Source organism: Rhodococcus sp. DMU1 (assembly GCF_012272955.1).
Lineage (GTDB): Bacteria > Actinomycetota > Actinomycetes > Mycobacteriales > Mycobacteriaceae > Rhodococcus > Rhodococcus aetherivorans.
Window position 1 is genome coordinate 518,669 of the sequence record NZ_CP050953.1, and the last position, 57,671, is coordinate 576,339.

Below are 57,671 nucleotides of genomic sequence, written 5' to 3' on the forward strand. Positions count from 1 at the left end.
CGTGGGAGGGGGACCGGCGGGCATGGAAGCCGCCCGGACGGCGGCGATGATGGGCCACTCGGTCGAGCTTCACGAGCTCACGGACCGCCTGGGAGGTCAGATCAAGATCGCCGGGAGCGCGCCCCATCGAAGCGACATGACAGTCATCACCCAATGGCTGGCCGACGAGCTCGTACGTCTCGGGGTAAAGGTGCGACTCAGGTCGCCGGTCGATCCGGATCTCGTCGTCGCTGCCGAACCTGACTGCGTGATCGTGGCGACAGGGTCGACACCCCGAACGGACGGTTTCCAAGCGAATTTCCCTCGTCGTCGTATTCCGGGGAGCAACTCGAAGCACGTGTACAGCAGCTGGGATGTCTTCGGGTTCGGGGGACGTGCCGACGTCGGAAGTCACGCCGTCGTCTATGACGACGGGGGACGCTACGAGGCATTGTCCGTCGCCGAAGCACTGCTGGAGCAAGGGGCCGCGGTCACCTTCCTGTCTGCCCATGGCTCCCTAGGTGCGCGTGAGGAGATGCCGGCTGCGACGGTCGCGCCGATCCGGGAGAGGCTGATGGCGGCGAACTTCACCTTCGTGCCTCATATGGGAATTGACGAGATCACCCCGGTCGAGGTGCGAGCGACGCCGCTCGGGACCTCGAGGACGATGACTTTCGCGGCCGATACCGTAGTGCTGACGGGTTATCGGACACCCGAGCGCGAGCTCGCAGACTACCTGACCGATGAGTGCAACCTGAATGTTCATGTAGTCGGTGACGCCAACGGTGGCCAGACCCTTCAAGAGGCCATCCATCAGGCCGCCACGCTGGTCCGGACCTTGTAGGCAGTCCGGTGCACGTCGCGCTCGCCGAACCGCGAAGCGCGACGGATCCTCCGGCTGCATCGACGACGAGTCGGCGGGACTACCGAGGTTCGCCATGGGGAGGGCAGGCCTGTCATCGACACGGCCGACAGAACCATGGTCTACTAAATTAATTTGTACTCAACTATTGACATATCGATTAGTCACGATCAGTATCGAGCTAATTGGCCGTACATTTAGGAGTTCAGGTGCAGCGTTCTCTTGTGACCTCTGACCACGAGATATTTCGTGCCTCGTTCGACCGTTTTCTCGACGCGTGCGTCGTCCCCCGGTGGGATGAGTTCGAGCGGGACGGGGTGGTGGATCGTTCGGTGTGGAAGGAGGCCGGCGCTGCGGGATTCCTCGCGTTGGAGGTCCCGGTCGAGTTCGGCGGCGGTGGGTCCGATGATTTCCGTTTCAACGCGGTGATTGGCGAGCAGACGAATGCGCGGGTTCTGCGTGGGTTCGGGATCACGCTGCACAACGACATTGTGGTGCCGTACCTGCTGCGCTTGGGAACGCCTGAGCAGCAGCGACGTTGGCTGCCTGGCATGGTGAGCGGCGAGATCGTGGCTGCCATTGCCATGACTGAGCCGGGGGCAGGATCCGATCTCACCGGCATCTCCACCCGCGCCCGGCGCACTGGCAGCGGGTACGTGGTCAACGGCCAGAAGACGTTCATCACCAACGGCCAGACCGCAGACATCGTCATCACTGCCGTTCGTACCGGTGACGATCCGTATCGGGGACTGTCGTTGTTGGTTCTCGAACGTGGCATGCCGGGCTTTACACGGGGCCGCAACTTCGACAAGATCGGGATGCACGCCCAGGACACCAGTGAGTTGTTCTTTGATAACGTCGAGGTGCCGGCCGAGAACCTGCTCGGTGAAGAGAATCTCGCCTTCACCCACCTGGTCGACAACCTTCCCCGGGAACGTCTCTCCATCGCTGTGGGAGCAGTTGCGGCCGCGGAACAGGCACTCGCATCCACTATCGAGTACGTCCGGCAACGCACGGCCTTCGGTAAGCGTCTCGCGGACCTTCAGAACACCCGCTTCGTGCTGGCCGAGCTCGCTACCCAGACCCGAATGGTCAGGCTCTTCGTCGATGACTGCGTGAAGCGGCACAACGATGGGGAGTTGGGCGTGGACGAGGCCGCGATGGTCAAGTTGGCTTGCACCGAGAACCAAGTCCGAGTCGTCGACAGGTGCCTCCAGCTTCACGGGGGCTACGGCTACATGTCCGAGACGATGATCGGCCGGATGTGGCGTGACAGCCGACCTCAGACGATTTATGGCGGTGCCAGTGAGGTCATGAAGCACATCATCGGCAAGTCGCTCGTCGGGTGAGCCGTCACCATCCACACGTATCTGTTTCTTCCAGAAAGGTTCACTGATGCGCACCGCCAGGTCTCTGCTCTCCAACGCCCGTCCGGCCTCGGTTCAGGGGGCAGACCTCTGATGGGCAAGTACTACGAGGACTTCGAGATCGGCCAGGACTTCTCGGCGCCTGGACGCACGATCGACCACTACGACGTGGCGGCCTTCGCCGGCCTGTCGGGCGACTTCAACCCGGTGCACACCAACCGTGAGTTCGCTGCCAGCACATCGTTCGGACAGCCCATTGCGCACGGCGTCCTCGGACTCTCGGTCGCGACCGGACTGCTGGCGCGTACCGGCATGTTTGACGGAACAGCTATCGCGTTCCTTGGTATCGACGGCTGGCGGTTCAGCAAGCCCATCTTCTTCGGAGACACGATCCACGTCGAGTTCACCATCACCGCCATGCGGGAGACCAAGGATCCCGGAGCCGGGATCCTCACTCGGGCGGTACGGATTGTCAACCAGCGCGGCGAGACTGTCCAGTCGGGCGACATGACACTCATGTTGCGACGCCGCCCGGCGGCCTGACACCCAGCACGACAACAAACCACACACCTTATAGAGGAACAGCAGACATGGTGACACTAGACGGCAAGACCTGCCTGATCACAGGGGCGGGCAACGGCCTCGGGTTCGAGTACGCGAAGAGCATGGCGTCCCTGGGTGGCCATGTCGTGGTCAACGACCTGGGCGGCGCGTTTGACGGTACCGGCGCCGATCAATCCGCGGCAATGCAGGCAGTCAAGGCTCTCGAGGCAGAAGGTGGCTCGGCGTCGGCCAACACCGCCGACGTGGCTGATGAGGAGCAGGCACGGGCGATGATCGACGAAGCGTTCGACCGCACCGGCCACCTTGACGTCCTCGTGTGCAATGCGGGCATTCTCCGAGACCGGATGGTGTTCAACATGTCCATCGAAGACTGGGACAGCGTCCAGCGTGTACACCTGCGTGGGCATTTCCTTCCGCTCCATTACGCCGCCAAGCGATGGCGGGAGAACGCCAAGACGACCGGCGAGAAGCGGCCGGCCAGCGTGGTGCTCACCTCGTCGCGTTCGGGGCTGTACTCCAGTGCCGGGCAGATCAACTACGCGGCCGCCAAGGCAGGTATCGCATCGATGGCGACCGTGGCCGCCCGAGAACTCGCGCAATACGGCGTCCGCGTCAACGCGATCGCGCCGATGGCCAAAACCCGGATGACCGAAGGGACTTTCGGCGAAATCACCTCGACCCGGTGGGGGCCCGCCAACGTCGCACCGATGATCAGCTACCTCGCCAGTGATGAGTCGGCCGGTGTCAGCGGTCAGGTCTTCATCGTCGGTGGTGGACGAGTCGAGTGGATGCGGACCTGGACCCCGCAGGGCGTGCTGGAGGCTGAGGACGGGCAGCCGCTGACCATGAATGACGTCATCGCCGGTCGCGCCCAACTCTTCGGTGATGCCCCCACCACGCCCGCCGACTTCCCCACTGCGACGTGGGACTGATCTCTCCCCTACGAACGCCCTGAAAGGACTTTCACCATGGCGCGACCTCGCAAGCCGATCAGTTCCGAGATGGGTTGGAGCACGGCAGACAAGATCGTCGTTCGCGGACGCGATCTGCCCAGCGAACTCCTGGGCCATGTCAGTTTCGGTGACATGGCATACCTGGAAGTCATGGGCCGCCTTCCCGATGAGCGCGAGTCGCAGGTCTTCAATGCCCTGCTGGTGACCCTCGTCGAGCACGGCATGACCCCCAGCGCGATGGCAGCCCGGCTCACCTATCTGGGCGCTCCCGAGTCTCTCCAAGGCGCGGTGGCAGCAGGCATTCTCGGCGTCGGAAGTGTCTTTATCGGGACGGCAGAAGGCTCGGCCAGCATGTTGTCGGAAGCGATCAGCCCTTTGACCGAGCTCGACGAAATTCCCGCGGTGGCCGAGAAGATCGTCACGGATGCACGTGCAGCGGGATCAGCCATTCCCGGCATTGGACATCCGGTACACAAGCCGGTCGATCCACGTGCTCCCCGTCTGTTCGAGATCGCCGAGGAGAACGGTCTGCGCGGGCTCTACGTTGCGCTGATGGAGGCAGTCTCCGCGGAAGCCGGGCGGCAGTACAACCGCGTCCTCCCGGTCAACGCCACGGGCGCCGTCGGGGCACTGCTCTGCGAGCTCGGTTTCGACATCCGTGTCGCACGAGGCCTCGGCGCGATGGCACGAGCTGTCGGACTGGTCGGGCACATCGCCGAGGAACTGGACAATCCGATCGCCCGAGAACTCTGGTTCCGCGCCGAGGACGAGGTGGTCGATCAGAAGACCGAGCACGTATGAGCACCGTCAAGGAGGCTCAGTTGTTCCGACCGCCAGGGGGGTTCGTCCGGGCTGTCAACAGACTGTCGCAGGCGCTGATGGTTGTCGGAGCCATCGCATGCGTCGTCATGATGGTTCACCTCATGATCGATGTCGCGGCACGCACCGTTTTCAATAGTCCCCTCCCCGGAACTCTGGAGACAACGGAGTATTGGTGGATGACAGTGCTCGTCTTGGCGGGCTTGGGCTTCGCGCAGATGGGCGACGACAACATTCGCCCGACAGTCCTCGTGGATCTGCTGCCCCCGGCGTGGCAGCGCGGCGCGGAGGTGGTGGCCACGGCACTTCTGGCGGTTCTCGCCGCAGGAATCATGTTCTACGGTTGGCAGGCCGCGGTGCAGAGCTTCGAACTCCGACAGGCGGCCCTGGTAGCCGATACGTCGATCCCCATCTGGCCCGGCGCGTTCTTTGTCCCAGTCGGAGCGGCCGTTCTCATGCTGCAAAGTGTCGCGACGATGATCCAGATCGCCATGGGCCGGGCCCGGGTGTCGCACGGAGAAGATGTGATCTGAAATGAGCGTCACAGACGGCAGGTCGGTGTTTACCCGCGATGAAACGGACGGCTTGACGGAGGAGGCGGCCGTACGTCCGCCGAGACGTCGCGGGACTGCCGGCATCGCACTTTTCTTAGTAGTGGCGATTGCATCGGTCGTGCTGGCGCTGGTTATGCTCTTCGTCCCCCTGGAGCGGCAAGTCGTGGGGGTGCTGGCCATTGCGCTCACGGTGATGATGATGATGGCCGGAGTGCACGTTGCTGTCGCAATGGCGGTCCCCGCCTTGCTGGGGGCATGGAAACTCGGCGGGACGTCGGCAGTGGTCTTCATGCTTGAGGAAGTTCCTAGGGGCGCTGTCGCGAGTTGGACGATGAGCGTGATTCCGCTCTTCATCCTCATGGGACTGGTGGTGGTCCAGACAGGAATGGCCACGGTCTTGTTCGACGCAGCCAAGCAGTGGATCGGGCGTCTCCCCGGTGGACTCGGGGTCGGCACGATTGTCGCTGGGGCCGGACTGTCGTCCGCGAGCGGGAGCACACTCAGCGTGACTTACGCGACGGCGCGACTCGCGGTGCCAGAGATGCTCAGTGCCGGATACTCGCCCCGAATGGCTGCCGGTACGGTGACCGTTGCCGGGATGCTCAAGATGCTGATCCCGCCGAGCATCGCCGTGGTCATCTACTCGGGTATCGCAGGAACCCCAGTCGGTCCGCAGTTGCTCGCCGGGCTGGTGCCAGGACTCCTCTTGGCGCTCCTTTTCACTGTGACGATCGTCATCCGCGCGAAGCTGAACCCCACGTTGGCACCTGCGGTGGATATGTCTGAATACACGTGGGGAACCAGAGTACGTGCGTTGGGACGCGCTTGGCCGCTCCTACTGCTGATGACGATCATCGTCGGAGGTGTGCTCAGCGGAGTGGTGACCCCGACGGAATCGGGAGCTCTCGCAGCGTTGGCCGCCATCGTCATTGGTGGTTGGTTGTCTCGTCGCAAAGGGCTGAAGGCGTTCGTGGTGAACATCGCACGGGCACTTGCTCAAACCGTGGCCGCGACGGCAGTGATCATGTTGCTGATCGTCTGCGTCCACTTCGTGACGACATTCACGGCGATGAGCGGCGTAGTGCAGCAACTGTCTGTGTTCGTCACGGGCCTCGGCCTCAGTCGAACCGCGTTCTTGCTCCTCCTGATCGTGATGTTCCTGATCTTGGGCATGCTGATGGACGAACTGTCGTTGATGCTTCTGACGGTCCCCATCCTGTTGCCCATCCTGGCGGAGTTCGACGTCTCCTTCATCTGGTTCGGAGTCTTTCTCCTACTCCTGTGTGAGATCGGCATGGTAACGCCCCCCGTGGGAATGCTCTCGTTCGTCGTGCACGGAATAGTGAAGGATCCAGCGGTCAACCTCGGCCACAACATCTCGCTTATGGACATTTTCCGCGGGACGTTCTGGTTCGTCATGGTTGCGATCGGCCTGATCGTGTTCCTAATCTTCGTTCCTGACCTTGCCCTGTGGTTGCCCAGTTTGATGGCGGACTGAACCTCGATCCACCGTCGCTGATTCGGATCTGATTGTCGATCGTTTTGGGGGATCGCTGATTGAAAGAAGGCCCGCGCCCTCGTGAGCTGGGTGTTCTTCAGGCAACCAGACTAGTAGACCGTCGCCGCTAAGAGCGTGTCTTGTATGGGTCGGATCCTGTGTACGGCATGATGCATGGCGTGGTCGATGCGTTGTCTACTCGGTTGGTGCCGGATGCGTTGTGGGAGATCGTCGAACCGCTGCTGCCTCGGTTCTCGCCGAGGCCGCAGGGCGGCGGCCGGGCGGCGCTCGATGATCGGGCGGTGTTCACCGCCGTCGTCTACGTGCTCACCAGTGGCTGCGCCTGGCGGCACCTGCCACCGTCGTGCGGGGTCAGCGTCCCGACCGCGCACCGCCGCTTCGCGGCCTGGGCAAAGGCCGGGGTGTTCGACGAGCTGCACCGCCAAATCCTCGACCGCCTCGGCGCCGGCGGGGACCTGGACTGGTCCGCGGCGATCCTGGACGCCGCGCACGTCCGGGCGAAAAGGGGGGCTCTCTGACCGGTCCCAGCCCGGTCGATCGAGGCAAGAACGGCTCGAAGATCCACATCCTCTCCGACGCCGATGGTATCCCACTGGTCACCGCGGTGACCTCGGCAAACACCCACGACAGTGTCATGCTGCAGCCGATGGTCACTGCGATTCCGGCGGTGCGATCGCGTCGTGGTCCGCGTCGCCGCCGGCCCGGCCGGTTGCGGGCGGACAAGGGTTACGACTATCCCGTACACCGCCGGTGGCTGCGGGCACGGGGCATCGTCCCGCGTATCGCCCGCCGCGGCGTCGACAGCAGCGAGCGCCTCGGCCGTTACCGGTGGAAGGTCGAACGCACCCTGGCGTGGCTGAGCGGCTATCGCCGGCTGACGATGCGCTACGAACGTCACGGTGAGCACTTCGCTGCCTTTCTCCAACTCGCTGCTGCGCTGACCTGCTTCAAGAAACTGGCCAAATGAGACATCCTCTAAGTGTTGGGATATAGGTGGCGGAGTTTGATGCGGGCGTCGTCGGTGGTGAAGTGCCACTGGACCTGGCGTTGATCGGCATTGGTCTGCCGTTGCCAGGCAGTGAGTTCGGCGCCCAGCATCTCGAGGTCCTCGATGCGCCGGTCCAGGCACTGGCGGGTCAGCACCGAGAGCTCGATCTCGGCGATGTTGAGCCACGAGCCGTGTTTGGGGGTGTGGTGGATCTCGAGCCGCTGCGCGAACGCCTCGGCCGGCTCGAAGGCCTCGTAGAGCGATCCGATGCCGTGAGTATTGAGATTGTCCATCACCAGCACCACCGTCTCTGCGTCCGGGTAGTCCACGCACAATAGCTCTTTGACCTGCCGGGCCCAGTCGACCTTGGTGCGCCGGGGCTGGGCATCGACACGCCGCCAGCCGGCCAGAGGCTCGACCCAGCAGAAGATCGAGCAGGTCCCCTGCCGCACGTACTCCGAATCCTCTCGCCGGTCGCGGCCCGGGGCTGCCGGGATCGGGTCACGCACGTGAGCGAGGAGTTGGTAGGGCTTCTCGTCCATGCACACCACCGGGCGAGAGGGATCGTGGGGGCGGGCGTAGACCGACAGGACATCCTCCATCCGAGCCGTGAACTCCGCGTTCGCCTTGGGTGGGATGGTCCAGCACTTCTTCAGGTGAGGACGAAGTGTCGTTTTTTTAAGGCTCTATTGCTCTGAATGTGGATGACCGGACCTGTGGTATGGCCAGGTAGCGACGGGGTGGGCGCACGGGCCGGCCCGTAAGGTCGAAAGCTCCTACACTCATCCACCTGCTGGAGCTGACCCGTGCGCGCCACCACACTACTCACTCGACTGCTGTGCCTGCCGAACACCACCGTCCGCGACGTCGAGATCGTCGATGACCGGGTACGGGTGGCGGTGCGTCCGCGATGCCACCGGATGCAGTGCCCGCACTGCTCCTATTCGACCCGTCACCGCTACGACACCCGTGACGTCGATTCGTCGTGGCGGCACCTGGACCTGGGCGGACGCGTCTGCGTGCTCACCCTGCGGCGCCGACGACTGCGCTGCCCGGAGCACGGGGTGTTGGCGGAGGCGGTCGACTTCGCCCGCCCCGGATCGGGGTTCACCCGCGACTTCGAGGACCTGGCGGTGTGGCTGGCCACCAAGACCGACAAGTCCACCGTGTCGGTGTTCTGCCGCATCACCTGGCGCACCGTCGGTGCCATGTGCACCCGGGTCGCCGCCGAGAAGCTCGACCCGGACCGGTTCACGGATCTGGTCGACATCGGTGTCGACGAGATCTCCTGGCGCCGACACCACAAGTACCTGACCCTGGTTTCCGACCACGACACCGGGACGATCGTGTGGGGCACCGAAGGCAAGTCCGCCGCCGCCCTCGACGAGTTCTTCACCGACGCGTTGCCCGCCGGCGCGGCCGAGAAGGTCGAGGCGGTGTCGATGGACCTCGGTCCGGCCTATCGGAAGTCGGTGCGCGAGCACGCCCCGCAGGCGACGATCTGTTTCGATCCGTTCCATGTCGTCAAGTCGGCCACCGCCGCGCTCGACGACGTGCGCCGCCGGCAGTGGCAACTCGCGCGCACCCTGTCGGACAAGCAGATCGCGAGAACCTACAAGGGAGCCCGGTGGGCGTTGTTGAAGAATCCCGACAACCTCACCGCCACACAGAGATCCACCCTGACCGAACTCAAACGTCGCGGTGGCGCTCTGGCCCGGGCCTACGAGCTCAAGGAGGCGTTGCGGGCGGTGTTCGCCGGTGACCTCGACGTCGATCAGGTACCCACCATGCTCGGACGATGGTGTTCGTGGGCGCAGCGGTGCCGCATCCCGCAGTTCGTCAAGGTCGGCAGAACGATCCGGGAACACCAGGGCGGTATCCTCGCTGCAGTTACCCGGGGACTGGCCAATGGACGCCACGAGGGACTGAACAACAAGGTCCGGTTGATCATCCGCCGGGCCTACGGATTCCACACCGCGGAGAATGCGCTCGCGATGGTCATGCTCACCTGCGGGCCGGTCACGCTGACTCTCCCATACCACACCGACCGTCACCCACATTCATGACAAGAGAGCCTTTTTTAAGATCCGGCCGATGGTCGAGTGGTCCAGGTCGGGGATGTCCTCGACAAGGGCGACGTGCTTCTCCAGCAGTCGCAGTGACCACCGGGCATGTCCTGCCGGGGGCTGTGAGCAGGCCAACGCAATCAACCTGGCCTCGATCTCGCCGGTGATCTGCGACGGCACCGGCGGGAGGTCACGCTGTTTGCGCCCGATCGTGGCCTCCACGTCCTGACCGGTCTCGGCGAACCGCTTGGCCACCAGTCGCACCGTCTCACCCGAGACTCCCAACCGTGCTGCGATCGCCTTCTTCTCATCGACCGCCCCGGCCGAGGTGTCCAGCGCCAGCAACATCCGGGCCCGTCGGATCATCGAGGCCGGATGCACCCCGGTGGTGGTCAATCGTTCCAAGAATTCACGATCAGCCGAGCTCAACGTCACCGGACGCTTCTTCTGCGAAGGCATGACAACAGTCCTGACCGGCAGAGGGGAAGGGGAAGCCTGCCGCCCCAACCGTAACGAAACAAAACAGAATTAAGCAGCGACACCCTACTAGCGGCACTCCGTCGGCTCCGCACTCGAGATCGCCCAGTTCCTTGAGGGCCACCCCGCGGTCGACTGGGTCAGGTACCCGTACCTCGAATCGCACCCCCAGCACGAACTCGCCAAGCGGCAGATGAGCGGCGGCGGCAGCGTCGTCACCTTCGCACTGAACGCATCCGAGAGCGAAGCGAAGAAGCGGGCATTCGAATTCCTCGACGCCCTGCGGCTGGTCAACATCTCCAACAACCTCGGCGACTCCAAGTCGCTCATCACCCACCCGGCCACCACCACCCACCGGGCGATGGGCCCGGAAGGTCGTGCAGCCGTGGGCATCACCGACGGCGTCGTCCGACTGTCCGTGGGACTCGAAGACACCGCCGACCTGCTCACCGACCTCGAACAGGCCCTGTGACGCGTCCCGGCGAGATCGTGATATCGAATAGTCGGATGGACGAAGGCATGGTGTCTCTCGGCGAACTGCGCAAACCGGGCTGCCGGATTTTCATCAACGAGGTGCTGCAGCGTCCCCGTTGCAGAGTGTGAGGATAATCGGGTTGGGCAGCAAACGCGGCGATAGCCCGCGCGCATTCGTGGCTGTCCGGCTTGACCCGCAGCCAAGAAAATGAAACCAGGAAAGAAAGTAGTCCGCTGGTGGACGACGGCGGCATGTCCGACCCGTCGACCTCGAGTCCACAACCTGCAGCTGACTCCCACACAGCGCGCGAACAGGGATACCTCTACCTTCCGGTAGCGCACTGATCCTCACCGCAGGTGTCCGGGTACGACCTCATCTGTCGTTGTGGGTACGACCTCATGTGTCGGTGCCCGACGGTCTTATGGTGCCGGGGCGTCGGGCTTGGTGACAAGGGCTTGGCGGTCCTTGAGTCGGTAGCTGGGCCCGTTGATGGTCAGCACGTCGCAGTGGTGCCGCAGTCGGTCCAAGATGGCGGTGGCGAGGACATCGTCGCCGAGGACCGAGCCCCACTCATCTGGGGCGCGCATATGTTCGTTCTGACGGAAAGATGCTGCTAGCTGGTCCTATCAACGTTCTGCGTGTCGCACTGCTTCCCAAGGTGTTATCGGCGTATGTTAGGTGTCGCCTGAATCATCGAAGTGTGAAGAAGGTGTGCTGGTGATGGACGGGTTGCGATTGATTCCGGGTAGCGCCGTGCCGGCCGGTCCGGTGACCGCGGATCCGTTCGTCTTTCAGCGGGAGTGCGTGGACGCGTTCGTCGCGTCGTGGCGCGCGCGAGGATTCAGCCCGGTGACAATCGACAACGATGTTGGCCTGCTGGAGCGGATGTTGGCGGCGCTGGGGCGCCCGGCGTGGGAGGTCACCGCAGACGACATCGATCGGGTGGTCGGTGATCTCGCGGCGGCAGGTCGAGCGTCAGCGACCCGCCGGGAGTACGTGCAGATCTTCAAGGGATTCCACCGGTTCTTGCAGGTCCGCAAAGCAGCCGAGATCGAGGCCGGGTTCGGGGTGCGGTTGGTGTGCCCGGTCGACGAGTTCAACGCGTCCCGTCACGTGGGTGACGACTCTCCGGCGCTGCTGCCTCCGCCGACCCCGCAACGGGTGGACGAGTTCTTCGACTTCATGAAGTCCCGGATCGCCAATGCCCGCAAGTGCGCGCCGGCTGCCCGGGATTACGCGTTGTTCCGGACGCTCTATCACGCCGGGTTGCGGTCGGAAGAGGCTGCACTGCTGGAGGTTGCGGATCTGCATTTCGGTCGCGGCCCGTTCGGGAAGCTGCACGTGCGATTCGGCAAGGGTGCCCACACGTCCGGTCCCAGACCGCGGTGGGTGCCGATGCTCGACGGTCTGGACCTGGTGTTGCGGTGGTTCCTCGCGGATGTGCGGCCCAGGTTTCCGGACTCACAGGTGTTGTTCGCCGACGAGTCCGGCGGCGCGTTGCACCGCGGAACGATCCGAAACCGGTTGCGTTACCTGATGGACCTGGAGGGCAGACCGCTCGCCGATCGGTTCAGTCCGCATGCGATGCGGCGAGCCTGCGCGACTCACAACTACGAGCGCGGCGTGGATCTGGTTGCGATTCAACAACTGCTCGGTCACTGGACGGTGGGTTCGACGATGCGGTATGTGCGGCCGTCGGCCACGTTCATCGAGGATGCCTATCGGCGTGCGGTCACCTCGACGTTGGCCGAATTGAGCGGAGAGGACGGTCAAGAATGAGAATCCGATGGCGACTGCGCATGGCCGCGGCCCAGCGCGAGATCTGGACGGGAGCCGACCTGCGCCGGCTACTTGCCGAGAAGGCCGGCCTGGACATGTCGGCGGCATCGGTGTCGGCACTGTTGACCAAGGAACCCAGTCAGATCAAACTCTCCACCCTGATCGCTCTGTGCACGGCGCTGCAATGCACGCCCGACGACCTGTTCGAGATCGATACCGCCCCGGTTGAGCAGTCCCCAGCCGCGCCCGTGCCGGCCCCGCAGGCGAAAGCGCAGTCCGTCAATTCCCGAGGTCGGTCCATGCCGCCGATGTGACCTGATGCCGTCCGGAATGGGTTGTGGAAGATGGGAAAACGGCAACGCGACTGTGTCGGGTGCGGCGCCCCAGTGGGGATCATCGGGCGAGACCGGTGCTGCTTGTGCATCCGTCGGATACGAGAACGCTCGGCCCGGCAACGATGCCCCGACTGCGGTCGCGATCGTGTGCTGGTGCCGACCACCGGCCGATGCGTGCTGTGCTCGAGGCGTTGCACCGAGTGCGGCCACATGGTCCGCAACGCCGATGCCCGGTTATGCAAGACCTGCCGCCGCCGCGCCGACCTGCTCGCCCGGCAGGAGCCGTGTCCGCGGTGCGGGAAGCCCGGCTATCTACGGGAATCAACCGGATGGTGTGGCTCGTGTTCACGGTCAGGCCCACCGAAGGACCCGCCCAGGATCTGCATGAGCTGCGGGGAACTGCGTCGGCATCAGGCTCGTGGCATGTGCTCGCGGTGCTGGCAACGTCACCCGGACCGCCCCTTCATCCAGGGTGATACGCTCGCCGCTCGACTGGATGAAAAGCCTTCCTGGCTAGCAGATTTCGTCGTCTACCTCGCTGCTCGATACTGTCCCGGTCGCGCTTGTAATGCGATCACCGCCCTCGGCCGACTACTCGAGGACAACGAGCCCAACCATCCGCAATCCGTGCTCGAACGCTCCCGTCAGCCGGGCAGGTCGATGGGCTCGCTGGCACGGGCATTGGAGAACTATTTCACCGAGCACGGTCTGGCGATGCCCACCGATCAGCCCGAACGACTCGCTGCAGGTCGTCGGCAACGCCGCATCGATGCGATCGCCGAGCCCCTCCGTCCCGCAGTCGCATCCTTCGCGGACCACTTGCTGCGCGCTCGTGAACGCGCCCGTGTAGCGGGAACCCGGCCGCGCAGCGACCAGACGATAGAGGTCGCGTTGGCAACAATGCGCGATCTCGCCAACTTTCTCTATTACACACGTGGAAAACAAGATTGGTCCACTATCGATGTCAACGACATCGAAGCATTCCTCAGCACGCTCGTCAGGGCCCGCAAGAGGCGACTGACCGTACTACGTCAGTTCTTCCGATTCGCCCGGTCCCGTCGGCTGCTCCTCGTCGATCCCAGCAGCAACTTGTCAGCCAGAGAGTCCCAAGCATTTCGCGGGCGCACCCTGACTCGCGACCAGCAACGCGCCTTGTTCCGCAGGTGGACCACCGACCCGACAGTCCACCCGCACGAAGCGTTGGTCGGGATGCTCGCGCTCCTGCACGGCGCGTCCAGCCGCGAGACCCGGCTTCTGCGCTGCAGCGACGCCCACTCGCAGCACCACACCCTGCAGCTGGGCAAGCAGCCGCACCCGGTGCCGCTGGACCCTGCCACCTGGTCGGTCCTGGATCTATGCCTTGCTCATCGCGACCGACAACGGACCACCAACCCCCACGTGATCGTCACCAAGGGCACCAAGGCCGGGCGGGCGGCCGCCTCGACCGCATATCTCAGCCACGTCCTCGACGACTGCGGATACCCACCTCGCACCATCCGCAGCACTCGCCTGGTCGACCTGGTCAACACCCTCGATCCGAAGCTCGTCGCTGCTGCTTTCGGGATGGATCCCCAAGCCGCGCTGATCTACCTCGCAGACCACGTCGACCCCGACCGGCTACCGAACCCGTGACACTTCGGCGCCACCTCGCACTTGTTCGCGCGAACAAGTGCGCTTTGGTGAACGATTTGTTGCTGGTCACGATCGTCGCGCCCTTCTCGTATCGGCGGCTGATCAACTGGAAGACTCCCCCGAGCACTGCGTGCAGGGAGGTGCCCCCATGTTGGCTTCCTCCCGGTCGAGTGGCAGGTAGCCGACTTCGTCGATCACCAGCAGTGACGGGCGCATCAGGCTGCTCAGTTGCTTGGGCAACCGCCCGACCGCATCGGCGGCTTTGAGTTTGCGGACCAGGTCGTCGAGGGTGGTGAAGTGGATCGAGTACCCGGCCTGACATGCCGCGACAGCCAACGCCACCGCGATGTGTGTCTTGCCCACTCCGGGTGGGCCGAGGAGGGCGACATTGCTTGCTCGGGAGACGAATCCGAGTGTCGACAGGTCCCGGACCCGGCGTGGCTCGAGGCCAGGTTGGAAGCTGTAGTCGAACTCGTCGAGGGTCTTGTGGTGCGGCAGGGCCGACAGCTCGAGCGCAGTGCGGAAGCGCCGTGATTCCCGTACGGCCAGTTCCTCGGCGAGCAGATGGTCGAGGAAGTCGAGATAGCCCATCGAGTCCGTCTCGGCGCGGGCGGCAGCCTCGCCGGCGGTCTCGGCGGTGTGACCGAGACCGAGTTTGAGGGCGTTGTCAGTGATACGTTGGGTGACAAGGGAATTCATTGGTCTCTCCAGGGTGGTTGTGTGGTCGGATGACGTCGGCGTAGACCGACAAGGGGCGGTGGTCGACGTGAACGTGTCCGACTTTCGCCGCGACCAGTTGCTCGAGCAGCTCGACCGGCGCCGGGGCCGACGGGGCAGCTGTCACGACGTGGCCGGGGTGCGGGTCGGGGTCGACGGTGGTGGCGCGGGTGTGCCCGTCCGGCAGGCCGGCCCAGTGCGCCGGATCGACGATCCACGACCCTTTCGTCGTCGCCCGCGGATGCACGCACAGGATCTGCCCGCCGTCGCAGGTCAGGGCGGCGATGGCGACGCTGTCGGTCCCGGCACGAACCTCGACGCGCTGCCCGGCGCGCACCCGGTCGGCGGGCACCGAGTACAACGACGCCTCGAACGAGACCAACGCGTCCTTGCCGACCCGCCGCAGGTGCGCATCGGCCACCAGATACGGCTGCGCCGGCAACGGCCGCAACGCGGCGTGATCGACGGCGGCACGCTCCCCGATGAGCTGACCTGGGGGCACCGCCCGCGTGCGGGGGAGGGTGCGGTGGACCTGACCGCGGCGGATCGGCACCCAGTCGGCGAACGCCCGGTCGACGTCAGCCAGGTCGGTGAAGGTGCGGCCGGCCAGCACGTGATCGCGCACGATCGCGACCTGCCGCTCGACCCGCCCCTTCCCGGTCGGGCGATAGGCGCCGAGCACGTCGATCTCGAACCCGTAATGACCGGAGAACGCGACCGCAGCCGGGTGCAGCGGCACCGCATGAGCGGGGCGGACGTGGCGGCGCACCACCGTCTTGGTGCGGTCGTAGACGACGGTGGCCGGGACACCACCGAAGTGGTCGAAGGCACGGATGTGAGCTCCCCAGAACGCGGACAGACCCATGCTGTGGGTGAAACAGCGTCAGCGGGTCCCGCGAGTAGGAGAGCACCATGTGGAACGAGTAGACCTTGCGCCCGGAGCCGAACAGGTCCCCTTCCTCACCCCAGTCGACCTGGGCCTGCGCCCCGGGGACGGTGTCGAAGCGGCGGTGCAATCCGCCCGAGGGCAGCGTCCGGTCCGCCTCCAACTCGTCGGCAATGACGGGACATGCTGTGCGACAGAACATTTTGACGCGTTGATAGTGGACGGTGATGTGGTAGTCGGCGGCGAGACGTTCGCAGATCACCGAGGCCTTGAGGCCGATGTCGGCGCGGAGCATCTGTTCGATCACCGCGGCGGCCTCGTCGGTGATCGCCCGGGGCTGTGTCCCGGCCCGGGACGTGCCCTTCGGCGGGGTGGTCGGGGCGTCGGCGGCGAGGTAGCGGCGCCCGGTGCGCCAATCGCAGCCGCATTCACGGGCGATCTCGGCGTAGGTTGCACCGGCCTCGTGCAGTGCTGTGAAACGGCGGATGTTCATCCAGGACTCTCCATCGAGGATCATGGGCAAGGGCCACCCTTCGGGTTCGTCAACTTGGCGGTAGACGAACCGAAGGGTGGCCCTTGCCGTGGGCGAGTAACGGCAGGACTCGCCGAACACCTACATATGAGGTTGTACGTGGACCGTCACGTCAGGGTGTACGCGGACAGCAGGGTGCAAACTTTGGCTCTCTTGTCATGAATGTGGGTGACGGTCGGTGTGGTATGGGAGAGTCAGCGTGACCGGCCCGCAGGTGAGCATGACCATCGCGAGCGCATTCTCCGCGGTGTGGAATCCGTAGGCCCGGCGGATGATCAACCGGACCTTGTTGTTCAGTCCCTCGTGGCGTCCATTGGCCAGTCCCCGGGTAACTGCAGCGAGGATACCGCCCTGGTGTTCCCGGATCGTTCTGCCGACCTTGACGAACTGCGGGATGCGGCACCGCTGCGCCCACGAACACCATCGTCCGAGCATGGTGGGTACCTGATCGACGTCGAGGTCACCGGCGAACACCGCCCGCAACGCCTCCTTGAGCTCGTAGGCCCGGGCCAGAGCGCCACCGCGACGTTTGAGTTCGGTCAGGGTGGATCTCTGTGTGGCGGTGAGGTTGTCGGGATTCTTCAACAACGCCCACCGGGCTCCCTTGTAGGTTCTCGCGATCTGCTTGTCCGACAGGGTGCGCGCGAGTTGCCACTGCCGGCGGCGCACGTCGTCGAGCGCGGCGGTGGCCGACTTGACGACATGGAACGGATCGAAACAGATCGTCGCCTGCGGGGCGTGCTCGCGCACCGACTTCCGATAGGCCGGACCGAGGTCCATCGACACCGCCTCGACCTTCTCGGCCGCGCCGGCGGGCAACGCGTCGGTGAAGAACTCGTCGAGGGCGGCGGCGGACTTGCCTTCGGTGCCCCACACGATCGTCCCGGTGTCGTGGTCGGAAACCAGGGTCAGGTACTTGTGGTGTCGGCGCCAGGAGATCTCGTCGACACCGATGTCGACCAGATCCGTGAACCGGTCCGGGTCGAGCTTCTCGGCGGCGACCCGGGTGCACATGGCACCGACGGTGCGCCAGGTGATGCGGCAGAACACCGACACGGTGGACTTGTCGGTCTTGGTGGCCAGCCACACCGCCAGGTCCTCGAAGTCGCGGGTGAACCCCGATCCGGGGCGGGCGAAGTCGACCGCCTCCGCCAACACCCCGTGCTCCGGGCAGCGCAGTCGTCGGCGCCGCAGGGTGAGCACGCAGACGCGTCCGCCCAGGTCCAGGTGCCGCCACGACGAATCGACGTCACGGGTGTCGTAGCGGTGACGGGTCGAATAGGAGCAGTGCGGGCACTGCATCCGGTGGCATCGCGGACGCACCGCCACCCGTACCCGGTCATCGACGATCTCGACGTCGCGGACGGTGGTGTTCGGCAGGCACAGCAGTCGAGTGAGTAGTGTGGTGGCGCGCACGGGTCAGCTCCAGCAGGTGGATGAGTGTAGGAGCTTTCGACCTTACGGGCCGGCCCGTGCGCCCACCCCGTCGCTACCTGGCCATACCACAGGTCCGGTCATCCACATTCAGAGCAATAGAGCCCAAACTTTAGCTCCGCATCATGGCCGAGGAACCGAGCGCCTTCCGTATCCCTGGCCAGGCAAGTGCGGTCCGCCGGCGGGGTCTGGCTGCGGCGGTGGCCCTCGGTGTCGGGGCCGGTCTGGCCGGCGCCGAGATGGTCAATGTCGGTGCCTCGGATGTGCGGGTCCGCGGCGAGCATGTGATTGTCACCGTGTCAGGGCGGCGGGCACGGCAGGTTCCGGTCCGGCCGGCGTACCGTGAGGATCTCGCCAGGGTGAATGGGGGAGTTCAGATCTGTGGTCATCGTTGTGTCCTTGGGGGGATGGTGGCGGGTGGGGTACTGGGTTGAGTCGTCGTTCAGTGGTAGTCGGTGATCTCGACATCGTGCGCGGCGGTGCCGCGCCAGACGAAGCAGGTGCGGTCCTGATCGTTGATCCGCACGCTGTACTGTCCTGCCCGGTCGCCGGAAAGCTCCTCCAGGCAGTTGCCTGGCGGCACTCGTAGGTCGTTGACGTCGGTGGCCGCGTCGGTGACCAGGAGATTGTGGTGCGAACACCCACGCAGAGCCAGTGCTCGCCCTACGTCTACCGGGTGGCCGGGCGGGAGGTGCCGATCGTCGACGGTACTGAGCTCGGGAAGGGTGAGGTGTTCGTTCGACAGCTCGACGAGTTTTCAGGACGATTGCGATGACTGGTGAGGGGACCGCGATCGCCGCAAGGTCTGACACTCCCTCTGCCTGTCCGCTGTATCCCTGGGGGTTAACCCTCTGTCTCCCAGGGATACTCCTGTCCGAGGGCGGGTGGGCGCAGCACTCGAGTGATCGGGCGGTTATTCGATCGCGTAGCCGATTCGGTCGGCAGCTCCGGCCAACCGTGATGCGAATCCCGGGTGGTCGAGGGGAAGGGTCATCTCGGGCCGATCCGGGAACGCTGGGCCGGCAGGCGTAAACAGCGCGACGCATAGTTCACCGGCGAACCGGCCGCGGTAGGCAAGCCCGTCGAGATCCGGGTGGGCGGCGCGGATGGTGCGCGCCCAGTGCTGGGCGATGCCGTGTGCCGCGGTCGAGAGCGCGAAGTTCGCTCCGACGCGAGTCGGCCATCGGCCGGGCCCGTGGGCGGCGACGTCGAGGAGATGCAGGGGCCGGGTGAACCGCACCGCGGTCAGGTAGGGGACACGGGTGCGGGTATCGATCACCCGGGTGGTCTGGAACGCCTCGGCCAACGCACCGGGCACATCGGCGGCGCCGTACCAGACCCCGTGGCGGGCGTGGCCCCTGCGCGGCATCGGGTGCGGGTCGAACCGCAGGACCGGACCGAAGGTGCGCAGCCTGTTCCACGGCAGGACGTGTTCGCCGCTGGTGGGGTGCACCCGCCAAAGAAGGGTGTCGGTGTCGAGTCTGAGGTATTCGTCGGATGTGATTCCGTCCGCGCGGAGCGCCTTCACACCCGGCGGGTGGGGTAGTGCTGGGGGCATCGGCGGCTCAGGCCGCCAGGTACTGGTCGACGACCGACAGGGCGTCCTCGACCGTGCCGCCGGTGAGCAGCCAGTCGAGGACCGAGTTCGGGGCACCGTCGACGACAAGGGACGGTTGCGGCGTCGTCAGCAGACCGTGGATCGACAGGGGCTGCATGTTTTCGGGCAGGGCCCGCAGAACGGCGTCGAGGCCGGGGACCTGGCCGTCGTCGGTGAACTGTACGGCGGGGAGCAGCAGCCGGTTCGCTCGCTTGATCGCCCACAGACTGCGGTCGCCGACGCGCTGTCGGACGCGGGAGGCGCCGACCCCGCCGAGTCGTTCGGCGGCCTGCTCGACGGTCAGGGCGCTGTCGAGCAGGCGACGCATCCGTGCGGTCCGGTCGGCGACGGCGATGGCCAGGGCGAGAGGGGATTCGGGCGCGCCGCCCGCGTCGAGGAGGTCGGCCTCGTGGGCGGCCAGGGACGCGGCGGGGTGTGTGGCGACCCGCAGCGCGTGCAGCAGGGGCAGCAGATCGCGGCGATCGATGCTTGGGGTGTCGAGCGCATCGGCGGCGGCGCTTTCGAAGTCGACCTCACCGGCCAGGTAGCGGTCCTCCACATCGGTCATTCCCACCACCTCCTAACAGTCACTAACAGTATATCGTCCTGTTAGTGAGGGGAGTGTGGGAGTTGTCCGGGCCCGGCACGGCATCGCCGCCCGCGGATCCGCACACGTCGACGCAGGTGGAAGGGCAGCATGGTCCTTGTCGCGACCGCCACGCCGAACCGCCCAGCAGGACCTGTCCGAGCGGGCGGTAGCTGCTCAGCTCCGCATGCAGCAGGGTGGCCGGAATCCAGTCGAGGAACTGGTCGAGCATCTGCGGCCCCGGCGTCCCACCGCGGAGCAGGACGTGCACGCGCAGCACGCCGACGGGCAGAACGTGGTCAGGTCAGGGCAGCCGAAGGTAGCGTCAGGCACGTCGACGTCTTCCAGATGGGCGGTGTGGGAACCTCCGCCTTCGGAAGACCTCGACACCTGCCCCGGGACCGACGCGCCAGCCACCATCCAACCAGCGACTACACCCTCAACTGTGAAGGACCGGAATAATCCGGATGATGGTCGAATTGATGATTCCCCTACCTGCAACACGTGTATGCGTATGTGGCTCCTCCCATGGGAAGAGCATGACCTCGTTCCCCCGGACCGCATTGATACAGCCCCGACTAATTCGCGGGCGAGGTTCGGAGAGCTCGTCGGGACGAGACGGCCTCACCGGTCCCAGGCCTCGGCTTCATGCCAGGCGCGGTCGCCTGGGGATCCATCAGTGCGTGCACGCCGCGGCCCACGTCGGCTCGGGTCACCCGACACCGTGTGCCGGGCGAGCCGGACTGGCGCGACCGCGTCGGTGCGACCGACACGTGGCCGCTCTTACCCCATAGATTTCAGGAGAAGTGCTCAATGTCGGTGCAGCTGAACCACACCATCGTCCACGTCCGTGACCGCGCGGCTTCGGCGCGCTTCTACGCAGACATCCTCGGGCTCCCGGACCCGAAACCCTTCGGCCATTTCATGGTCCTGCCGCTGAGCAACGACGTTTCGCTGGACTTCCTCGACGCCCGCCGGGACATCTCGCCCCAGCATTACGCCTTCCTCGTCTCGGAGGACGAGTTCGACCGGATCTTCGAGCGGATCACACAGCGAGGCCTGGACTACTGGGCTGATCCCGGGCACCAGCAGCCCAGCACGATCAATCACAACGACGGCGGCCGGGGGGTGTACTGGTCCGACCCGGATGGGCACAACCTCGAGATCATCACCCGCCCCTATGGCGGCTGACCGACGACCGGCAAACAGCGCACCTCATGCGACTGAGCGTGAGCCGGACCGACTACGACTGGCGCGCCTCTCCTGCGGCGGTAACCGCGCACCTGCAGCAAAGCGGCTCGGGCCGCCTTCCGCGGGCCCGGACACCGTGTGGATGCCCGACCACCGTCCCAGGTGAGCCCGGCTGCCGGAGACCGTGCCGATATTCAAGGCATACAAGGCAACTGGGTTATCTGGCCGCCTGCGCCACGCCGGGTGTTGCTGGGCACGATGCTCATCGCCGCGACGTCCCGCCCGGCGGGGCTGCTGGTCAGGGTCGTCCCCACCTCGGTGTCCTCTTCGGGGGCCGCGCCTGGTCTCGGTGTCGGAAACGGGCGCAGCGGTCCATTCGGTGGCGTCGGGGTTGGTGAGGTCGCGGCGGTCGGCAGCGACGCGGTCGAGCTCGGCGAGCAGCATGGTCGCGGGGGCTGTGGACCTGGAGCGCTGCGCGAAATCGGCGAGGACGTCCGTGACGGGGCGTTGCTGATCCGGTGGAGGTGCTCGATGCGTCCGGCGAGGGCCTGTGCTGGCTCGTCGTCGGTCTGTGAGGCGCGGGTGGGCAGGTGCTCGCGATGGTCTCGTGGTGCTGCCCGTCGGGCGTAGGAAACACGCGCTGGACGAGCGCGACCGACGGCAGCGGCCACCTTCGTCGGTAGTCGTGTCGGGACTGCCGGGCCTCGATCCGTTCAGTGCCCCATGCGGCCGCCGGCCGCGATTGGCACCCTGTCCACTATCCGCGCGCTCCGTGGCACCTCACGCGCCTACTATTGAGGCTAGTTCGGCGCGGAGAGGATGTGTGCGATGACTACGAATCCGACGGAGCCGTACCGTAGCGGTGCTGTCACCACAGCTTTCGCACTCACCTCGCGGTCGCAACAGCGTCGACCGGTCGCGTATTCGAAGCCGGTTCTCCGGGTGTTTCCGCCCACGAGCGAGAGAACCGCCAAAGTGGCGATGGTGACCGTGTACGCGTTGATGGCGATCACCATCGCTTTCATCGCCCTGCACGAGGCAGGCTTTGTCGTCTAGCCAATATGTCCCTGTCGGGACGCCCGTTCCGGGGTGAAAATGGTGTGGTGGTCGCCCGTCGACGCCGTGCCACTATGGTCCTTCGAGGCCGTCGTCTAGCCGGGCGTTGGGGGTCACGCCGTGGGCCCTTCACTGTTGCCGATGGTTGTAGAGCACGAGGATTAGATTCTGTTTCACCCCGGTGACCCCCACGGGCGACCACCCCGATCACACGGTGTGCGTCGATGAGGAGAACACGATGCTGATCGAGTCTCACGACGAGGAACAGATCATCTCCCGGGTCGCCGCCCTCGATATCGGCAAGGCCGAGGTGGTGTGCTGTGTCCGGATTCCCGCTATGGGCAATCGGAGGAAACGGATGCAGGAGGTGTCCACCCATACGACGATGACGCGGGCGTTGACCGAACTGGCCAACCACCTCGTCGAGTCGGGTGTCGAACGCGTGGTGATGGAAGCGACGTCGGACTACTGGAAGCCGGTGTTCTACCTGCTCGAAGCACACGGACTCGACCCGTGGCTGGTCAATGCCCGCGACGTGAAGCATCTGCCGGGACGCCCCAAGACCGACGTCCTCGATGCGGTCTGGTTGTGCAAGGTCGCCGAACGACAGATGCTGCGCCCGAGCTTCGTACCACCACGTCCTATCCGTCAGCTGCGGGATCTGACCCGCTACCGCGTCGACCTGGTCGGTGCCCGCGGAGCGGAAAAGAACCGGGTCGAGAAACTGCTCGAGGATGCCTGCATCAAACTCTCCGTCGTGGCCTCGGACATCTTCGGTGTCTCCGGGCGGGAGATGATGGCCGCATTGATCGCCGGCGAGCGGGATCGGAAAAGTCCTCGCACAGCTGGCCCGGTCGAGGATGCGGGCGAAGATCGGCCTGCTCGAGGAGGCGCTGAGTGGGCACTTCGACGACCACCACGCGTTCCTGCTCACGCGGATGCTGGGCCGGATCGATGCGATCGACGCCGACATCGCCGCGGTCGACGAACAGATCGAGGCGCAGCTGGTCCCTTTCGCGCAGGCGGCGGCGCAACTGGATGAGATCCCGGGGATCGGGCTGGTGGCCGCCGCGATCATTCTCGCCGAAATCGGGGTGGACATGTCGCGGTTCCCGACCGCCGGGCACTTGTGCTCCTGGGCGAAGTTCTCTCCCGGTGTCCACTCCTCCGCGGGTAAGTCCAAGGGCAACGGTTCGACCGGGCACGGCAACCGCTACCTTGCCCGGGTTCTAGGAGAGGCCGCCGTGATTGCGGGCCGCACCGACACGTTTCTCGGTGCCAGGTATCGGCGGATCGCCAGACGACGAGGGAAGAAGCGAGCCATCGTCGCTGTCGGGCGTTCGATCCTGATCATCGTCTGGCATCTGCTCTCCGACGAGAACGCAGCTTTTGCCGATCTCGGTGCCGATCACTTCACCCGCCACCTCGATCCGGACAGACGGAAACACAGTCACATTCGTCAACTCGAAGCCCTCGGGTACTCCGTCACCTTGACACCGGCCGCCTGACCCGCACCACGACACGCCCGCTCCGCCGGGAGCTGGCACGTGTTCGCACCCGTGCGCAGGTCGCCTCATTTTCGGATTAGCGGCCTCCTCCTGGGTGGACGGAGGGCAACGATCTCTTCACCCTCGGACAGATATCTGGCTGACCGTGATGTCCAGGCTAGATGCGGAGGCCCTGGCCGGAGCACCCTGCCTCCCACCCCGGTAGCCCTGCCCAGTCGTGTTCTGCGGATCATGGAACGGACGGCGTTCGGTTCTGCGTATCGCCCCGGCGGCGACGAGGTGCTGGCCAGATCCGCCGCCGTCCTCGCGTGGTCTTCGGGGCTCGGTTTCGGGCTGCCGGGGCTTTACGCGATCGCGCACCTGGTCCGGCACGGCGAGATCGCCACGTTCCTGGGCTATCCGACCTACGGCCACGGCGTGTTCGAGAACCGGTGCGGGATCCGCACCACCGTGCCGTTGCTGTCGGCGTTCGTGGTGGTCTGCGCCGCCGAGTGTGGTGCCGGGGCGCTGCTGTGGCGGCAGCGCCGGGCCGGCGCGGCCCTGGCGCTGGTGCTGCTGCCGGCCGAGACCGTCTTCTGGGTTGGGTTCTCCCTGCCCTACGGACCTGTCGCCGCCGCGGCGCGAACGGCCCTGGTGCTGCGGTACCGGCGGCGGGTGCCCGGGCGGGCCCGGAAGTTGGCCTGACGCGCACCCCGGACCGGTGTGGGCACCTGTTTCGGCGGGGGCGGTGTTCCGCCCGCTCGATCGGCGCGACTTCGGCGGTGGCCCGAAGGGGCGGGTCCGGCCGGGCGCGATACCGGGGCCGTCGTACGGGCGGGGGCGGTCGTGGTGATGGTGTCGGAGTGTGTGCGGTGGCGGGCGACGGTTGCGGCGGTGAGTATCTGAACTTGTGTCTGTCGTTGGGGCTGAGCCGTTGCAGCACGTCACCGATGGGCTGGAACCGAAGTTTATTGGCAGGTGCCCATTGCTTGCTTCGCGAGGAAGAAGCTGCGGTTTACCGCGGTAAATCGGTGTGCCCTTGGGTGAGGCGATCATCGACGTGGGTCCGGTCGGGTGAAGTCGAGGCTTGCATCAGGTGGAGCCGTATGGCCGATCCTGGGGTGCGATGTCTCGATGGTGTGACCAGGTGGACACGGATCCGGGCTGCGCTCCCCGGCCGTGGCGGGGCGTAGCGCTGCCGACCGCAGGAAGACGGCAAGGTCGCCACCTCCACGAGGTATGGGTCAAGGTATGGGTCAAGGCATGGGGAAACATATGTTTTTTCGCATGGGGGATTGTGTGGTCACCCGAGCCCGACTGACTACGCAGTGGAAGGGCCCGTCAACGCGCGGCTAGGCACAGCCGAGCCCGTCGCGTATCGGGTGGGCGTGCTCGACGGAGCGCTGTCGACAGAGACGTTGTGGTGAGCACTGCAGGTGGAGTCCAGGCCTTCCTGTTATCGACGGTGATCTTGGAGGATCGTGGGGAGCAGGACGTGGAGATGACAGCTGGATCAGGAGGAATGCGATGACCTTGACGACTGTGCAGCGTGCCAACGCCCGCCTGCTCTGGCAGAACTACCAGGACTCCGGCAGTGGCAACCTGTCGCGTGAGACGGTGCAGGAAATGGTGGCGCTGTATCCGCTGCTGCTCGAGGCACTGGATGCAGCCGACACCGAATCACAGCGCCTGTTCGACGCGGCACAGTTCGCGCAACGGCGTGCCGAGCGTGCGGAGGACCAGCTCGACCGGGTGCGGAACTATCTGAATCTGCATGCGCACGTCACCGGGGACGACACCGGGGAGGCTGGGCGGTTGCTCGACGATATCCGGCGCCTCGTCGAGGAACCGGATGCGCAGTGAGCATTTCCGGTGAGTGAGCATTCCCGGGGAGTGGGCGCATCGGTGAGTACAGCGGGGACCGGGGTGCCCACGCGGTCACTCGCCGGCTCGGTGGATCCATGGTCCGCGACGAGGCTGCTGCCTATCGGCGGGCTGGGCGGAAGTCGCTGAAGAGTTGCTGATGGATCGCTTCGGTGTAGGTGGGGCCGTCGGGGTGCGGGCGCGATGGCCGGTGCGCGGCCGAACCGGAAGCGTCGTATCGGGCCGGGGCGCGGTGGGTGCTGCGCGTGGGCGGTGTTGTCCCGCCCGGGTGGCCGGTGTGTCGCGGTTGCTGCGTGGTGTGTCCGGTCTGACGGTAGGTGCCGGGAGTGGTCATGATGTCCCCATCGATGTCGAGTGTGGGGGCCGTGATGGCCGATGAGTGGCTCTCAAAGCCCCGCGATGTCGGCGGCGTACCGCGTTTCGGCGGATGAGCCCCTGTCGTGCGGCGTCGTGAGCGTGGGTGTGAGGGACGCATCGCCATGTGCTGAGTCGACCGCCCGTGGTGATCGCGTCGCATGTGGGGTCTTGTGAGGGTGGGGACGCCCCGCAGGGCGGGGCGTCAGTGAGCGTGTCCGTGTGTCGGGCTGACCAGGGAGTGCGGACAGTGAGTACTCGCGCGGCGGTGTGTATGCAGTCGAGGACCTGCGCGGTGGAGTTGCTCGGGGACGGTGGTCAGCGGTGGGCCGCTTCGAACTGGTCGATCACGTGCTGCGGGATGCGGCCGCGGTCGGAGACTTGGTAGCCGTGTGTCTTGGCCCAGGATCGGATGGCGGCGAGCTGTTCTTTCGTGCCGGCGACGGTTTTGCGGCGCTTGCGGGTTCCGGTGGTGGGGGGTCGCCGGGTCGCGTCGCGCTTTTGGCGTTGGGCGATGGTGATCCAGTGGGTGAGGTCTTGACGGAAGGCGTCGGCGTTGGCCGGCCGCAGGTCGAGTTCGTAGGTGACTCCGTCGACGGTGAATTCGAAGGTTTGCGCCAGGCCGTCGTCGATCGGCTTGCCGTCGAGATCGTCGTAGTAGGTGACAATGGTGCGTAGTGCCACAATCCCCGTCCTTTCCTATCCATCGTATCCACTTGTCACCGTATCGATATCCAACTCTCTTACTCAAACCGCTGGTGCCAGTGCACATCCTGGATCCTGTCAGGGTGCCGTGCGGGCGGGAGAAGAGACGTCAGTGTCGACAGGGGCGAGTGGACTGTCCACGATATTAGTCCAATCGGGCCTCAGCGTGTGGTTTGTCCGATGTGGTGATGCACGCACTGTGCGTTCCGGTCGGTTCGGTATGCCGCGGCGGCGAGTCCGGCGCGTGGGATCGGGCAGTGCGGAGTGTGCGGCGGCACTGGGCGAGCATCGCGGCGCGGTGCTCGGCGCTGGCGATCGTCTGGCGCTGACGGTGGCATGCGGCCGCGCGTTCGGCGTGCTCGCGCAGGCGCTGCTTCCGGGCGGTGTGGGCGTGTTCGGTGGGGGAGGGGCCGGTCCAGTCGACGCGGTGCAGGCGCCAGGCGAGGTATCCGGTGGGGGAATGCAGTTCGCCGGTGGCGGGCCAGGTCCAGTTGCGGGCGACGGTGTCGCGGGTGAGGTGGTGGGCGATGTCGCGGCCGCTCCAGCGGGTGGTGTCGATGCCGGCGCGGGTCAACACGTCGCAGATCGTGCCGATATGGCGGTGCGGGGTCACCGCCGGAGCTGCGGCGACGAGGGCGGCGGCGGCGCGTTGCAGGCCGATCGGTCGCGGCTGTGATCGGGTTGTGGTGAGAGTGCGCGCGCGTGCGCGTTGGTGAGTACTTCCAGACGAAAGATGAAGTTCTTGAACAGAAGAACCAGGGGATAGGGTGTCACGCCCGCGGACCTGGGGACGCGCCGATGCTGTGCCGGCCGCGGTGGTGGTGTGGGGGCGGGGGTGCCGGGCGCGGTAGCGGAGGGTGCGGGTGTGTGCGCGGCTGCGGTGGCGGCGTCGAGGTGGGGTGCGCGGTGTGGTGGCGACGAGGGCGGCGGGGGAGCTGAGCGCCCAGACGGACGCGGCGCGGTGTTGGGGGCCGCCGTGGTGGAGTTCGGCGGCCAGGTATTCGGCGTGGGTGAGGGTGCGGCCGCGGACGAGTTCGTGGGCGGCGCCGAGGGTGCGTAGGACGCGACGGGCGCGGTTGACGGTGGAGACCGAGACGCCGGCCCGGGTGGCGAGGGTGGTGCGGGAAGCGGTGACACTGCGGCCGGTGCCGGAGTCGGCGTAGTGGGCGTGGGCTGCAGCCACGGCCATCAGCCGGTCGACGCTGATGTGCTGCTCGCGAAGGGCTTCTCGACCGGAGTGGGTGGTGAGGGCATGGCGCAGTTGGCGGAGCCAGACGGTGCGGCCGGACCAGATGGGGATGCAGGCTTGTGTGCCGTCGGGGACGGGCAGAGTAAAGCTGCGGCCGCGTTGGCCGGTGCTGATGTTGAGGGAGTGGAGGGTGTCGACGGCCGCGGTCGCCCGGGCGACGAGGGTGTCCCACTCGCGGTCACTCGGTGGTGGGGCGGGGGTGCGCGAAGGGGGCGCGGGCGCGCTGGGTGTGATGGTGGGTTGGTTCGTTGTGTCCGGTTCAGGGTGTGCGTTACCCTGAGACGTACCTGGCAAGGTATGTCCCTTCGGGGATGTGGCAGTACGAGTTTGGGGAAGCTGCTACTTCCGCAAACTCACCCTCAAGTGCGGGCCGCTCGGCGAAAGCGGTCGCTGCGAGATGGGGAGGATCCCAGTGGGGTCCTCCCCAGAGGTCTTTCTGCGCCGAAACCACTGAAGCGGTGGTGCTCTCGCGTGTGGTGAGGGGTCTGCGCTGTGGAATTGGGTATCACGACATGGCGATAGAGACCCACCCGGGAGAAGACCCTCTCCCGACGGTGGAGACGGCTGGGCGACACGAGCGAACGAGGGTGGCGCGGACCGTGAATGGTGGGTCGGGTCCTGGCCGTATCGCACGCGGGGTGTCGCCGGGAGGGTCAGTCCGCGGTGAGGATCCGGCGGGCGAAGGCGCTGACCGCTCGGATCTGCTCTACCGAGGCGGTTTCCGGATCCGAGGCGACCAGATCGACGGTGTCGACGAACGCGGCACACGCCCCGGCGCACTGCGGGTGCGCGGCGAGGGACAGGACCAGCGGCCCATGAGCGCGAACGAGTTCGTCGACCGCCATCACCGCGGGCGAGCAGGTGCCGGCAACAAGCCGGGCCCGCACCGTGCCACCGACCGGCACCAAGGCCCAGCGTCGACCGCTGCGGTCGACGCAGACAATGTCAATCACGCCATCCACCCCGCCTCCTGCAGGCACCGGGCCGACCACCCGTCGACCGCGGCAGCGATGAGCTCGCCCGCCAGCGCCGGGGGCTGCGCCGCCAGGACCGCACTGAAGACGGTGGTGACCGCCTCCGTGCCGCCGAACGGCCGACCGTGCAGGTGATCGTCAGCGTCGAGGGCGGTGAAGGTGATCGCGCTCCACGCGTGCAGCTCAGCCACCGACACCGTCTGCTTCAACTGGGTGCGCGCCCGGTGCGCCAGCCACCCCCACCGCTCGGCAATCAACGCATCGCCGCCGTGCTGGTGCGGTACCGCGCGGCACGCGTCCGCGACGACATCACCCAGGTCAGTGGGGAAGGCTGAGACGGCGGCGACGAGGCCCCAGCGGGGATGCGTGTACAGATCGGCGAACCACTCCCACCGCTGGACCGGATCGGCGGTATCCGGCGCCGGGGCCTCGAGCCGCCCATCGGCCATCGCCAAGACCATGTCGGCAATCGCGCCCCTCATGCCGCCCTCACCCCGATCCGACCGTCCGGACCCTGTCCCGTCACCTCGCGGGGCGGGCGGTTCGAGATGCCCTTGCCGGCGCGGCGCTGGCTGTACGCATCGAGCTGAGTGGTGGGGATGACGTTGCTGTTCGAGTCGAAGGCGATCCCTCCCATGATCAGCGAGGCCGGCGGCTCGCCACGCTGCATCGCCGTGTTCATGGCCCGGTGGCAGGCGGCGAACAACGGGCACCCGTAGCAGGTGTCGATGGCCCGCTTCCACTCCGTCGGGCCGTTGCCCTCGATCTCCCACCACCGGCCCTTACCGGCGCACAGGCCCCGACCGGGGCGGCCGGTCATCGGGACGAATCCACGCGCTTCGAGCTCGCCCCGCACAGCGCGCAACGTCGGACACTCCGCGCACCCGCCGGTATACGACAGGCCGCAGCGAGCACATCGATGTCCACCACGTGCCGGGCGATGCTGCCCAGCCAGACGAAGCAGATCCGTGTCCGAATATGCCGACAACGGAGACGCGCCGGTCCTGTGCTGCCGGGGGCTGCGGCCGGCCAGCACACGCAGGGCCTTAGCGGCCTCCGGACACAACGGATGGGTCTTGTCGTAGACGAACCCGCACGACGAGCAGCGTTCACCCGCTTCGGTGCGAGTATGAGCAGCCACGATCCGGTGTAGTTCCCCCATCGGCGGTGGCGTCTGGTCGCTATTGCGAGCCGGATCTAGGCGTGCCACGCGGGCACCGGTTAACGTATGCATGGCAGAGTCCTCATTTCTGCACAGGAGACCTTCTGGGCCATGAACCCAGTGGTCTCGTTGCTTCTCCGACTGCTGAGAACAGTCGGATGGCTCTTGGTCCCCGGCTGCTGAGAACAGCCGGGGACCACGCCCCTATATGCGTGCGCTCTTTTCTGTCTTCGAGAGGTCAACGGGCTGGCGCCTTTTGGAGAGTCAGGAACGAAGCAATCCGCCGATGAAGGGAATCCGGGTCGCGCATTATGAGGCTCGTGCTGGGCAGCGCCGAATCCGGATGGCGTTCCATAACTTCCCCGGGCTGCCGTCGGGTGCCTTGCAGCTTCTGAGGAAAAGGGGCAGTGACGTCGCCAGCGCGACCTGTGAATGCGACAAGCGGCATGGGGCATAGGTGAATGCCCAGATGAACGGTGATGTGCATGTGTCCCCCGACTACGTAGCCAGCTCTGGGTAGAGCTCCGCCATTGCATTGGTGCTACGTCCGGGCCGACCGCGACAGACCTCGGGAAACCCCATTAGGGGCGCGGCCGGATGGTAGGCAGAGTCGTTGGAGTCGTGCAACACCATCGCTGCCTCTCCTCCCCAGGATTTCCTCCTGTAGCAGGGTTTTCTTGATTGCGCCCCTAGAGTAACACCCCATAATTCTAAACACTAGCGCTCTGACGTGGCGCATCCGGGCGGCACAATGGTGCGCGGCGGAAGTACCGAAGACCTGGGAGTGGAGTTGGCACGAAGCGGGATGCGTGGCTTCAGTGGGGCTCGCCTGCGCAGATACCGTGATTCCCTTGATCTCACGATGGCTGACCTTGCCGACGCGGCAGGCGTCTCTGAGCAGACCGTCTCCGCATGGGAAACCGGGAGGGCTTCGCCTACCCCACCTCTGCTGAAGCGTGTTGCGGAGGTCCTCAACGTGACCGTCCCCGACCTAGCCCCCATACCTTCAGCGCGACAGTCTCTGGGAGATCTCCGGGCGCTAGCCGGCTTCACGCAAGAGGGAGCTGCTCGTGCACTCGGCATCTCTGCAACAGTGCTCGGCCGTATCGAGAAAGGGCGCAAGGATTACGACAAGAGCCGGGCAAACGAGATGGCGAACTTGTATGGCGTTAAGCCCTCGCTTATCAAGACGGTATGGGAGCGTGACCGCGCGACACGCCAGGACGAGGTGCGTCGACTTTAGAAAGGCTCCCTAAAATATCTCCACGTATTGTGATGGGCCCCTGGTTTCGATGCCGTCATGAATTCCGGCCCTACTGGATCGGCTCAGGGCCGTCGGCATGAGCAATCTGGGCGAGGAGGAGATCTGCGTGTGGTGGCCGATTGGGCAGCTGGAACGGACGCAGCGTCACGGTGGCCTTGACCCACGCGCCGCCGGCTCCATGAAGTCGGACAAGCTCGGTGACCTCGGGTGCTGCACCGTTCTCAATGCGCCGGGCTGCTTCTTGGAGGCGCGATAGATCCTCTGGGTATATTACTGGGCCGGTCACGTGCGAATACTGCCATTCCACCCATGGCGCTGGCCGACCGATCCACATCGCAATGATGCCTCGCCGGGCTTCGAGCAGCGCAACGTACACCTCCGCGCCCAGTAGGCCATCACGCAGGCCGAGAGCTGCGAGGGAAGGGGCTGACGGCGGCAGTACATCGGACGTGTCGTGGTAGAGCACCCGCACCCCGGAGCTGTCCTCCATCGAGCGCAGCACGACCTGCCACTGCATCGCATGACCGTGGTCGTGGCGGACCGAGAACCAGGTACTCAGCACTCCTCCAGGTCGCGGGTTGAGCGCCAGGTTCAGAAAGTCGGTTTCCCGCTCGAAGTGGATTGCACGGTTGATGTAATCCGCAGGCGTGGCCGTGGGTAGCCAGTCCTCGAGCAGTGTGCCTGACATCGCCCCTGACTCCCACGTCTGGTAGATCAGCATCTCCTTTACCATCCAGGCAACGCCCGAGGTGAGGCGCCGTTTCGTAGGTTCCTCGTCCGGATCTCCGATCCACAAATGAATGCCGTGGACTTCGCGGAACGGGCCGATGATCGGCCAGGCATAGATCCGCCACGACTGTCGCTTTTTCGCCGAGGCCAACACCCCGTCGAACGGCGCGCGGCTTTGCCGGACGTGCGCCACCAGGGGTTCCAGCTGGATGTCTGGTGCTGGGGGCAGCCGCCGAATTGAGGTCAGTTCCTTCGGCTGACCGTCGGATGCAACTAGGGTTGCCGTGCCTTCGGCCAACGTTTCGATCAAATGCCACGTGCCCATCGAGGACCCCCGTCCTTGTTCTCGCTCTCGATGCAAGGTGGCATTATAACCAAAACAAAACTGATCGACCGTTAAAAGGATTATCGCTCACGAAGGCATAGCTCCAACCGCAAGTTCTCCGGCCGGATCGTCAACAATTCGGTCACCGACATCTCATAGCCCGGCACCGGCGCGACCTCGAAACGAGTGAGGATCTCCGCCAGCGCCAGGACCGCCTCATGCAACGCGAACTGCCGGCCGATGCAGGCCCGAGCCCCTACCCCGAACGGCTTGTACGCGTGGGCCGGACGGGCACGCACGGCCGCAGGCAGGAACCGGTCCGGGTCGAAGGTCTCGGTGTTCTCGCCCCACAGCTTCGGGTCGCGGTGCAACGCCAGCAACACCACCAGAACCGTCTGGCCCTTGCCCATCGGGTAGCCGGCCAGCATCGTGTCCGTCCGGGCCTTGCGGAAGAACGCCGGGCCGGACGGCCACAGCCGCAGTGTCTCGTCGACGATACGGCGGAGGTAGCGCAGCTTCGCCACCTGCTCGAACCGGAGCGGGCCGCTGCCGTCGCGCACCTGGGTTATTTCCGTCCGCGCTCGCTCGACCATCTCGGGATGCAGCGAAAGGTAGTGCAGCGCGAACGACAGCAGGCCTGCCGTCGTCTCGTGCCCGGCCACCAGAAAGGTCAGCACCTGATTGCGGATACTCTGATCCGACAACAGCTCACCGGTCTCCGGGTCCGGGTGCTCCAGCATCCGCTGCAGCAAGTCGTCCTGCCGCGGTGACTGGCCGTTGCGGCGTGCCGCGATCACCTCGTCGACGGTGCGCTGCATCAGCGCAATGTCCTTGGGATGTTGGCGCAACGCCTTCCACCCGAAGATCTCCCGGATGACCGGCAGATCGTTCGCCGACTGCGACACGAACGACAGCGCCCGCGTCATCGACTCGACGAACGGATGCCGACCGGCCGAGAACGAGTCGAAGCTGTACCCGAAGCCGGTGCGTCCGATGACCTCCAACGTCAGCCGATTCATATCCGAGGAAACGTCCACCGGACCGTGGGAGGCCTGATCGGCCCAATATTCGCACAGCCCGTCGACACACTCGACCATCACATCGTGATAGCTGCGCATCGACGGCTGGCTGAACGACGGCATCAGCACGTTGTGTGCCTGGGCCCAGGCTGGCTCACTGTTGAACGCGGTGAACAATCCGTCCCCGGCCAGCTCGCGCAGGTTGCTCACCGGTGGGACGACCGCCTTGGCGAACCGGGATTCGTCGAAAACCTCCGCTGCCGCGTCGCCTCCACCGACCACGACTACCTTGCGGCCAACGATGCTGATCTCGAACACGTCCCCGAGCTCGCGCACGAACTGTGCCTCGCGCTGTACCGGTCGCCGAGGATCGAGGCGCAGTACATCTCCGAGGAGCGGCAACCGCCACGACGGATGCGGCATCTCGGTGTTCACTTGTTCTCTGCTCCCTGCCCTGGCGTTGGCGTTTGCGTTCTCCGAGGCATGGCTCCCCACTGAAGTCATAGACCCGAGTCTGCCGGACCATATCGGGAACCGCAGAATCCACTGCCCTATCCACAAGACGTGAGGTTGGTGATTATCTCCAGAAACAGTCACTCTTCAGACGCGTCCGTGGTCGTGCCTGAACCCCTACTGGTTGGATAGTTCCGTGAGTGCAGCCTGAGCGATTGGCAGCGCCTCGACATATGCCGCTTCAGCGGTGGGTCCTTCTCCGGGGAAGTGGTACTTCTCGTCATATCGGCGAGGATCAGCGCGTTGGACAGCCAGGGAGTACGCGACCGGGTCGTTTTCGTTCCCGGTCACAGTAGCGGCGACATCCATGAAGGAGTGGGTCGCGGCAACGACGGCATCTGTGGAGTCGACGGCGAGGTTGTACCTGAACCACCAACCGTAGATGTCTTGCAAGTCTCCCGGTGTACCGTTCGAGCCACCGGAAAGCCACTCGGTCTCCGCCTTTCCCGCGATCAACGCGGCAAGGATGTCATCGTCGTTGCCGCCGCGTGCTCGAACGGTCTCAACAATTGCAGTGACGTTGCGGCGCTGAACCTGCGCAATGAGCCCGCTGCTGTCAAATGGACGAACAGGCGCGTCAGCCACCATCGTGATTGGACCGTCGGGGACGCTGTCTCCTGTGGTTTCACTGCTGCACGCGGCCATACCGACTGCTGTGGCAGCGCTGATCAACGCGATGGCAAAAGCTTTCCGGGTCATGAGGTAGTCGCTCCAATTAGGTCGGTGAGTATTGCTGAACATCGCGATTAATAGTGGATCTCGTCGATGAGCCATTGATCGACGTTCTTGGTCAACGTCACCCATACGGTGATGTCCGAGTCGATGGCTTCAGTACGGTCGGCCGTGATCGCGGTCTGTCTAATGGTGGCCACACGACGGAGTGCGGTGCTGCTGTCCGGCGGGCATCCTGAGCAGCCGATACTCACGTCAGCGACGACTTTGGTTCCCTTGCTGGCCCACTGGCCCCACTGCAAGCTGGGGCCGTGTTCGGTGCGTGCATCGACGAGCATGCGCTCGGCGAGGGAGTGGGTGAGCCAGGGGCGCGCGCGGGCGAAGGCATCATTGGCGGTGGCGTCAGTCTCCGGGTACCAGGTGAACGCCACGGTAAGCCCTTGGCGCGCAGCGTTTTCTGCCTCGAACGCCGCCTCGGATTGGTCCAGCCCCGCTGAGTCCATATCGGGTAGCGTGGCTTCAACCGGGGAGGTGGTCGGTATGGCTTCGTGCGGCGACGCCCTTGGTGCTGCGATATGGACGTTACCGGTGTCGCCGTGGCCCAACACGGAGTAAGCCACCAGCGCAATTGCCGCTCCGGCAAGGCCCCCAATGAGAACGAATTTGTGAACTGTCATGGCTAGAGCTCCAGACGTCGAACTTCCACAATTGCCCCGGACCAGAACAGACGACGCGTCCCGTCATCGCTCACATCACCCGGCGGGCTTTCATTCCTGGCTGAATCGGGGCTTCCTGGACAGCTTCCCCGGTGGTCGGTACGTGCACCATCTGACCACTGCCGGCGTAGATGCCGACGTGTCCCGGCCCGTTCGGGCCCCAGGATCCGAACACCAGATCACCGGGCTCGGCCTGGTCGAGTGGGATTTCAGTTCCGATACTCCACTGCTGCTCGGAGGTGCGGGGCAAGGGGACCGTGCCGCCGCTGGCAGCATGCACTGCGTAGCTGCTCAATCCGGAGCAGTCGAACCCGCCGTCGCTCGGCCCGGACGTGCCGCCGCCGCCCCACACGTACGGAGTGCCCAGATACTGGCGGGCCGCGTCGACGACCTGCGCGCCGTCGCGCGAACCGTTGGGGACGAGCCGTCCGGCGGCCGCCGGAGATTCGTACCGGGCCTTACCGGCCATGATCGTGGCGATGTAGTTCTGCGTCTCGACGTACGGTGGGACGCCTCGGTAGGAGCGCACCGCCCCCAACCCGGCGTTGTAGGCGGCCAGCGCGAGTTCGACCGGATCCCCGGTAATCTGACCTGCGGCGCGGGAGCGTTCGACCTGGTCGTAGAGCGCGCACAGGTAGTGCCCCTGGGCCATGACCGCGTCCCCGACCGAGTTCGGGTCGGAGTTGCCGTCGCCGTCGTAGTCCTTGCCCCAGGTGGCCCAGGTGCCGGGCATGAACTGTGCCGGGCCCATCGCGCCGGCCGGGGAGATCGGCGCGTTCGCTCCGTGTCGGAACCGGTTTTCGGCATGCAGCTGGGCCGCGAGCAGCGGTGGGCGGATGCCGGGGCAGAGGCTGCCGGCTTTGCGCACCCACGGCTCGAACTCCGGCGGCACCACGCCGGCGGCGAGGTCACCGGCGCCGGCGACTCCGAACCCGGTGCAGTCGAGGCGCGACTGCACCGAGCTCGAGCTGTCGGCCGACAGGCTCACCGTCTCACCGAATGGACCGGAGGCGGCGAGTGCGCCGCCGAGCTTGGTCAGGGGGTCGATGGCCGTGCCGCCTTGGAGGCGGCCGCCGTTCCAGTATTCGAAGTGCAGGTGCGCGCCGGTGGACTGGCCGTCGTTGCCGATGTCGGCGATGTGCTCGCCGGCCGTGACGTGCTGTCCTTCGCGCACGTGCAGGCCGTGGGGATACATGTGCCCGTAGACGGTGGAGACGGGTTGGTTGTTGACGAGGGAGTCGATGACGATCCAGTTGCCGAACCCGCTGGCCGGGCCGGATTCGACGACGATCCCGTCGAGGGCGGCATATATGGGTGTCCCGACCGGGCCGGCGAGGTCGATGCCGCGGTGTTCGGTGCCCCATCGCGGTCCGAAGCCCGAGGTGAGCCGGGTAGTGCCCTCGGCTGTCGGCTGTTGGATGGGACCGGACGGCTCGAGCGTCGTCTCGCTCGCACCATCCATCCGGCCGGAGTGCGCTGGAGCCGTCCGGCACGGGTCCTTCGGCACTACCGGCACCTGGTTGAGGGAACAACTGGTGGACGCGAAGACCACCGTTGCGGCACCGGTCAGTAGAAGCGCCCGCGCGGCGCGCCGGATGCTCACAGTGCCCCAGGGATCGGCGTGTCGAGTTCAGGGATGGGTAGCTGCCCTGGGACGGGGACCGGATCAGGGACACGTTCGGTGCGTTCCTCCTTGGACGTCGAGGACGGTGCCGATGTGGCGATGGGCGGTGTCGACGGGGAGGGGGATGCAGCCGATGTGGAGGACGATGCCGAGGTTGTCATAGGTGCCAACGAAGTCGTGGTGGGGGCGGCGACGGCAGAGGGATCGAGTGCTGCGACTGTCGATGGGTCGACGGTGGGCAAGGGCGTATCGACGGCCCATTTCTGGCCGGAGCTAGTGCCGAGAACTTTGACAGTGATCCGCACCGGCCCCGCGTGGGTCGGGATGGTGATGCGTACGAGGCGCTGGCCCGATTCCCCTGTGACCAGCTCACTGCGGGTGGACCCGGTGATCGCCACCGGCACTCGGGGGCGTGCGGCAGCGAACGACATGCCGGGCTCGTCGGCCGTGTAGCGAGCCAGACGATTGATCCAGTCGGCGTCCGAGGGCGATGGGTCGAGGAAGGTGTGCAGGTATGCCATGGCCGTGGCCGGTGCGTTGGACGTGGTCCACTGTGTGGTCTTGCCGGCCACGGTTGATTCACTGACTTCGACCAGCTCGTAGCTGACCGGTATTGCGTCGGTGGTGGCCGGGACCGATGCAGCAGAGTCGCGCGAATCTGGCTCTCTTGCGGGAGGTGGTTCGCCGACGACCTGTCCGATGAGAAACAGCGCCACGATGGTCGCCAAGGCTGCCAGAGCCAAATTGGTGCGCGAGTAGAGCACCCACCGGCGGAGTGGGGCAAATACGGGACCACCAGGTGAGGTCGCCATCAGCCGTACCTGTCTGAGTCGTGACCAGGTGCAGGACGGTCGGAGCGGGGCAACGAGGCATCCCACAACCGGACAGACGTGGGAGGCAGGTCCTGTGGGCGGCGCGGTGCGGGGATCGCCACCATGGGTATGACTCCATCGGAGGAGCTTCTGCCGCGGCGTGGCGTGTAGACCTTCATCGGCGCGATCGCCGCCTGCTCCCCGCCGTCCCATCGCTGACCTATCCTGGCTCCAGTCGGCGCAGATTGTCCTCGCGCTGTTCGATCGATCTCGATACGGTCGACGCGCGTCTGGCCGGCCTGACGATGCGGAGTGAGACCGTGGTTGGTGGCCGGCTCGGTTTCGGGGTCATCCGGCTTGTTCCGGACTGCCGCGCTGTCGGCGGGGGCAGCGATGCCGGCGTGGCGATCGTTCCGGTTCTGGACGGACACGCCTGACGCTGCCAGCCGCTCTTTCCGACTGAGGGCCTGCTTGTGGGCATCGGCCCGAGCGCGAGTGGCATCGACTTGGCGTCGGTGGTTGAGGTCACGTCCTTCAGGGCGGATTGGGGTAACCGAGTCCTTTTCGAGGTCACGCTCGGTGGCATGACCGCGGGTGGCCTTGCGCAGCGCTCCAACGGCCTCTTCAGCGATGGTGCCGGCCGGGCCGCCCACGACGGCGCTGGCACCAGTGAACAGCTTGTGCTTCAGCGATTGCTGGGCACTGCGGGTCTTACGGTTGAAGACGCTGGCGTGATTGGCGGTGAACGTCTGGGACAGGCGTTTGAACGGACGCATGATGAACCAGCAGATCGCGGTGAGGAGGATCATGAACCACAGCCGCCACGAGCCATCCATGCGGTGGTTGTCGGTGATATACAGCTGTACCAAGGCCATCAGGTATAGCGCGACAATGACAGCGCCAGCGACGGCCCACATGTAGGCCGAGGCCAGCATCCGCATCACTCGCGCGAGGGTGCCGCCGTGGGCGACCGCGAGGGGCACCCAGATGGGTGCGAACAGGATGGCGAACCGGATGGCCAAAAGCGCGGTGATCTTCAGGATCGACGCCCCGGTCCACAGGATCGACGGCAGGCCGAGCTTGACCATGGCCATCAAACCGATACCGGTGCGGCCGGAGTCCTTACCCTGAAAGGTGCTGTAGGGCAGATTTACCCCGGTGGCGTTGTCACCGCCAAGGCTGTCGACCACCTGACGGAACTTATCGGCCTTTTCCTCGGCGAGTGCGTTCTGGGCATTGGCATTACCGCTGACCTGACGCTGCTGTGCGTAGCTGAACGCCAGTGCATCCCGCAGATCTGGGCCCAACCGGTTCACATCGTCGTCGTAGTTGCTGCCAAACCAGCCTCTGCGCCAATCCTCGAGAAAAACTCTGTCCAACAACACATTGCGCGGGTCAGTGGGTCCACTTGTGAGGGTACCGGAGCCGCCGCCACCGCCGAATGAGACCGAGAAGATCTGGTCTTGGGTATCGGTGATCAGCGACCCAAAAGTCTCGTCGGCAACTTCGATGGCTTTCTGGGGAGCCCCGACCATCAACGCCCCGAGTGTCAACGCAGCGGCAGCCAGCGCCGCGGTGCGGGTAACGCCTGCGCTGTCGGCCTTGAGTGCCTTCCACAGGATGATTGCGGCCACTACGGTGAGTCCGATCCCGATCCACAACGCGTAGACCTCGGACATGCCGCGTGAGATCGACACGACGATCTCGTCGAACTTCTGCATGGTCGACGGCCGGTCACCTTCTGCGGTGGTCTGGGTTTGGTCGTCGAGCCAGAACGCGGCGGCTGCCAGAGATTTGCCGATGGTCAAGAACGTATTGCCCAGAGCAGTATCGCTGACCGCGTCAGGAGCACGGACCAAGTCTTCACCGCAGCCTAAGTCGTAGGTGTGCCAATTCAACCCGGCCCAGCCATAGGTCTGGTATCCGGTGCCGCCTTCCGTGGGCTCTTGGGCGGCGCTGGTGGAGTCGAGCAGGCTCGGAAAAGCGCTGTTGGGGAATTCGGGCTGCGGGACATCCTTGCAATCGAACCCTCCCGCAGCAGCGACCGGACTAGCGGGACCCAGCAAGGGCAGTAGAGCCAGCGCTAGGACAGCCACGATGCGTCCCCAACGGTCGGCAACTGCTCGTGATGGCCGCGCAGGGAGAAGAGGGGTGGCCGCGATGCTCACGACGGACCGCCGAGCGCGTTGCGGGTTGTGCTGGAGTTCAACGCCTCGAATACATGGGCAAGGTGGACGTAATGGGTCCAGTCCGAGCGGATCAGTTCGATGTCGTCGGCCATCTTGACGATGAACCGGCGGGCCTGGTCCTGGTAGCTGGTGTCGGTGTCCTCGTCGAGGGTGTCCTCGCCACCGCCGCCGAGGTCGGCGAGGATCGATTCGTATCCCTGCCCGAGCGGCAGGTTCAGCAGTTTGAGGGCGCCTTCGATGGCGTGGGCGTTGCCGCCGAGGTCGCCGATGATCACCTCGTATGCCAGGGCTGACTTGTCGTCGGTGCCGCCCGTGCCGAGGTAGTCGTCGGGGAGTTGGGAGCACACGAGCGCGCGGACTTTCCATTTGCGGGAGTCGCGGGCGATGCGCAGGTTCAGGGTGCGGCCGGCGCCGGTGGATTCGAGATATTTGTTTTCGTCGAGGAACAGCACTTTGCGTACCTGTCGGGGCTTTTCGTACACCAGGCGGTTGGCCAACCATGCGGCCATGTGCATCAGCGGACCACTCATGCGTTGCTGCGGGGTCCACTGCGCGGCGTCGACCCCTTCGGGTGGCAGCTGCAGTCCGGGCATCGTCAAGATGGTCAGTCGCACGTCGCTGTCGAAGTCGTCGACATCCCCTGCGGCGGGGTTTTCGGGGAACAGCACCCGGGCCTCGGCGAGGTTGGACATCACATCCAGGTCCTGGAACAGGCTGCGTGCGCAGGTGCGCATGGCCAGGTCTTCGTCGGTGTCGGCGATCGCCTGGATCTGGTCGAGGACTTCGCGCAGGTTGTGGTGCCGTTCGCCGCCGACGCGGTTGGCCGCGGTGTGCAGGACCGACTCGGCCAGCTCCATCTCCAACCGGGCCGGGGGAAGCATCATCTTCAGCACCGACACCGCCACCGAGATCCGCTCGGCTTCCGCGGCCCGCACATCGGCGTGGTACTGCGCGGCGGCCGCTGCGGCCGGATCGGTATCGCGCCGGTAGTCCGGACCGCTCGGGTCGTACTCGGGATCGTCGCGGCGGGGATCGACGATCACCCGGTAGGGGTTGAGGGAGCCGGGACGGGAGGTGCGGCCGGTCAGGGCGTGAACGTCGGCGATGTCGCGGAACTCGGGCAGGTGCGCCAGTGCCTTCAACGGCCCGGACGGGTCGAGGATCACGCCGTAGGCGCCGGCGCGCACGGCCTGGTAGACGATCATCCCGGCCAGGAACGTCTTGCCCGACCCGGGCACGGCGACGATCGGGGTCAGGCCGGACTTGTGTTTGCGTTCGTGGGCGGCGAACAGGTCCCACACCGCCGGGCGGGGGGCGATGGAGGCGGTCTGGCCGATCACCACCCCGGTGCGGTCGCCGATCCGGTCGCCGACGGCGGCCATACCGGCGGAGAGGGATTCGACGCTCATGCGGCGGCAGTGCGCGATGTTGGCCAGCGGTTCGCCGGGCATGAATTCGCGCAGCAGCTGGAACTGGCCGTGTTCGTGTTCGAGGCTGATGTGCGGGGCGTACCTTTCGCGCAGCAGCGCGACCTTGCGTTTGGCGTCGTCCGCGGTGGCGCCGACCACGACGACGCGGTACCAGCCTTCGGTGCGCACCGACAGTCCGGAGTGGTCTTCTTCGATGTCGGAGAGCACCTGCTGGGCGCGGGAGTGCTGTTCGATCAGCTCCTGCGGCGGGACCTCGTCGTGCTCGACGGTGTAGTGGTCGAACTGCGCCTGGATCTTGTGGGTGAGCCGACGCATCGCGCGGGTGGTGTGGGCTTTGTCGAACAAGCGGATGCGTTCGGACCATTCGAGCGGCTCGCCGGAGGGGTCGCCGATGACCTGCCAGGGCAGCATGCGCTCCGGGATCGGCAGCGGGGCCATGCGCCCGACGGTGAGCACGATGACGTAGCCGGTGTAGTCGCGCCCATCGACCAGGCCGGTGACTTTGGTGTAGCCGTCGCCCGGTTCGAGGGACACCTCGGTCAGGTCCTCGAGGGCGGCGATGTCGGTGGCTTCCCAGTCGCCGCCGCCGGCGATGACCCCGTCGACGTCGAGGGGCAGCCCGAGGGTGGCCGAGCGGCGCAGCAGATAGTCCATCTGCGCGGCCGTGGCCGGCCGTGCCCGCACCCCGTCGCCGGCCATGATCCGCTCCACGGTCGCGAGGTGTTCGGCGAGGGCGTCCTGCTCGCGGGTGAAGGCGTTGTCGGCCCACCGCCGCACCAGGCGGGCCAGCCGGCCGAGCAGCGGCCAGTCGATCACCGCGGACAGGGCGTCGGCGGTGGCGTCGAGCGCCTGGCCGAGCAGGGAGCGGGCGGGCAGGTCGATGCCCCAGTAGCGGCCCTTGAGGGTGGGGTTGGACCACAACATCGCGTGCTGGTGCCCGTGCAGGTAGTCCGCCCACGACAGCGCCCCCGGGATGTCCGGGATCGGCTCGGCCCACCCGTCGTGGGCCTGGGCCCACTGCCGCACCGGCCACGGGGTGCGCACCAGGCGTCGGTGCAGCGTCGTCACGCCGGCGGTGGACAGGTTCGTCAGCACGAGGGCCTCGTTGCGGATGTAGCGGCGCTGCCGCGCGGTCGGGCGCATGTTCCACGGTCCGGGCGGCTGGACGAACCACGCCGTGGTGGTGGTGCGCGTGCGGGTGATGTGACCGCTGACCCCGGTCAGCGCCAACCGCACCGCTTTGCGCTCGCGCGCGACGCGGGTGGCCGCGGCCTGCCGCTGGCGGTCCAGCTCCGCGGCCGCACCGCGTGCGGTGCTCCGGCGGCCGCGCCGGGAGCGTCGTCGCGTGTGCGGCGCCGGGGAGTTCTCGTCGGCCGGGGGAGCGGGCTCGGTGACCGGTGGGAGGTGGGGTGTCGGGGCCTGCGACCACGCCAGGGCATGACGGTCAGTGGTCGCGGGGTGGGTCGTGGTGCGGACTGCGGCCCAGGACGGTGGCAGCGCGCCCGGCGGAATCACCGGGACGGGTTCGTCGACATTGGGGTCGAAGAGGGCGGCGATGTCGTTGTTCGGCAGGGTCATCGGCTTTCGCTTTCGCTCGCGTCGTCGCGGTCGGTGCCGGCCGCGAACACCACACCAGCAGCCCAACCGTCGGCGGTCAGGGCGGTGGTCCGCGGTGGCAGCGGCACGGTGACGGCGTGCCCGGGCTTGGGTGGGCGGGGTGCGGTCAGGTCGTTCCACGCGGCGCGCAGCACCGAGCGCACCGGCCGGTCCGGGCCGACGTGACGGGTGATCTTCGAGGTGAGCACGACGGTGAGCGCCACCATGACCACCAGAGATTTGAAGCTCAGTGGAGCGTGGACGATGGCCCGGGCGGTGACGAACACGGCGGCGAAGATAGCGACGCCGAGCCCGGCCGCGGTGTAGCGGATCCGCATCGGCATGGTCTTGCCGGTGGGGCCGAGGTAGTGCGAGTCCACCCGGTAGAGCAGGTCGTCGGTGTCGATCACGCCGGCGTCTCCTTTCGGTCCGGTTCGTCGGTCCGGTTCTCCTATATGGGGTGGGGTCAGGCGCTGATGCCGAGCAGGCTCAGCAGCCAGTTGCCGACGCCCTTGGCCGCGGACTCGCTCGAGGCGACCCCCAGATAGGCCAGGCCGACCACTGACAGGCCACCGACGGTGAGCACCTTCGACAGGTTGGCGCGCAGCGCGCCCATCAGCAGCGCGCACGCGATCAGGATCAAGATGACGAAGATGACGTTGCCTTCGATCCAGCGTCTGAGGGTGTCGGTGTTGACCTCGGTCTGCTGGGCGAGGACGTCGGCGGTACCGACCGGGGACCGAAACGGCGCGGTGGCCAGCGTCAGATCGACGGTCGTGGACGCGAGGGACATGGCACTCTCCATCGGTGAAGCACGGGCGGACACCACGAACGTGGCTGGGCGTGACCGTAAGTCGCCACCGTTGGTGGACCAAGCAGGCCTGTGGATAACCGCCGTGGCGCACGAGGGAGCGCCTCGGCGGAGTGTCAGTGACATCCGCGGCGTCCTCCCGCGTGCGCCCGGCGCACGACGGCGGCGCGGAGCTCCGAGACGGCACGGCGGAGGACGCGGTATGCGCGAGCCGACCTGCTGCTGCACAGCGCCTCGACGACGGCGGTTTCGGGCCGGCGTGCGACAGGTCCGTATCGAGTGCGAAATGGGCACGGGGCAAGCGCCTGGCGGGCCGGTGACTCGGGACCGGCACGAACTCACACGGATCGGGGTGGGGTGCGGCCGATGCGTCAACCGCCATGGACAGGGGGGAGAGCGCCGGGCAGGAACGGTCGTGAAACGTCCTCAACGCAGGTGCGAGGAGTGCGCCACGGAGCGGTGGAGTTCCGGTGCTCGACCGAGCGGGTGGCTCGCGGCTCGACTGAGTGGTGTGTGCGGGCGGTCGAGAGAAGCGCTCCGGCACGCGCTGCGCGAGACCACCCCTGCGGGGTCACTCCCCCCGCCCCTTCGGGGCTAGGGGGGAGTGTAGTTCCGGAAATTGCGCCGCGCCAGTCGGTTTCGGAACTTCCATGTCACGCGCTGTGTCGAGCGCTCGAGGAACCACCCGGCAGAGCGCTCGAGCGAGCGCCCTCGACCGCACTATTGCCCCGCTACCGGAGACGCGCGCAACCCCGGCCGTGACACGACGGATAAGGGCGGTTGCACCGCTCGCGGAGGACCCGGAGAGGGGGCGCGGCAGCGGCTCGGCGCAGCGGCCGCAACCACGCTCACGCACCGCGCGGTGAGGCGCTGCCATCCGCGCGGTGTCACACGCTTATTCGCGCCCGCATCAGGCGGTGCGGGCAGCACCTCGAAGCCCTCCGCTCCAGGCGCTGCGGCAGCACGGGCACGCCGGCCGCGCCGAGGCGATACCGGGTAGGACTGCGCACCGTTGTCGGCACGGTCGCCAGGGCCTCCTCACGCAATGTCGAAGGACCGTCGAGGCGCGTGCTGTGCACGGGGGTGAAAGCGGTTATCCACAGACCACTTTGAGACCCCTGCCCACTTTTGTCAGTGTCCCGGTCACGACAGCACGCCGTGAGCGGCGCGACGCGATCGACGAGGCGAAAGGGAAGGCGCGTGAGCGCACGTCAACACGACCCGGTCAAGGACTTCCTGGTCCAGACCTACCGCGGCGTCGTCGGCGAACCCGGCCACAAACCCTCCGGCGCTGGCCGCCCCAACGCCGGCACCGACACCCCCGGCACCGGCTCCGTCGGCCGCTTCACCCCGCTCTCGCCGACCGTGCTCGTGGCCGCAGCCCTGGCGAGCTCCGCACCCCACCTCTCCACCACCCTCGCCGACTACCCGTCCGCCGTCTCGGTGATGGCGACCCTGCACAGCTACCGATGGCTGCTACTCGCCGCCGCAGCCGCCACGATCACCCTCGACGTGTACCGGTTCGCGGTGCACCGGCACCGCGTCACGCTCGACGCCTACCTCCGTCAGAGCACCCGCCACCAACCGGTCAAGATCACCGTCGGCTTCCCACCCCGATGGCGCACGGTCCGCCGCGCCACCATCCGGCTGCCGCGCGGGGCGGTCGTGCGCCCCAAAGAACTCGACGAGTTCACCACCGCCGTCCGCGCCACCGTCGGCCGCAGCCCCGCCGGATACACCACCACCGTGCGCCACCAGGCCCACCGCGATCGACTACAGATCGCCCGCACCCCCGTGCCACCCGAAACCCGCTCGACGCGGCACATCGCGCTGCAGTCCGCGCTCGATGCCACCACCATCTTCAAAAACCCCACCGTGACGGTCGCCTCCATCGACGACCACGGCGTCGAAACCGGCTACAAGATCACCTTCACCCCGTCGATGAACTCCGGCGCCACCAACTTCCAGGCCAAAGTCGACGAAGCCCTCGCCGCGCTCGCCGGCGAGCACGAATCCGGCCGCAACTGGACCACCGCCTGGACCCCGTCCGAGGGATACCTGGTGATGACGCTCGTAGCCCCGCTGCCGACACGGGTCGATCATCCGCTCGCCCTGATCGACGAGAACCTGCGGCACCTGCCCTACGCGACCGCCGCCGCGGACACCACGATGGTCTGGGACGTCTCGACCCGCTCGAACAAGCCGCACTGCCTGATCGTCGGGCCCACCGGCGGCGGCAAGACCTCGGTGATCCGCACCCTGCTGACCGAGGCCGCCCGCCGCGGAATCCCGTTCGTGGGCGTCGATCCGAAGATGATCGAACTCGACGGCCTCGAGAGCTATCCAGGGTGCGGGGCGATCGTCTACGACGCAGTGCGCGCAGCGATGCTCGTGCGCGCGCTGCATGCGGAGATGATGGCGCGCAACCACTACGTGCACGTGAACAAGATCGAGCCGTCCGAGCTGCCGTTGCTGATCGCGGTGCTCGATGAGTTCTTCATCCTCTCCGGCAAGTGGCAGCGCCTGGCCAAGACCGGCGACGAGGAGACCCGCGAGCAGCTCAAAGAACTCGACCCGCTCGGGGCGTGGGCGGATCTGGCGGTGCTCGCCCGTTCGGCCGGCATCCGGCTGCTGCTCGGGGTGCAGCGCCCGGACGCGTCACTGTTCGGGGCGAGCTCGGGCAATGCGCGCGACAACTTCGGCACCCGCATCAGCCTGGGCAACCTGTCGCAGGACGGAGCGTTGATGATGTGGGGCGATGCGCACGTCGGCCGCGATGTCGACACCTCTATCCCCGGCCGCGGCATGGTCACCGCCCCCGACGGCACCCCGGTCTCGGCGCAGATGTGGTGGACCCCGAACGTCGACCGCCACCCGAACAAGTGGACCCAACTCACCGCCGCGGACCAAGCCCTCCTCGACGGCCTGACGCCGCGAGAGGCGCCGCAGTTCGCGCTCTACAGCACCGAGCTGCGCGAGTTCCTCGAATCCGAGCGCGCCTTGGCGAGGCGGGCGCGCTCGCACGGCGGTGCGCCCGAGCCGATCGCCCTCGGCAGCGCCCCGACCGGTGACCCGAGCACCGACACCACCACACCCGCCGGGTCGGCCGGTGCCTCGATCGCCGGCGCCGAGGACGGGGAGGAGGAGGTAGCCGATGCGATCCCGGCCTCGCAGGTCACCGAAGGGATGACGGTGCTGATCGACGACGGCACCTCCCACCTGGTGGCGGTCACCGTCCACGCAGTCGAGGTCACCTACGACCCGCACACCGGGGACGTGCGCGAGACGACGCTGACCATCCGCGAAGGCCGCCGCAACACCGCCATCACCTTCGACCCCACCGAAGTGGTGTTCCTGCCCGAACCCGACGCCCCCACCGCCCCCTCACCCCAGCCGTGAGCGTCCGCCCCTGCTTCTTCCTGTTGTTGAGCTGTCGAATCCAGTGCAAAGGAATCCGTTCATGAGCCGCCGCATCTCCCAGTCGATCACCCCCACCACCGACGACGTGGCCGCGCTGCGCGCACCGTTCCTCGTCAAGGGCGCCAACGACCCGGTCATCGCCGAGTTGCGCCAGTACCTCAAGCAGGTGGTGCCGGGGTGGCTGAGCAAACTCAGCGACGACCAGGAACTGACCCGCGAGCGCCTCGCCGAAATCACCACCGCCGTCACGGCGCGGCGCGCGGTGATCGAGGCGCTGCCCGGCGGCAAGGCCCGCACCGAGGCACTGGCCGCACTCGACCGCACCGAGGCCATCGTGACCGAGATGGACGCCGAGCTGGCCGGCGTGTCGGCCTTCAGCGGGACCGGCGCGTGATGACCACGCTCGATGTCGAGATCACCTCCGCCACCACCGCCCGCGTCACCGCTCCCGACACCGAGGTGGTGCAGCTGTCCGCGGCCGATCGCACCGCGCTGTGGACCGCCATCCACCAGCACAGCACCCAGCACGCGCACGCCACCGCCGCACCGGTCGACGTGACGGTCCGCGAGGCCGACAAGACGAAGTTCGTCACCGTCACCCCCGACGGCACAGCCACCGCCTCCACCCCGAGCGGACCGATCCCCACCCCCAACACACCACCGGCCCAGCCCGGACCGTCTACCGACGCGACGGCACCGGAGGATTCCCTCCCTGCAGGGCCGGTGCTGATGGCCGCCGACCCGCTCCCACCCGCAGCAACACCGAGACTGGGCCGGCCGGTCGCCCCGCCGAGCGCAGGCCCGCGGGGTGCGGTGTCGACGCTGGCCGCACCCAGCGTGCCTGCAGCCGCGCGCGAGCCAGCGCGGCTCGGGCTCCGGGGCCGCGTCAACGCCCTGCTCGGCGCGACACTGACGCCCAGGCCCTCGTCCCGGGAAGCACGGCTGCGCCAGGCCGCCGCCGCGCTCACCGGGCCGCTCCCGGACCGGGCCACGGTCGCGGTGGTCAACGTCAAAGGCGGCGTCGGCAAGACCCCACTCGCCCTCGCCCTGGCCGCCACCGTCGCGACCCACCGCGGGGCCGGCAGCGTCGTGGCCGTCGACCTCGGCGAGGCCGGATCCAGCTTCGCCGACCGAATCGCCACCCCACCCACCCACGAGCAGAACGCCCTCAGCCTGCTCACCCAGCTCGACGCGGCCGCCGACGTGTACTCGGGGACCCTGACCCGGTATCTGGCCCGCCAACCGAGCGGCGAGGACGCGCTCGCCGCCGGTGCCGACACCGACCGCGCCTCGGGCTACGACGACGTCGACCGGCTCGCCGCGCTTCTCGGCCGGTACCGGGAGCTGCTGGTGGTCGACACCGGCAACTCCCACCTCGCCGACCGGTGGCGGTGGGCGATCGCGGCCGCGCACGCGGTGATCGTGCCCGTGCCGCTGCGCCACGACGCCGCCGCGGCCGCACAACGCACCCTCCACACCATGGCAACGGTCCGTTCCGACGTGCTCACCCGCAGCGTCGTGGTCATCACCGACGGCCCCGGGGACGCACCGGTGGTCGAAACCGCCGCCGTCGACGCGTTCACCGCCCTCGGGGTGCCGGTGTGCCGGATGCCCTTCGAGCCACGGTTCGCCGCCGGAGACCGCATCACCCTCCGCGGGCTCCGACGCCCCACCCGCGACGCGCTGGCCGTCCTGGCGGCCACCGCCGTCGAGCTCATGGCGCCCGGCACGAGCTGACGCCCAGACCCCGGCCCGCTGCCCGAGTCGGATGCCAACACCAGGGATGACACACCCCACCCAAGACCTCTCCAGTGCAACCCAATTCAGCGCCCGACCCGGGCGACCCACACGAAAGGCACCCCCTGTGACGAACACCCCCAGCTCCTCCGACAACCGCGCCGCCCGCCGGGCCCGCGCACGCAGTCACCGCCGCACCCACGGCACCCAGGCCGCGACCGTGCTGGCAGTGGCCACCGCGGCCCTTGCCTCCGGCATCGCCCTGGCCCCGTCCGCCCTCGCCGAACCCCTCCAGGGCGGCGTCACCGGCGACAGCACCCAGGACGGCGTCACCGGCGGCACCAGCCAGGGCGGCACCACCACCGCCCCAGCACCGGAGCCCACACCCGAGCCCGACACGTCGTCCGTGCCGGACCTCCCCGCCGAGCCGGCGTACTGGGTCGCCCCACCGGCCGAATACCAGCCGGAGAACGTGCAGTGGCGGCCGATGCCGAACTACGACTACGACACCGACGCCTACCTCCCGCAGGACGAGGTCGCCGTGGAGCCGGTGCCGCTCGAGCAACTCCATCTGCCGACCCCGGTCACCCCGACCGCACCGATCATCGCGCCACGCAACAAGGTTCGGTTCGGGGACACCGTGTTCGCGCAGCCGAACTGGGTCTCGGACCGTGACGCCGAGCGCACCAACAACACCTCGGCGGTCGTCGAGGCCCAGGTCTCCACGTTCTGGCGGTCGATCGGGGTCGAGACCACCCGCGCCGACCGCCTCGCCGCCGCCCAGATCGCCGGCGGCGCGACCGGCGCCGTGGCCGGGGCGACCGCCGCCGGCGTACCGGCCGCCGTGACCGGTGCCCTGGTCGGCGGCACCATCGGCGGCCTCGGAGGCGCGGCACTCGGCGGAATGGTCCCGACCCCGATCCCGGGGCTGCCGGTGGTCACCACCGGAGTGGCCGGCACCGCGACCGGTGCGGCGCTCGGGGCGGCCGCCGCCGGGGTTCCCGCGGCGGCGGTCGGTGCGGTGGCCGGGGCCGCGGCCGGTGTCGCGGCCGGCACCAACTTCGGGTCCGGTGACCTCGGGCAGCCGCAGGAGATCGCGGTACCGGACATCGACCACGACGCCGTGGCGGCCCAGACCCAGGACACGCTCGCGCAGTGGGAGAACTCCGGACCCGTCGGTCAGGCGGCGGCCTCGACGGTGCACAACGCTGTCGAGACCGCGCCGGTGGTCGATCAGCAGGTCCGGGGCGTCGTGGCCACACAGCCCGGCGGGGAGCAGGTCATCGCCCAGGTCGACTCGGTCCTGACGGACTTCTTCGCCGACGCGACCCCGGGGCTGGCCGGCAACCTGCTGTCGGGCGCTGTCGGGGACGGCATCACCACGCACGGCCACTGACCAACACAAACGGGGGTGTACACCATGCGCAGACCGCACGTCGGCCGCCGGCCCGCTCGGCATCCGGCCGTGAGCGACCTTCTCCACGGTTCACCCGCCGCGGGTGCGAGCCCCGGCGAGGCAGCCACGCAGTCTGGGGCCGCGACGCCGGTGCCCCGGCGTTCGAACGCGTCGCAGAACGGGGGAGCGGGCCGGCGGCGCGGGACGCCGATCGCGGCTGTGTTTGGTGTCGCGGGTGTCGTGGTGGCTGGGGCGGTGGCGATCGGGCACCTGGGTGGCAGTGACAGCGCGTCCCCCACAGATGCCCCGGCTTCGGCCGCGCCGGTCGACGAGAACGGGGTGCCGATCCTCTCGCTGCCCGAACCGGACCCGGTGGAGGAGCGGCACGACACCGCGGGGGAGTGCCGCGCCGATCGTGGCGATCAGAAATCCGGTGTGGGGGTGATTGCGGCGTTCAATTTCGCCTACTACAACCAGCGCAACGGGGAGGCTGCGCGCGCCTTGGCCACCCCCACCTCCACGGTGCAGCCGGGTCCGGAGTTGCAACGGTTCATCGACGCCGTCCCGCTCGGCACCAACTACTGCCAGAAAATCACCGCGCTGTCCGACGGGGTGTACCTGGTCGACCTGTCCGTCATGCGCCCCGGACAACCCGTCGAACGCGGCACCCAGACCGTCACCACCGCCCACCTCGACGGCCGCTGGTACGTCGATGCCTTCACATAACGCCGCATCAGCGTCCGGTGCCACGTCTGCGACACAGTTGCGGGCTCCACGCCTCATGCGCGCGGCGTACCAGGACGGTGCAACCCCGTAGTTCGCGTCTCATGGCCGTGCACCGCGTTGCGGGCAACGACAGCAACCCGGCAATCGGTGACCGGGGGGGCTTCCCCCCGGCGTGTGGACACCAGTTCCTATGCGGCGGTGGCCAGCGTAGCCGACCGCTGTTCGTGCTCGATCGGGCAGATCTGGCCGAGAGTGGAGTGCCTCCTTCTGGTGTTGTAGCGCGTGATCCAACGGAACACCGCGGCCCGCGCGTCACCCGCATTGTTCCAGCGCTTTCTGCCCTGGAGTGTCTCCCGTTTCAACGTCGCGTTGAACGATTCGGCGGCGGCGTTGTCCGCGCTCGTTCCGACCGCACCACGCGATCTGGTGACACCCAACTCACGGCACACGTCGGCGAACTCCGCCGAGGCGTACTGAGCGCCGTTGTCGGAGTGAAAGACAGCACCGTCGAGACCGGCGGCACCGCGCACAGAAGCGGCGGCCCGCAGTGCGTCGGTGACCAGCCCGGTACGCATGTGGTCGGCGATCGACCACCCCGCCAGCCGTTTCGAATGCAGATCCAACACCGTTGCCAGATAAAGGAAGTCACCATCACCGATCGGCAGATACGTGATGTCGCCGACGTACCGAGTGTTCGGTGCGCTCGCGGTGAAATCCCGCTGGATCAGGTCCGGCACCGGGGTCGCGGACGGCTCGGGGACGGTGGTGCGCACCGTTTTGCGTAGATGCACGCCGACGATCCCATGCTCGCGCATCAGCCGTTCCACCCGCTTGTGATTGACGACCACCCCGTCCGCGTGGAGCTCGGCGGTCACCCGTGGGGACCCGTAGGTGCCGTCGGAGTCGGCGTGGATCCCACGGATCCGCACGGCCAACTCCTCGTCGGCGCGGGCGCGTTCGGCGCGGGCCGCAGCTGCGGCCCGCCATCGGTAGAAACCGGAACGGGACACCTCGAGGATCTGGCACAGCCACTTCACCGAAACGGTGTCGCGGTGGTCGTCGACGAACTGAAAGCGGCTCACCAGTTCGTCTCGCCCGCGAAATACTTCGCGGCCTTGCGCAGGATCTCCCGTTCGGTCTCGAGTTTCCGGATCTGGGCCTTGAGCTGCCTGTTTTCCTCCTCCAGCACGGACTCGGACGATACCTCGCCAGCAGGCGCCGGCTTCCGGGCCCGCTCGACGGTCCCGGACGCACCGCGGCGTTTGCGTTCGGCGCGGACCCAGTTGCGCAGGGTTTCCCGGCTGATCCCCAGGTCCTTGCCGATGCCCTCGAAGGTGTGGCTCGGATCGGACAGGTACAGCGCGACGGCATCTGCCTTGAACTCCGCCGAGTATGCCTTCATCACCATCAGTGACATCTCTTCCTCTGGATCCTCACGACCCAGTGTTCAGGATGTCCACACTCAAGGGGGAGCCCCCATCGCCGAGGCTCGGGGCCGATGGGTGACGGGGTTCTTGCCGAACTGGGGAGAGATCCGATCCCACACGTCGGCAAGCTCGTCGACCCGGTGCGCATAGGCGATGAGCTGCCACAGCATCTGCAGTCGTCGGCGCTGCTCGATCACCGAGTCCCACCGGGAGTGCACGACCCGCACGACGGCGTCCATGTCGCTCGCTCCCAGCTGGTCCGGTGGACGATCGCGCACGGCCAGCACCTCGTCGGCCAGGCGCCATGCCCCCACCATGCGCACCGCTGTACTGGTATTGAGGCGGCTGTGGCGCAGCCAGTGGGTCAGCGCCGCGACGATCCACTCGGCGCGGAATCCGCGCAGATCCGCAGCGGCTCTCGGTCCGGGCCGGCGGTGATCGGTCAGATCCAGTTCGGCCAGATGGATCAGCCTCGGGTCCCGCTCATCGATGCCGGACCATCGGCGGTGTTCCGCGGCGACCCGGCGCACCACATCGCCGGCCAGCGCCGAGACGTGGCGTTCGGTGTCACCGAGTGAGGGGCGTGTGAACTCTTCCAGGGCAAGGAAACTGGTGACGGCGTAGCGACGCATGTGCAGATAGATGGTGCGTACCGCCGTCGGCTCGAAGTCGTGGCGGCCCTCGCCATCGCGGCACTGCAACGCCATCACCAACTCCAACCCCGACGTGCCGGGCATGAGCCCGAACAGCACCGCGGTGGGCGACCCCAACACGGTGCCGGAGTCGTCCTCGAGCGGCTCGGCACGGCGTTCGAGCCACAGATCGACGTCGGCAGACAGGTCCGGGTGCTCACGGTTCCACGCCGCGATCCACCGCCGAGAGGCCGCCCGGTGACGGGCGCACAATCCGGTGCGAGAGCGCCGGTCGCGGCCACACCCCGGCACCACGCACCGCGGCACCGGCGGCAACACCGCAGGCCCGGTGCGGCCGATCCACTCGGTCACCGTCACCGGATGTCCCGCTCGCCGCCCGGCCTGCTGCCACCCCTGGTGGTGCGACGCGCACAAACCCGCCGCTGTCGGAAAGCGACGACAGCCGACCCGACAACGGACACCGTGCTCCCCGGTCGTGGACCGCTCACTCCGGCAGGCCGGACAGAGCTCGTCGCGGTGGGTGCGGCGACCGCACCCGCGTCGACGGCACGACCGGTGATCCGCGCCCGCCGGAATCCACAGCAAGCGACGGTGGTCGTACTCGTCCGGCCGCCACGACGGATCGATCCTCGTCGCCAGATGACTGCGCCACCGCGATGCGTCCTCGGCGTCGGCACCGAGCGTCGATGCCGCGGTGCTCATCGCCCCGAACCCATCGACGGCACCGGCCGGGCGGTCATCGCGACCGTGGCGGCCTTCATCGCCGCCTCGGTGTCGTGGGTGTAGACCCGCGTCGAGTCCAGTGAGGCATGCCCCAGCAGTGTCTGCACGACATCCAACGGCACTGGTTCACAGTCGATTCCGCGGACCAGGCGGGTGGCGAAGGTATGCCGCAACATGTGCGGGCCGCGGATGTCGAATCCGATGCGTTTCGAGCAGCGGTCCATCAGACGCTTGACCGAGGTGTACGACATCGCCCGCCCCAACCAACGGTCGTCGCCGTAGAGGTTGACGAACACGTGAGGCGAGCGATCGACCACACCTCGCTGCGACAACACTCGCCGGCGCTCCAACGCATAGTCGATGTAGCCGTCCACCAGATCGCGATGGACGAACAGCGCCCGAGGACCGCCCTTGGCCCGGGCCCGATTCTCCACCGCATTGGCGACGCGCACATGAAAGTGCGGATCGCCCAACACGCACCCCAACCGACGATCACCACCGCCGAAATGCACATCCGCGGTGAACAACGACAACGCCTCCCCGACCCGGATGCCGGTGCACGAGAGCAGATCCACCAAGAACCGATCCCGCAACGGCAGCTCCAGCCGCTCCAGCCGGTGTCGGGCTGCCTCGTCGTCGATCCACGCCGGCGGCGAGGTACCGGACCGGTGCGTGCGCAGCTGATCGACCAGGACCCGACGCCTGGCACCGTGCTCACCCCCGCCCGCGGTGCCGGGCGCGAAGTACTTGATCCGGGTCATCTTCTCGACCACATCGGTCGCCAACAGCTCATGGCCGTCGCACCACTCGTAGAACGAGCGCACCGCCACCATGCACACGTTCACCGACGCCGCCGACCGCGCCGTCGGATCAACGCTCAACGACCGCCGCCACATCACCAGCTGAGATAGCCCCACGCACCGCCAGTCCACCACGGCCGAACACCACGACAAGAACCACGCCACCCGCCGCCCGTACTCACGAACCGTGTTCGGTGACCGACCCGCCGCCATCAGAAAATCGAGCCACTGCGAAGCCTCCCGGTGCAGGGCCCCATCCGAGCCCACCACCACCCACCGCGGTTGCATCGTGGCCGGATCCACAGCCTCCGCCACCTCAAACGTGAGCCGATCCACCATGCCGCCTCACGCTACGACCAACCCCTGACAACAACTCCGGTAAACCGTCAGCCATCGACACCCCCGCCCGCCGCGGACAACTCCTGACATCACCAGGCAGGGGCTAGATAACGGCGGGGCACCGGCTCACGCGGAACACCGTTCTCGTGGGATGGATCCCGTGCGACTGCACCCCCGGCACCGGCGGTCACCGCACATCGGAATAGGTGCCTGCCACCAGGCACCTGCGAGGTCACCATCGGCTCACCGCCCCATGTCGGCCGTCGAGGCCGGGGTGAGGTGGTCCTGAGAGGGGCGAACGCTCGGTTCGGTGGGTGCCGGCGGCGAGGAACCTGGAGAACCGATACCGGGCAGGTGGTGATCTCGTAGCGCAGCCCACCGCGGGCGGTGCAGGCAGCAGGTCCCGCCGCAGGTCCTTGGTGATCCAGGCGGCGGTGAACTCCTCGCGGGGGCGGCCGGCGAGCAGCTTGGTGGACAGCTCGGTGCGCTGCTCGTCGGTGAGGGTCTCGGCGCCGCGCAGCGGTCGGCGTCGGTTGATCCATTCGACGTCGGACTTGCGTCCGCGTCGGTCCCGCTGGGGCCGGATGACCCGCCGGCGCACCGTATCGACGACCTCCTCGGCCTTTTTGACCAGGTGGAACCGGTCGATCAGCAGCTCGGCGTGCGGTAGCGTCTCCCGCACGGCTTTGGCGTACACACTCGAGAGGTCGACGGTTACGTGGGGTGATCTGCGTGCGCCACTGCTCGTCGCGGACGGGCAGCCAGTCGGCACACCTTCGTTACACCGGTCGACTCTGCTTCGTCAGTTGGCCGGCAGTGACCGGATGACCCAGCGTTGGGTGTCGTTGTTCTGGGCGGTGCGTGTGACGGCCGAAAAGTCGTTGGTCGATGAGGTGTAGGCATCGACGAAACGGACTCCGTGCAGCTGTTGAACGGTGAAGGTATCGCTGCTCAGCGGTCGGACCAGCCATCGCTGGCTGTCGTTGTTCTGGGAGGTGCGGGTCACCAAGCGGAAGTCGTTCGCTGCGTCCTCGTGGGCGTCCAGGAACCGGCCGTTGCGTTCGTGCTGGATCGTGTACACGGTGCCGGCCGAGCGGAGGACCCACCGCTGGGAGGTGTCGGTCTCCGCTGGTTGCGTGGAGACCCCGAACTGCTCTTCGGTGGCGTCGAGGAAGCGGCCACTGCTTTTCTGCTGCAACTTGTACGTGTTGGGAGCGGGAACGCTCAAATCCCAGTACTGGCTGTCGTCGTTCTGCGTCGGCATCGTGACGGCCGAGTATCCGAACAATCCGCCCTGGTTGGCGTCGAGGAACTGGCCGGTGCTCACGTGCTGGAACCGGACGACATCGAGGCGGCCGGGGACCGGCACCATCACCCAGCGCAGATTGTCGCTGTTCTGCGCCTGTTCCATGCTCACGAAGGGATGTCCTGCCTCGCTGTTGGCATGCAGGAAGCGGCCGGTACTGACCTGTTGGATGGTGTACACGCCGGCCACCACCGTGAATCGCCAGCGCTGGCTGCCGTCGGTCTGCGCGAGACGGGTGACCACCGCGAAGTCCCGATCCGACGACTCGTAGGCGTCGAGGAAGCGGTGGTTGTGCTTGTGCTGAATCGTGCACAGTCCGCGCAGGTTCGGTTCGGTTCCGATGTTGGTGTCGTAGCTGGGCGGGTAGACCACCGAGGGATGCTTGTAGGTGAACGGTCTGCCGAGGTTCTCGGGCGCGGCCCATGGCCGGATGGCGAGGCCGCCGGACCAGGGCTCGACGTTGAGGTTGAGGTCCCCATTCGATTCGGTGCCGAAGACCGTGGCGGGGTTCAACCGCTCCCGGTGCCTCGGGTCGGTCTGCCAGCGTGCGAAGAGCCGGTCCACGTTCGAGTGCAGCAGGAACACGAACGGGTCGCGGAACGAGATGTGTTGTCCGCCCATGGCGACGAATCCGTGCATGGCGTTGTGGACCGATTCGAGTCGACGGCGCATGTCCGCGTAGTCGTCGGCGCGGAGGACCGCCGCATCCTGCTCGGCTGATGCCGGCGAGCCGGAGACGTGCCGCTGGACCAGTCGTGGCGGATCGGCCGGATTGTTCGTGTCGTCGCGATGTAACCGGGCCCCGGTGACGTAGTACCCGGCCGTGAGCCAGGGCTCGCCGATCGGAGCACGCGTGGCTCCGCCGTAGCCCATGAACGCCTCGGTGAACAGATTGAGCATCCCGGTCCGTCCGTCGCCGAGGTTGGCGTTGGGGATGCGGCGAGGGTCCTGGGTCCAGTCCCAGTAATGCAGCGACAGCTGCGGATTGATCTCCCGCAGCATCTTTTCCAGTTCGTTGACGATCACGCGATGCCACGGCAGGAACTCCGGGCCATTGTGCACGTGCGTGCCTTGGTGGATCTCGTCCTGCTTGAACCACCAGCTCACGTGCCCGGGAACCCGATCGTCCCTGCTGCCCGGGAAGAAGCGACGGTTCGTCTCGACGAACGCGTCGCGCAGCAGCCGACGCTCTTCCGGATCGATGGATGCGATGTTGCGGCGGATCCCGTCACCGAGTGCCATGGTGTTCCCTCATCGGTCA

General features: G+C 66.9%; 48 protein-coding genes and 6 pseudogenes (1 of these 54 cut by a window edge). 25 read left to right on the top strand and 29 right to left on the bottom strand.

Annotated features, from left to right (window positions below; all coding sequences use genetic code 11):
• The 8 genes from HFP48_RS30325 to HFP48_RS30360 form a co-directional block, all read left to right on the top strand.
• On the top strand, positions 1–823 hold the 3' end of the coding sequence (locus tag HFP48_RS30325) for an FAD-dependent oxidoreductase (protein WP_168581001.1). The gene continues 1,133 nt to the left of window position 1, outside the view; 823 of the gene's 1,956 nt are visible here — the last part of the coding sequence; its start codon lies off the left edge, out of view; the stop codon is at positions 821–823.
• A 227-nt stretch (positions 824–1,050) separates the two neighbouring features.
• Positions 1,051–2,190, top strand: a complete 1,140-nt coding sequence (locus tag HFP48_RS30330) for an acyl-CoA dehydrogenase family protein (RefSeq protein ID WP_168581002.1) — start codon at positions 1,051–1,053, stop codon at positions 2,188–2,190.
• Between the two features lie 111 nt (positions 2,191–2,301).
• The gene (locus HFP48_RS30335; RefSeq protein ID WP_168581003.1) at positions 2,302–2,751 is read left to right on the top strand and encodes a MaoC/PaaZ C-terminal domain-containing protein; all 450 of its coding nucleotides are present in this window, start codon (positions 2,302–2,304) and stop codon (positions 2,749–2,751) included.
• Between the two features lie 47 nt (positions 2,752–2,798).
• Positions 2,799–3,704: an SDR family NAD(P)-dependent oxidoreductase gene (locus tag HFP48_RS30340; RefSeq protein ID WP_168581004.1), complete on the top strand. Its 906-nt coding sequence runs from the start codon at positions 2,799–2,801 to the stop codon at positions 3,702–3,704.
• A 36-nt stretch (positions 3,705–3,740) separates the two neighbouring features.
• On the top strand, positions 3,741–4,526 hold the full coding sequence (locus HFP48_RS30345) for a citryl-CoA lyase (protein WP_168581005.1): 786 nt from the start codon (positions 3,741–3,743) through the stop codon (positions 4,524–4,526).
• Positions 4,523–5,077: a TRAP transporter small permease subunit gene (locus HFP48_RS30350; RefSeq protein ID WP_168581006.1), complete on the top strand. Its 555-nt coding sequence runs from the start codon at positions 4,523–4,525 to the stop codon at positions 5,075–5,077. Before HFP48_RS30345 ends, HFP48_RS30350 begins: the two co-directional genes overlap by 4 nt.
• 1 nt (position 5,078) lies before the next feature.
• Positions 5,079–6,596: a TRAP transporter large permease gene (locus HFP48_RS30355; RefSeq protein WP_168581007.1), complete on the top strand. Its 1,518-nt coding sequence runs from the start codon at positions 5,079–5,081 to the stop codon at positions 6,594–6,596.
• A 170-nt stretch (positions 6,597–6,766) separates the two neighbouring features.
• Positions 6,767–7,584 (top strand): IS5 family transposase gene (locus tag HFP48_RS30360; protein ID WP_210432868.1). Its coding sequence is split into 2 segments (ribosomal slippage): positions 6,767–7,118 and positions 7,118–7,584, totalling 819 coding nucleotides; the frame shifts between segments, so codons are not numbered across the junction.
• Between the two features lie 8 nt (positions 7,585–7,592).
• Here the strand turns inward: HFP48_RS30360 and HFP48_RS30365 are convergent.
• Positions 7,593–8,276: pseudogene (locus HFP48_RS30365) on the bottom strand (IS630 family transposase); the annotation flags it as partial.
• A gap of 135 nt (positions 8,277–8,411) precedes the next feature.
• Between HFP48_RS30365 and HFP48_RS30370 the strand changes: the two are divergent.
• Positions 8,412–9,671 carry an ISL3 family transposase gene (locus HFP48_RS30370; RefSeq protein ID WP_168581008.1) on the top strand — a complete coding sequence of 420 codons (1,260 nt, stop codon included), beginning with the start codon at positions 8,412–8,414 and terminating at the stop codon, positions 9,669–9,671.
• Here HFP48_RS30370 and HFP48_RS30375 read toward each other — a convergent pair.
• Complete coding sequence (locus tag HFP48_RS30375; protein ID WP_168581009.1) at positions 9,666–10,130, bottom strand: helix-turn-helix domain-containing protein; 465 nt, start codon at positions 10,128–10,130, stop codon at positions 9,666–9,668. The two genes, HFP48_RS30370 and HFP48_RS30375, sit on opposite strands and share 6 nt — an antisense overlap.
• A gap of 91 nt (positions 10,131–10,221) precedes the next feature.
• Between HFP48_RS30375 and HFP48_RS30380 the strand changes: the two are divergent.
• A pseudogene (locus tag HFP48_RS30380) lies at positions 10,222–10,620 on the top strand (PLP-dependent transferase); the annotation flags it as partial.
• Between the two features lie 422 nt (positions 10,621–11,042).
• Here HFP48_RS30380 and HFP48_RS30385 read toward each other — a convergent pair.
• Positions 11,043–11,195 (bottom strand): annotated as a pseudogene (locus HFP48_RS30385) (ATP-binding protein); the annotation flags it as partial.
• Between the two features lie 148 nt (positions 11,196–11,343).
• On the opposite strand from HFP48_RS30385, the gene HFP48_RS30390 reads away from it, so the two are divergent.
• The 3 genes from HFP48_RS30390 (at position 11,344) to HFP48_RS30400 (ending at position 14,369) form a co-directional block, all read left to right on the top strand.
• Positions 11,344–12,402 carry a tyrosine-type recombinase/integrase gene (locus HFP48_RS30390; protein ID WP_210432859.1) on the top strand — a complete coding sequence of 353 codons (1,059 nt, stop codon included), beginning with the start codon at positions 11,344–11,346 and terminating at the stop codon, positions 12,400–12,402.
• A complete protein-coding gene (locus tag HFP48_RS30395; protein ID WP_168581011.1) occupies positions 12,399–12,716 on the top strand; it encodes a helix-turn-helix transcriptional regulator in 318 nt (105 codons plus the stop codon). The genes HFP48_RS30390 and HFP48_RS30395 overlap by 4 nt, the downstream gene beginning before the upstream one ends.
• Before the next feature lie 405 nt (positions 12,717–13,121).
• Positions 13,122–14,369: a site-specific integrase gene (locus HFP48_RS30400; protein ID WP_348983373.1), complete on the top strand. Its 1,248-nt coding sequence runs from the start codon at positions 13,122–13,124 to the stop codon at positions 14,367–14,369.
• Positions 14,370–14,418: 49 nt separating this feature from the next.
• Here HFP48_RS30400 and HFP48_RS30405 read toward each other — a convergent pair.
• The 6 genes and pseudogenes from HFP48_RS30405 to HFP48_RS30430 form a co-directional block, all read right to left on the bottom strand.
• Positions 14,419–15,068: pseudogene (locus tag HFP48_RS30405) on the bottom strand (ATP-binding protein); the annotation flags it as partial.
• Positions 15,037–15,951 (bottom strand): hypothetical protein, encoded by a 915-nt coding sequence (locus tag HFP48_RS31930; RefSeq protein ID WP_246872654.1) that lies wholly within the window; start codon positions 15,949–15,951, stop codon positions 15,037–15,039. The pseudogene HFP48_RS30405 and the gene HFP48_RS31930, both read right to left, overlap by 32 nt.
• Positions 15,952–16,660: 709 nt before the next feature.
• Complete coding sequence (locus HFP48_RS30415) at positions 16,661–17,920, bottom strand: ISL3 family transposase (RefSeq protein ID WP_168581008.1); 1,260 nt, start codon at positions 17,918–17,920, stop codon at positions 16,661–16,663.
• A gap of 460 nt (positions 17,921–18,380) precedes the next feature.
• Entirely contained in the window at positions 18,381–18,683 is a 303-nt protein-coding gene (locus HFP48_RS30420) for a type II toxin-antitoxin system RelE/ParE family toxin (RefSeq protein WP_246872726.1), read from the bottom strand.
• Between the two features lie 168 nt (positions 18,684–18,851).
• The gene (locus HFP48_RS30425; protein WP_210432861.1) at positions 18,852–19,496 is read right to left on the bottom strand and encodes an RES family NAD+ phosphorylase; all 645 of its coding nucleotides are present in this window, start codon (positions 19,494–19,496) and stop codon (positions 18,852–18,854) included.
• Between the two features lie 7 nt (positions 19,497–19,503).
• Positions 19,504–20,103 carry a DNA-binding protein gene (locus HFP48_RS30430; protein WP_168581014.1) on the bottom strand — a complete coding sequence of 200 codons (600 nt, stop codon included), beginning with the start codon at positions 20,101–20,103 and terminating at the stop codon, positions 19,504–19,506.
• Positions 20,104–20,934: 831 nt separating this feature from the next.
• Here HFP48_RS30430 and HFP48_RS30435 point away from each other — a divergent pair.
• From HFP48_RS30435 to HFP48_RS30455, 6 genes and pseudogenes are all read left to right on the top strand, one after another.
• On the top strand, positions 20,935–21,312 hold the full coding sequence (locus HFP48_RS30435; protein WP_168581015.1) for a VOC family protein: 378 nt from the start codon (positions 20,935–20,937) through the stop codon (positions 21,310–21,312).
• A gap of 828 nt (positions 21,313–22,140) precedes the next feature.
• Positions 22,141–22,368, top strand: coding sequence for a hypothetical protein (locus HFP48_RS30440; protein ID WP_065922166.1), 228 nt, complete (start codon positions 22,141–22,143; stop codon positions 22,366–22,368).
• A gap of 238 nt (positions 22,369–22,606) precedes the next feature.
• Positions 22,607–23,410 (top strand): transposase, encoded by an 804-nt coding sequence (locus tag HFP48_RS31935; RefSeq protein WP_246872655.1) that lies wholly within the window; start codon positions 22,607–22,609, stop codon positions 23,408–23,410.
• 1 nt (position 23,411) lies between these two features.
• Positions 23,412–23,876 (top strand): annotated as a pseudogene (locus HFP48_RS31940) (transposase); the annotation flags it as partial.
• A 231-nt stretch (positions 23,877–24,107) separates the two neighbouring features.
• Positions 24,108–24,560, top strand: coding sequence for a hypothetical protein (locus HFP48_RS30450; protein WP_168581016.1), 453 nt, complete (start codon positions 24,108–24,110; stop codon positions 24,558–24,560).
• An 822-nt stretch (positions 24,561–25,382) separates the two neighbouring features.
• The gene (locus HFP48_RS30455; protein WP_168581017.1) at positions 25,383–25,718 is read left to right on the top strand and encodes a hypothetical protein; all 336 of its coding nucleotides are present in this window, start codon (positions 25,383–25,385) and stop codon (positions 25,716–25,718) included.
• A 693-nt stretch (positions 25,719–26,411) separates the two neighbouring features.
• Here the strand turns inward: HFP48_RS30455 and HFP48_RS30460 are convergent.
• The 5 genes from HFP48_RS30460 to HFP48_RS30480 all read right to left on the bottom strand — a co-directional run bounded on the left by HFP48_RS30460 (position 26,412) and on the right by HFP48_RS30480 (position 29,841).
• A complete protein-coding gene (locus tag HFP48_RS30460; protein WP_168581018.1) occupies positions 26,412–26,777 on the bottom strand; it encodes an Lsr2 family protein in 366 nt (121 codons plus the stop codon).
• Positions 26,778–26,943: 166 nt separating this feature from the next.
• Complete coding sequence (locus HFP48_RS30465) at positions 26,944–27,987, bottom strand: replication protein (protein ID WP_246872657.1); 1,044 nt, start codon at positions 27,985–27,987, stop codon at positions 26,944–26,946.
• A gap of 713 nt (positions 27,988–28,700) precedes the next feature.
• Positions 28,701–29,000, bottom strand: coding sequence for a hypothetical protein (locus tag HFP48_RS30470; RefSeq protein WP_246872659.1), 300 nt, complete (start codon positions 28,998–29,000; stop codon positions 28,701–28,703).
• Entirely contained in the window at positions 28,997–29,503 is a 507-nt protein-coding gene (locus HFP48_RS30475) for a hypothetical protein (RefSeq protein WP_246872661.1), read from the bottom strand. The genes HFP48_RS30470 and HFP48_RS30475 overlap by 4 nt, the downstream gene beginning before the upstream one ends.
• Positions 29,500–29,841, bottom strand: coding sequence for a hypothetical protein (locus tag HFP48_RS30480; RefSeq protein WP_246872663.1), 342 nt, complete (start codon positions 29,839–29,841; stop codon positions 29,500–29,502). Before HFP48_RS30480 ends, HFP48_RS30475 begins: the two co-directional genes overlap by 4 nt.
• Before the next feature lie 1,147 nt (positions 29,842–30,988).
• Between HFP48_RS30480 and HFP48_RS30485 the strand changes: the two genes are divergently transcribed.
• The gene (locus tag HFP48_RS30485) at positions 30,989–31,426 is read left to right on the top strand and encodes a helix-turn-helix transcriptional regulator (RefSeq protein WP_282597499.1); all 438 of its coding nucleotides are present in this window, start codon (positions 30,989–30,991) and stop codon (positions 31,424–31,426) included.
• 70 nt (positions 31,427–31,496) lie between these two features.
• On the opposite strand, the gene HFP48_RS30490 is transcribed toward HFP48_RS30485, so the two are convergent.
• The 10 genes from HFP48_RS30490 to HFP48_RS30535 all read right to left on the bottom strand — a co-directional run bounded on the left by HFP48_RS30490 (position 31,497) and on the right by HFP48_RS30535 (position 43,865).
• On the bottom strand, positions 31,497–32,501 hold the full coding sequence (locus HFP48_RS30490) for a GAF domain-containing protein (protein ID WP_168581020.1): 1,005 nt from the start codon (positions 32,499–32,501) through the stop codon (positions 31,497–31,499).
• Between the two features lie 80 nt (positions 32,502–32,581).
• Positions 32,582–33,943: a cytochrome P450 gene (locus tag HFP48_RS30495; protein ID WP_168581170.1), complete on the bottom strand. Its 1,362-nt coding sequence runs from the start codon at positions 33,941–33,943 to the stop codon at positions 32,582–32,584.
• 207 nt (positions 33,944–34,150) lie between these two features.
• Positions 34,151–34,774 carry a hypothetical protein gene (locus HFP48_RS30500; protein WP_246872666.1) on the bottom strand — a complete coding sequence of 208 codons (624 nt, stop codon included), beginning with the start codon at positions 34,772–34,774 and terminating at the stop codon, positions 34,151–34,153.
• A gap of 5 nt (positions 34,775–34,779) precedes the next feature.
• Positions 34,780–35,382, bottom strand: a complete 603-nt coding sequence (locus HFP48_RS31945; protein ID WP_246872667.1) for a hypothetical protein — start codon at positions 35,380–35,382, stop codon at positions 34,780–34,782.
• Between the two features lie 70 nt (positions 35,383–35,452).
• A complete protein-coding gene (locus HFP48_RS30510) occupies positions 35,453–37,024 on the bottom strand; it encodes a peptidoglycan DD-metalloendopeptidase family protein (RefSeq protein WP_168581021.1) in 1,572 nt (523 codons plus the stop codon).
• Positions 37,021–37,809, bottom strand: a complete 789-nt coding sequence (locus HFP48_RS30515; protein ID WP_246872669.1) for a hypothetical protein — start codon at positions 37,807–37,809, stop codon at positions 37,021–37,023. Before HFP48_RS30515 ends, HFP48_RS30510 begins: the two co-directional genes overlap by 4 nt.
• 47 nt (positions 37,810–37,856) lie before the next feature.
• Positions 37,857–39,578, bottom strand: coding sequence for an MFS transporter (locus HFP48_RS30520; RefSeq protein WP_348983380.1), 1,722 nt, complete (start codon positions 39,576–39,578; stop codon positions 37,857–37,859).
• A gap of 443 nt (positions 39,579–40,021) precedes the next feature.
• A complete protein-coding gene (locus HFP48_RS30525; RefSeq protein WP_168581023.1) occupies positions 40,022–43,054 on the bottom strand; it encodes an ATP-binding protein in 3,033 nt (1,010 codons plus the stop codon).
• Complete coding sequence (locus HFP48_RS30530) at positions 43,051–43,482, bottom strand: hypothetical protein (protein ID WP_168581024.1); 432 nt, start codon at positions 43,480–43,482, stop codon at positions 43,051–43,053. Before HFP48_RS30530 ends, HFP48_RS30525 begins: the two co-directional genes overlap by 4 nt.
• A 56-nt stretch (positions 43,483–43,538) precedes the next feature.
• Positions 43,539–43,865 (bottom strand): hypothetical protein, encoded by a 327-nt coding sequence (locus tag HFP48_RS30535; protein ID WP_168581025.1) that lies wholly within the window; start codon positions 43,863–43,865, stop codon positions 43,539–43,541.
• Between the two features lie 1,218 nt (positions 43,866–45,083).
• Between HFP48_RS30535 and HFP48_RS30540 the strand changes: the two genes are divergently transcribed.
• The 5 genes from HFP48_RS30540 (at position 45,084) to HFP48_RS30560 (ending at position 51,162) form a co-directional block, all read left to right on the top strand.
• On the top strand, positions 45,084–47,282 hold the full coding sequence (locus HFP48_RS30540; protein ID WP_168581026.1) for an FtsK/SpoIIIE domain-containing protein: 2,199 nt from the start codon (positions 45,084–45,086) through the stop codon (positions 47,280–47,282).
• Between the two features lie 61 nt (positions 47,283–47,343).
• Entirely contained in the window at positions 47,344–47,697 is a 354-nt protein-coding gene (locus HFP48_RS30545; protein ID WP_168581027.1) for a hypothetical protein, read from the top strand.
• A complete protein-coding gene (locus HFP48_RS30550) occupies positions 47,697–49,040 on the top strand; it encodes a chromosome partitioning protein (protein WP_168581028.1) in 1,344 nt (447 codons plus the stop codon). Before HFP48_RS30545 ends, HFP48_RS30550 begins: the two co-directional genes overlap by 1 nt.
• A 127-nt stretch (positions 49,041–49,167) precedes the next feature.
• A complete protein-coding gene (locus tag HFP48_RS30555) occupies positions 49,168–50,436 on the top strand; it encodes an insoluble domain protein (RefSeq protein WP_168581029.1) in 1,269 nt (422 codons plus the stop codon).
• Positions 50,437–50,679: 243 nt separating this feature from the next.
• Positions 50,680–51,162, top strand: coding sequence for a hypothetical protein (locus tag HFP48_RS30560; RefSeq protein ID WP_246872670.1), 483 nt, complete (start codon positions 50,680–50,682; stop codon positions 51,160–51,162).
• 188 nt (positions 51,163–51,350) lie between these two features.
• Here the strand turns inward: HFP48_RS30560 and HFP48_RS30565 are convergent.
• From HFP48_RS30565 to HFP48_RS30585, 5 genes and pseudogenes are all read right to left on the bottom strand, one after another.
• Positions 51,351–52,570, bottom strand: a protein-coding gene (locus tag HFP48_RS30565; protein WP_168580637.1) for an IS3 family transposase whose coding sequence is annotated in 2 segments (ribosomal slippage) — positions 51,351–52,261 and positions 52,261–52,570 — 1,221 coding nt in all. Because the reading frame shifts where the segments join, the coding sequence is not laid out codon by codon here.
• Between the two features lie 54 nt (positions 52,571–52,624).
• The gene (locus tag HFP48_RS30570) at positions 52,625–53,599 is read right to left on the bottom strand and encodes a hypothetical protein (RefSeq protein WP_168581030.1); all 975 of its coding nucleotides are present in this window, start codon (positions 53,597–53,599) and stop codon (positions 52,625–52,627) included.
• 341 nt (positions 53,600–53,940) lie between these two features.
• On the bottom strand, positions 53,941–55,104 hold the full coding sequence (locus HFP48_RS30575; protein ID WP_168581031.1) for a tyrosine-type recombinase/integrase: 1,164 nt from the start codon (positions 55,102–55,104) through the stop codon (positions 53,941–53,943).
• Between the two features lie 353 nt (positions 55,105–55,457).
• Positions 55,458–55,871 (bottom strand): annotated as a pseudogene (locus HFP48_RS30580) (transposase); the annotation flags it as partial.
• Between the two features lie 35 nt (positions 55,872–55,906).
• Positions 55,907–57,652: an RICIN domain-containing protein gene (locus HFP48_RS30585; RefSeq protein ID WP_168581032.1), complete on the bottom strand. Its 1,746-nt coding sequence runs from the start codon at positions 57,650–57,652 to the stop codon at positions 55,907–55,909.
• Positions 57,653–57,671: the final 19 nt, after the last annotated feature.

Excerpts from the sequence above, each read along its gene's own strand:
- HFP48_RS30335 (WP_168581003.1), top strand. The coding sequence starts at position 2,302 with ATGGGCAAGTACTACGAGGACTTCGAGATCGGCCAGGACTTCTCGGCG.
- HFP48_RS30340 (WP_168581004.1), top strand. The coding sequence starts at position 2,799 with ATGGTGACACTAGACGGCAAGACCTGCCTGATCACAGGGGCGGGCAAC.
- HFP48_RS30345 (WP_168581005.1), top strand. The coding sequence starts at position 3,741 with ATGGCGCGACCTCGCAAGCCGATCAGTTCCGAGATGGGTTGGAGCACG.
- HFP48_RS30350 (WP_168581006.1), top strand. The coding sequence starts at position 4,523 with ATGAGCACCGTCAAGGAGGCTCAGTTGTTCCGACCGCCAGGGGGGTTC.
- HFP48_RS30355 (WP_168581007.1), top strand. The coding sequence starts at position 5,079 with ATGAGCGTCACAGACGGCAGGTCGGTGTTTACCCGCGATGAAACGGAC.
- HFP48_RS30375 (WP_168581009.1), bottom strand. The coding sequence starts at position 10,130 with ATGCCTTCGCAGAAGAAGCGTCCGGTGACGTTGAGCTCGGCTGATCGT.
- HFP48_RS30390 (WP_210432859.1), top strand. The coding sequence starts at position 11,344 with ATGGACGGGTTGCGATTGATTCCGGGTAGCGCCGTGCCGGCCGGTCCG.
- HFP48_RS30395 (WP_168581011.1), top strand. The coding sequence starts at position 12,399 with ATGAGAATCCGATGGCGACTGCGCATGGCCGCGGCCCAGCGCGAGATC.
- HFP48_RS30400 (WP_348983373.1), top strand. The coding sequence starts at position 13,122 with ATGAGCTGCGGGGAACTGCGTCGGCATCAGGCTCGTGGCATGTGCTCG.
- HFP48_RS31930 (WP_246872654.1), bottom strand. The coding sequence starts at position 15,951 with ATGGGTCTGTCCGCGTTCTGGGGAGCTCACATCCGTGCCTTCGACCAC.
- HFP48_RS30425 (WP_210432861.1), bottom strand. The coding sequence starts at position 19,496 with ATGCCCCCAGCACTACCCCACCCGCCGGGTGTGAAGGCGCTCCGCGCG.
- HFP48_RS30430 (WP_168581014.1), bottom strand. The coding sequence starts at position 20,103 with ATGACCGATGTGGAGGACCGCTACCTGGCCGGTGAGGTCGACTTCGAA.
- HFP48_RS30435 (WP_168581015.1), top strand. The coding sequence starts at position 20,935 with ATGTCGGTGCAGCTGAACCACACCATCGTCCACGTCCGTGACCGCGCG.
- HFP48_RS30440 (WP_065922166.1), top strand. The coding sequence starts at position 22,141 with ATGACTACGAATCCGACGGAGCCGTACCGTAGCGGTGCTGTCACCACA.
- HFP48_RS31935 (WP_246872655.1), top strand. The coding sequence starts at position 22,607 with ATGCTGATCGAGTCTCACGACGAGGAACAGATCATCTCCCGGGTCGCC.
- HFP48_RS30450 (WP_168581016.1), top strand. The coding sequence starts at position 24,108 with ATGGAACGGACGGCGTTCGGTTCTGCGTATCGCCCCGGCGGCGACGAG.
- HFP48_RS30455 (WP_168581017.1), top strand. The coding sequence starts at position 25,383 with ATGACCTTGACGACTGTGCAGCGTGCCAACGCCCGCCTGCTCTGGCAG.
- HFP48_RS30465 (WP_246872657.1), bottom strand. The coding sequence starts at position 27,987 with ATGGCCGTGGCTGCAGCCCACGCCCACTACGCCGACTCCGGCACCGGC.
- HFP48_RS30475 (WP_246872661.1), bottom strand. The coding sequence starts at position 29,503 with ATGAGGGGCGCGATTGCCGACATGGTCTTGGCGATGGCCGATGGGCGG.
- HFP48_RS30480 (WP_246872663.1), bottom strand. The coding sequence starts at position 29,841 with ATGACCGGCCGCCCCGGTCGGGGCCTGTGCGCCGGTAAGGGCCGGTGG.
- HFP48_RS30485 (WP_282597499.1), top strand. The coding sequence starts at position 30,989 with ATGCGTGGCTTCAGTGGGGCTCGCCTGCGCAGATACCGTGATTCCCTT.
- HFP48_RS30490 (WP_168581020.1), bottom strand. The coding sequence starts at position 32,501 with ATGGGCACGTGGCATTTGATCGAAACGTTGGCCGAAGGCACGGCAACC.
- HFP48_RS30495 (WP_168581170.1), bottom strand. The coding sequence starts at position 33,943 with ATGCCGCATCCGTCGTGGCGGTTGCCGCTCCTCGGAGATGTACTGCGC.
- HFP48_RS30500 (WP_246872666.1), bottom strand. The coding sequence starts at position 34,774 with ATGTTCAGCAATACTCACCGACCTAATTGGAGCGACTACCTCATGACC.
- HFP48_RS31945 (WP_246872667.1), bottom strand. The coding sequence starts at position 35,382 with ATGACAGTTCACAAATTCGTTCTCATTGGGGGCCTTGCCGGAGCGGCA.
- HFP48_RS30520 (WP_348983380.1), bottom strand. The coding sequence starts at position 39,578 with ATGCAGAAGTTCGACGAGATCGTCGTGTCGATCTCACGCGGCATGTCC.
- HFP48_RS30525 (WP_168581023.1), bottom strand. The coding sequence starts at position 43,054 with ATGACCCTGCCGAACAACGACATCGCCGCCCTCTTCGACCCCAATGTC.
- HFP48_RS30535 (WP_168581025.1), bottom strand. The coding sequence starts at position 43,865 with ATGTCCCTCGCGTCCACGACCGTCGATCTGACGCTGGCCACCGCGCCG.
- HFP48_RS30545 (WP_168581027.1), top strand. The coding sequence starts at position 47,344 with ATGAGCCGCCGCATCTCCCAGTCGATCACCCCCACCACCGACGACGTG.
- HFP48_RS30550 (WP_168581028.1), top strand. The coding sequence starts at position 47,697 with ATGACCACGCTCGATGTCGAGATCACCTCCGCCACCACCGCCCGCGTC.
- HFP48_RS30575 (WP_168581031.1), bottom strand. The coding sequence starts at position 55,104 with ATGGTGGATCGGCTCACGTTTGAGGTGGCGGAGGCTGTGGATCCGGCC.
- HFP48_RS30585 (WP_168581032.1), bottom strand. The coding sequence starts at position 57,652 with ATGGCACTCGGTGACGGGATCCGCCGCAACATCGCATCCATCGATCCG.